This is a genomic window from Streptomyces sp. NPDC021225 (genome assembly GCF_044332865.1).
Taxonomy (GTDB): Bacteria; Actinomycetota; Actinomycetes; order Streptomycetales; family Streptomycetaceae; genus Streptomyces.
Genome location: NZ_JBIRPV010000008.1, coordinates 399,431 through 456,200, shown reverse-complemented (window position 1 = coordinate 456,200; position 56,770 = coordinate 399,431). Strand labels below are relative to the sequence as shown.

Below are 56,770 nucleotides of genomic sequence, written 5' to 3'. Positions count from 1 at the left end.
TACGGCTCGCGATCGCCTACCAGACCGCACTCCACCTCGCGAGCATCCTCATCTGGACCCGACGCTGACCAAAGAGACAGAACCTAGCCCGTGCACGGCGTACTCCAGGACGACCACGGACTTATCGGCGTCGTGATGGACTGCCAGTTCGTCCGCGCTGGCCAGGACCGTCGCGTCCCCATAGCCGCGGTACAGGTCGGCGACCGCGCGCCGTCCCTGGACTCGCCGCGGGTAGCCGGGGACGGAGACCACGTACTCGACCACGACGTCCTCGGCCAGGAAGTCGAAGAAGTGCTCCCCGTCGACAAGGCCCGCGAGCCTTTCCTGGATGATCCGGAAGAACGGGTCCAGGGCCGCGAAACCCTCAAGGTTCTCCCTACGTTGTTGACCGGGACAGGGCGAACCCTTCGTATGGTTCTTCCACCCAGGGGCGTCGGGTGTGGCTTTCAAGGTTCTGCCGCTTGTGGCTTCCATCGATTGGCCGCCCGACGCCCCGCGACGACTCGGCTGCCAATGAGGAATTGCGAATGATCGCTCCGTAGGGAATCGACAGCGAGGTCGTCCGTCGGGAGGCACCAGCAACACCACCGCACGGAGGCACCACATGGCCGCGATCTGGGCCGGCATCGATGCAGGCAAGACCCACCACCATTGCGTCGCGATCGACGAGAGCGGCCGCCGGCTGCTGTCCCGACGCGTTACCAACGACGAGACCGAACTGCTCGAACTACTCGCCGATGTCCTGGCGCTGGGTGATGAGGTGACCTGGGGCATCGACCTGGCTGACGGCGGAGCCGCCCTGGCCATCGCGCTCCTCCTCAACCACGACCAGCCTGTGCACTACATCTCCGGCCGAGCCATCCACCGGGCTTCCGAGAGCTACCGAGGCGAGGGCAAGACCGACGCCAAGGACGCCGCGGTCATCGCCGACCAGGTCCGGGTCCGACGGGATCTGCAATTCATACGCTCCGGCGACGAGACCGTCACCGACCTCAAGATCCTCACTGGCCGCCGGATGGACCTGGTCGCCGACCGCACCCGCACCGTCAACCGGCCCCGCGCCCAGCTCACCAGCATCTTTCCCGGTCTGGAACACGCGCTGGACCTCACCGACACTGGCCCGCTCATCCTCCTGACTGGCTACCAGACGCCGGCCGCCATCCGTCGGCTCGGTGCCAAGCGGCTGGAGAGCTGGCTGCGCAACCGCAAGGTTCGCAGCGCCGACCAGCTCGCCGGGGCGGCCGTTGAGGCCGCCGACCGTCAACACACCAGCTTGCCTGGAGAGAAGTTGACCGCGCAGCTGGTGCACACGCTGGCCAGGGAGGTGATGGCCCTCAACCAGCAGATCGCCGAACTCGACAAGCTGATCGAGTCCCGGTTTCGCGACCACCACACCTTCGAAGTGATCACCAGCATGCCCGGCCTGGGAGTCATCCTCGGTGCCGAATTCCTCGCCGCCACAGGCGGTGACATGACGGCCTTCGGTACCCCCGACCGCCTTGCTGGCTTCGGCGGCGTCGCTCCGGTCCCGCGCGACTCCGGCAAGATCAGCGGGAACCTCCGACGCCCGCAGCGATACAACCGTCGCCTCCAGCGGGTCTTCTACACCTCAGCGCTGTTCAGCATCCGCAAGTGCGAGGAATCCCGCCGGTTCTACGATCGCAAACGAGCCGAGGGCAAGCGTCACACCCAGGCCGTTCTCGCGCTCGCTCGACGCCGCGTCAACGTCCTCTGGGCCCTCCTCCGCGACGGACGGTGCTATGAGCTCACGCCGCCCGTCGCCCTCACTGCTTGACAAACGGCATGAGGAATCGTTGGACATCGTCACACGGCCGCCGTTGCCGTCCGGGCGTGGGCGTTGCGCTGCGCGAACTCACGGAAGATGGTCGCCTTCTGGCCGGAGACCTTCTCGATGTCGTCGTTGGGCGTCGAGCCGTGGCCGGTGATGGTGGTGCCGGTCTGCCACCGGAGCATCACCGCGTAGTCGATGGGCACGATTCCGGCGGCGACGGCGCCGCCGATCCAGGCCTCGGGGTCGAGGTCCTGGTGCGTGACGGACTGTCCGGTCACGGTGGTGATGATCTCGGCGACTTCACCGACCGTGAGGGCCTGCGGGCCGGTGGGCGCGTACCGGGCCCCGTCGTGGACCGGGCGTGGTCGGCGCCGTAGGTGCTCAGGTAGGTGACGTGGCGTACGCCGGCGGCTTCGGCGAGGTCGAGGAAGATCGCGACCTGGTCGGCATACGCGACCCGCATGACGGGCGTGACGAGGTAGAGGCTGTCGACGCCGCACAGGGCGTCGGCGTGGGTGGCCGGGTTGTCCCAGTCGAACAGCACGTCCGCGCCGTGACGGGCCGCGGTGCGTGCGTTCCGCCCCCGCTCGGCGAGCCGCCTCGCCAGAAGCGAGCCGGTGCGGCCGGTGCCGCCGAGAACGAGGGTGGTCTGCAGTGATTCAGTCATGGATTCATCACGAGAGAGCCCTTAGGAGCGGATCAATGTGCGATTCGCTCGTTTTTTACGTTAGACGCTCTGATCGTTGCCGACGGCGATCGCTCTGCTGATGCTGGTTGGATGGACCTACTGCGTGATCACCTTGCGCGGGCACGCGCCGGCGGCGCGGTCTTCGCCTGGACGGTCGCCGAGCCCCCGTGGGGGCTGCGCCTGGCCGGAACGATCCAGCTGTCCGTGCAACACACCGTCGTCCGCGGCCGGGGATGGCTGTGGTTCGACGCCGACGACCCGGGGCACGCTGTGGAACTCGTACTCGGGGAGGTGACCCTCGTACGCGGCGGCACGGACCACTACGTCGGCCACGAGCCCGGCACCGACTGCCTCGAACCGGAGGAGTTCCGGGCCCGGCACGCCCACGACGGGGAGTCTGACACCCCCGGGCGGCGGTGTTCCTCTGCGGTGCCTACCGATTCTCCAACCAGAGTCGACGCGCGACAGGGGGGCGGCCGCCCGGCACCATGCAGGAGATAGAGGCGGGCTTGAACCCCCGTGACCGGGGTTCAAGCCCGTGTTCTTGACGATTGTGATCAGCCGGCGTTCGGGTCTTGCCCGACCAGCCGCGTGAGCAGCGCCACGATCTGCGCCTGGTTCCGGTCCATCTTCTGGCCGAGCTCCTCGAGGCGGTCTTCCAACCGGTCCACCTTCTGATCGAGGTTCCCAACCTGCAGACGCACCGCCGTCAAGTCGGACTTGATGATCCCGAACTCGCGATCGCTCTTCTCCGCGACCTGCTCGAAACGCCGGGTCAGAGCAGCGAGCTCACTGTGGGCTATGGGGTCCTCAGGCACTCGCAGCGCTCCCGACAGATCATGAAAAGCGGACATCAGGTCCCCACAATATCGCGCTCGCAGAGCCCAAGCCCGGTTCAGCTGGAGGGCTGTCGGGAGCGGGGCGCCGTTCTCTTCAAACATCAGCTGAGTACGGTGGTCCGCTGCCTCTAGGAGAGCGAGGCCGTAGGTCGTCAGCGCGCGACAGGTGCGCACCCCACCGGTTGCAGCACCTCGGTTCGAGTTATTTGCTAATAAGTACAAAACCGATTAAACGGGGCAGTCCTCGGGGTGCGAGTACCGAAGAATGCCGTCGGCGACGAGGGCATCGGAACGTGGGCGTGGATCACCAGCCCAGCAGAGGCTCACGGCCCTGTCTACAGGTCTCTGAACGAGTTACTTCAAGGAAGTCGACATCATGGGACAGCTCGATGACATGATCGCCCTGGTGACCGGCAGCTCGACCGGGATCGGTCTGGCCATCGCCCGTCGATTCGCCACCGAGGGCGCCACTGTGTACCTCACCGGTCGGCACAAGACCGGGCTGGATGCGGCCGCACAAGCCGTCGGTGAACGGGCCATCGGCGTCCAAAGCGATGTGTCGAATCTCGACGATCTCGACCGCCTCTTCGCGACCATCAAGGAGCGCAGCGGCCGGCTGGACGTCGTCGTCGCCAACGCCGGCGTCGCCGAGCTCGCGCGACTAGGCGAGATCACCGAGGAGCAGTACGACAACACCTTCGGCATCAACGTCAAGGGGACGATCTTCACAGTCCAGAAGGCACTCCCCTTGCTGCCGGACAGGGCTTCGGTGATCGTGCTCTCGTCCACCAATGCGTCGATGGGCGTCGAGGCGATGAGCGTCTACAGCGCCACCAAGGCCGCAGACCGCAACCTGGCCCGCACCTGGGCCGCCGAACTCGCGGGCCGCGGCATCCGGGTCAACGCTCTCAGCCCGGGCCCGATCGAGACCCCTGGCATCCGCGGCCTGGGGAGCCCCGCAAAGGGGGAACAGCAACTGGCGGACGGCCTCGCGGCGATGATCCCACTCGGCCGGATGGGCCGCGCCGACGAAGTCGCCGCCGCGGCCGTCTTCCTCGCCTCGGACCAGAGTTCCTTCACCACGGGAGCCGAACTCTTCGTCGACGGCGGCCTCGTCCAGATCTGAATTCCGAGCGCCAGCCGTCGGGATACGCGCCGGCTGTGCGCGGGTTCTGCCGGAGCCGATCCTTGTCGCCATCGATCTCGCTGAGATTTCTGTCGCCTGACCACGACGCGAGTACACCGCGCTGGCGTCCATCAGCGAGATCGGCCAGACGCCGTCCTTGCCGGATTTGCCGCCGCTCAGGGAGAGGGCCGACGGGTTGCCGTGCCGGTCGCAGACCCGCCTGCGGCGATCGCCGGCCACCACCCGGCACACCGATCTCATTGCGAAATGATCAGTTAAAGCCGCACCCCGACTACTTGGTGCACGGAGAACACGGCGCTTGCCCCCTCACCTACTGCGGCGGCGACGCGCTTGATCGATCCGTGGCGCACATCGCCTGCCGCGAAGACCCCGGGGATGCTGGTTTCGAACGGCAGTGGCCCACGCCCGAGGTTTTGCCAATGCTGGCCAAGATCTTCCGTCGGGATGTGCGCGTCGGTGCGGATGAATCCGTTCCCGTCCACGGAGCAGTCGCCGTACAGCCAGCCGGAAGCGGGATCCGCCCCGATGAAGCAGAACAGTCCTCTGCACGGCTTCACGGCTTCCTCTCCGGTCACCGAATTGGTCATCCGGACCGACTCCAGCGACGTATCGCCTTCAAGGGCAGTGATCTCGGTGGAGGCTCGGACTGAAATCATAGGGTCCGAAACAATCCGATTGACAAGATAGGAGGACATGCGAGCTCCGATATCCTCCCCGCGGACCACGAGATCGACGGTACAGCCCCTGCTGGACAGGAAGAGCGCGGCCTGTCCGGCGGAGTTCGCCCCGCCGACGACGGCTACTTCTCTACCCGCGCAGGAACGGACTTCCAGCTCCGTGCACGCGTAATATATTCCTGCGTTCTCGAACTCGCCCCATCTTGCAATCGGAAGGGACCGGATGGGCACCGGTCGCGATAATGACAGCTCGTGCGAGAATTTCTATTCCGCCGAACAGGGAGATTCTCAGCCGTTCGCCGCTTGTGTCGACGGTTGTCACCTTGCTCGGGAAGTACATGCGCGCACCGAATTTGAGAGCCTGGATCGAGGCGGCCTTGTTCTCGGTCATGGGTGATGGGTAGTTCTCTTTGCGGACGAAGAGTACATATTGCTGCGTGCGGGCGTTGTAGATGACCCTGGGCCGCCAGACTCCGGCGTTCCGCAGCTCGGGGCCGAGGTCAGGCTCAGCGCGCTATTGCGGAACTCCCAGGTATGGAGGTCGGTGGAGCGGTAAACCGGGATCGACGCGAAGGGGCCGTTGGGGTAAGTGTTTTCGCCGAACCAGTAATAGTATCCGCCCACTTTGATCATGCTGCCGCCATGCCCATGTACCGCGTCTCCGGCGGTGTTGATGAACTGGGTTCCATTGGTGAACGTCACCGGGACGGCCTGGGCTTTGTCGGAGCCCTGTAACGGTAGGAGGAATCCGATGCACACTGCGACGACTAATCGCAGAACGGCATGCAGTCCGCTACGCATAGCGATACGTCCTTTCTTGCGAGCTCCTTGATCCGGCAGCGCCTGCACGTGGCTGGTCCCTGCCGCAGGGCCCCGAGGGCTTTCAGCCGCAGTCGTTGCGATTGATACATAGAGAGCGGGTCCGGTCGTTGCGGTTGTAGCCGCGCAGGTCGTGGATGGAACCGCCACTCCTGGTGACGCACACCCACCGGCCGGCGAAGTTGCGCCTCTCGTAGACGCGTGCGGTGCCATCGGAGTTGTTACGCACCGAGCTGCCGCGATCGCGGATGGTGGAGGGCAGGTCCTTCACGCTGCCGTCGACGACTCGTTTCGCCCAAGGCTGTCCGCCGAAGTCGATCTCGGGTCGATGCACACGTAGCCGCCGGGGCAGTCGACCTCTACCGACCTGGTGGCCGCCGGCGCGGCGGCGGGAGCCGCGGGGCCTGGTCGGTGCAGCGGCCACCAGGCGGCGGGAGAGAACGTTCACGCCACAATGAAAAGCCCCGAGCGCCGCCCACGGGGGCGGCGGGACATAAAACCACACGATCGGGGGCGAGTATCCGCCGAACCTGATCGCATCACGGCCGAATCGATGCCTGACGCGATGTCAGTGGCTCGGGCCACGCTGGCTTCTGCTCCGACTGGCAGGGGCCAGCATGGCGTTCAGGGCCGTGCACGCGCAGTGGGGTGCCATCTTCGCGCACCTGCCTGACCTCGGGAGCGGACAGAGCGGGAAGCCGTGTGGAAGACCCGGCCCTCCGCGCCGCTACGTCAGCGACGAGTGCCGCCACCCGATGCACGCGAAGACCTCCCGCACCGGCTTGCGGTTCTTCGCCCACGCACCCGGCGCCCCCGCCTGCGCGCTCGGCCTTGAATCCGCCGCCCACCACCTCCTCACACTCGAACTGACGGCAGCCGCCCCCGACGCCGGCGCCCACGCCGAACTCGAAGTCCCCGGGCCTGGCAGCGCCTGGAGGGCCGACGTCCTGGCCACCGACCCCACCTGGGCCTGGAAGACAGCCCCCGGAGCCCAGCTCGCCTCCCCCATCACCAACACCGACATCACCGCCCGCACCGAGAAGACGCGGACCGACAGCCCCGCCCGCCCTGGCTCAGCACCGTCCCCTCCATACGGCTCACCACCGAGGTCTGGCGTCGGGCGTCGAGTACGCCACGTTCTCGGACTGGCCCTGGTGCTCCATCCCGCCGGGCCGGTACAGCGAGCGCCGCCTCACCATCGGCCTCGGCCGATGGTGACACGGTGGACCGGCCCATGCCGAACTCCGGGACATCGGGGGCCGGGGAGGAGTCCACATGGCCCAGAGCACCGAGCACAGTGTCGGCCGCGCCGCTCAGTTCGCGATCAGCTTCGGCGCCCTTGGCGCCCTTAGCACCCGGATCGCAGACGGTGGTCTTCAGGGACGGCCTGCATACTCGCGGGCGTCGTCATGGCGGTCGCCATGTTCACCATCCGGCTCGTCGGAATCCTGGCCGCTGCCCGGGGATGACATAAGGCAGCCGCGGAGCCCCAGGGCAGCTCCGGACGCGGCGCCCTGAGGAGAAGGCGCACCCGAGCAACGCGGACCCCATACCTACTGCAATCCGTCTTCCGCCCCGGGCGCCCTCGAAGTTGCTGATCCGCCACGCCGGTCATCAGCACACTCGCCCTCATGGGGCCACTCGCCGAGACCTGAGCACACATCCACGTCGCGCTCGGTGTCACTCGCACCATCAGGTGGCCGACTGCTCCGTTTTCCCCAGACTTTGAGGATGGGGGCAAGTGCGTTGGCCAGCGCGAAATCTGCCTGCCCCGGGGCGGGGCAGACCGTCTGTCCGTCGGAGTCGCGCGTGACTGTCGACATCTGTCCGGCCCTGCGGCCATCGCGCGTCGGGGCGTACATGGTAAGCGCCTCCATGCGGTCCAAGCGGTCGCGGGGAGGGAAGAAGATGGTGTCCAGCTCTTCTTCCCCAAATGCCCTCGCGATGTTGGTACGGCCCCTCCTCGGCGGCCACTGTTGCGGCCGTGTTCCCATGAGCTTCCGCACACAATTTGACGCATGCTGGGGCCCGCTCCATTGTGTTGCATCATTCGGCAGCCACAAGGAGGTTGGACATGCGTCGACCCTGGCGGGCGGTACTCATCCCCGTTGCGTTCGGAACACTCCTCAGCACCCAGGGATCCGCCCTCGCCAATCCGCTGGGAGGCGGCAGCCAGCGGGCGGCCGCAACCGTGGCGGTAAAGGAGTTCAAGGGCGACGTCGAGTACCCGACCGCCGGCCAGACCGGCACCTTCACCGCGAAGCTGGTCGCAGACAGGGCCATCACGGTCGACGAGCTCGTCTTCGCGGTACGGGACAGCTCGGACGCGCGCCTCGACTTCGGGCACCGTACGAACGTCCAGCTTGGCACGACGGCGCAGACGTTCACGGCCTCGCGGTCGTTCCCGGCGGGCACATTCAAGATCTGGATGGCCTACCGCCAGGGCACCACCTGGACGAACCTGGCGCCGAGTCCGGCGCAGACGTTCACTGCCACCAAGTCCTCGTCCGGTGGCGAGAACCCGCCGACCGGGGTGCAACCGCAGGGCGGCGGCACCGGCTGGAACGTCAAGTGGTGGGACGAGTTCAACGGCACCTCGGTCGACTGGGGCACCAAGTGGCGCGGCAACTCCAGCTCCCTCGTCGACAACGGCCGCGGCAACAAGGACAACCAGCAGCTGGAGTACAACCTCGATCGCAACTGCCAGGAGAGGGACGGCGCGGTCACCATCACCGCAAAGCGGGAGAGCTACACCTCTCCGTCGGGCACGGGCTACGGCTGGACGTCCTGCCTGCTCACCTCGACCGGCTCCAGCGGCTACACCTTCAAGCACGCCTTCATCGAGTCGCGCGCCAAGCTGACGTACAACGTCAAGGACGCGAACGGCAAGCCGGTCTCCGACAAGCGCGGCTTCTGGCCCGCCTTTTGGACCTGGCAGGCGGACGGCGTAAACTCCTGGCAGGAGACCGATGCCTACGAGCAGTACAGCGACAACCCGCGCAAGCTCTACCTGACCTCGCACGCGGGCTCCGGCGGCGGCTGCCAGCCGACGCTGGAGTTCGACCCGGGCGACGGCTTCCACACCTACGGTGCGGACATCTCACCCAGCGGCACGAGGTTCTACATCGACGGCCAGCTGGTGTGCACCGTGGCGGGCACCCCCTCGGAGAACACGAACATCATCGAGGACCTGTACGTGTACTCCAGCCCCGGTCATGAACCGAACCCGGCGACGGTCTCGGCGCAGAAGTCGGTCGACTACGTGCGCGTCTGGCAGAGGTAGACGGGCCACGTGATGCGGGGCAGGGCCGCTGCGGTTCTGCCCCGCATCATGCCCACTCAGCGCCGGACCACCTTGCTGGGGTGGGGAGCCGAGTACGACGCCGCGCTCGCGGAGCTGGGCCAGGGGCTCCAGCCCGTAGTTGGAGGCGCGGCGCCCTGTCGGACCCGGTTCCTCCGTCTCCTTTCAATCCGTGCGTGCGGCTTTCCCGCACACGGCTTACCGGTGGTCTTCTCGACATGGCTACGCCGCCTTCGGATAGCGAACCGTGCCACGCAGGCGGTACAGCCCATGCCCATTGTGGAACTCCTGGCCCGCACCGCAGAGCACGACGTTCTGAGCGCGGCCTTCACGCCCGAGGGGCACCTCGGTTACGACCTGACAGCGCGATCCGCCTTCACCTTCCGTTTCCTGGACTCCGGGGAGGAAGAAGCGTGGCTGACCGAGCGCGGCCACGCCCACGCCTCGGTCGCGGGACCCCGGTACCCCGAGCTCCTGTGCAAGGACTCCGTCCGGCCATCAACTAAACAAATCCTTGACTGCTCAAGCTCCTGATATGCTTGAGCAGTCAAGGAGGTGGCAATGAGTGATGCGCTGGATGCGTCGCTGCGTCTCGTGAGGGCCCAGACGGCCCTGGTGAAGCGGTTCGACGCGAGTCTGGGAGGGCTGCACGGGGTGAGCCTGGCCGACTTCACGATGCTGCTGCGTCTGGGGCAGGCGCCCGGCGGTCGGATGCGCCGGGTGGACCTGGCCGAGGCGCTGGGTCTGACTGCCTCCGGGGTGACCCGGGGACTGGCGCCGCTGGAGCGGATCGGGCTGGTGACGCGCGAGACGGACGCCCGTGACGGCCGGGTGGCCTACGCCGCGCTGACCGACACCGGCCGCGCACGTCTGACGGACATGCTCGCCACGGCGGAGCAGATCGCCGCCGAGATCTTCGCCGCGCCCCCGTGGAGCCAGGAGGACATCGGCCGGCTGTCTGCGCTGCTGACGCACCTGGGCGGCACCGGCCTGCCCGGTCACACCCTCGCCCGCTGACCCCCGCATGCCTCCCGACGGATGTCTCATCCGCACCCTGGAGAACACCCACATGAAACCAACCGCCGCCACCACGGCCCACGCCCCGACAGCCATCCGCATGGAAGGCCTGCGCAAGGTCTATCCTCACGCACAGGGTGGCCTTGTCGCCGTAGACGGCCTGGACCTGACGGTCCACCAGGGAGAGTTCTTCGGCCTGCTCGGCACCAACGGCGCCGGCAAGTCCACCACCATCGGCATGCTCACCACCCTGGTCGCGCCAAGCGCCGGAAAGGCGTGGGTCGCCGGGTACGAGGTGAGTGCCGGCCCGGTCGGCGTGAAGTCCCGCATCGGTGTGGTCTCTCAAGCCAACACCCTGGACCGCGCGCTCACCGTCGCGGACAACCTCGCCTTCCGCGGCCGCTACTTCGGCATGTCCGCCCCCGCCGCCCGCCGCCGCGCGCTCGAACTGCTGGAGCGCTTCGGCCTCGCCGACAAGGCCGGCGCCAAAGCCCACCAGCTCTCCGGCGGCCAGGCCCGCCGCGTCATGATCGGCCGGGCCCTGATGCACCTGCCGGAGGTGCTCTTCCTCGACGAACCCACCGCGGGCGTGGACCCGCAGGCACGCGACGACCTCTGGCAGATCATCGCAAGCCTGCACGAGACCGGCCAGACCGTGGTACTGACCACCCACTACCTCGACGAGGCCGAAGCCCTGTGCCAACGCCTGGCCGTCATCGACCACGGGCACCTGCTCGCCTGCAACACCCCCGGCGCGATCAAGGCGTCCAGGGGAGCGCAGACGGTCATCACCGTCCACTACGACGCCGATGCCACCCCGGCCACCGAAGCCCTCCACAGCATCCCCGGCGGCCCCCACGACGTGGCCGTCGACGGCCCGACCGTACGGGTCAGCACCACACATCCCGACGGCCTCCTGGGCCACCTGCTGCGAGCCGGCAGCGCGGCCGGCCTCACCGTCCGCGACGCCACCACCACGCCCCCAGCCTGCAGACCGCCTTCCTCACCCTGACCGGACGTGACTACACGCCATGACCACCGCGAACCCCCTCGCCACCACCCCCCGCCCGCTGTCGTCCCCCCGGGCCGCCTGGCACGCCTACCGCGCGCTGACCACGCGCGACCTCCACGTCCTGGGCCGCAATCTGCCCGCGCTGCTCGTCCAGGTCGGCCTCCAGCCACTGCTGTTCACCTTCGCCTTCGCCTACGTCATGCCCAGCATCGGCAGCGGACTCGGCGGCGCGACCTCGTTCTCCACGATCCTGCTGCCCGGCCTGATCGCCAGCACCCTCACCTTGCAGAGCATCATGTCCGTCACCGGGCCGCTGGCCGCCGAACTCGGCCCCGGTCGCGAGATCACCGACCGCGCCCTGGCGCCCCTGCCCGTCTGGGCCCTGGGCCTCCAGAAGATCACCTCATCCGCGATCTTCGGCCTCGTCTCGACCCTCGTCGTCGTCCCGATCGTCTGGCTCGTCCACGCCCCCGGCAACGCGCCCCGAGCCCACATCGACAACTGGCCCCTGCTGCTGACCACACTGGTACTCAGCGCGCTGCTCGCCTCCACACTCGGACTGCTGCTCGGAACCGCGGTCGACGCCTCCGCCTTCGGGCCGCTGCTCGGCCTGCTCCTGGCCGCCGCCACCATGCTGGGCTGCGTCTACTACCCATGGACCGCTCTGCAACCGATCCGCTGGGTCCAGGTCCTGACCCTGGCCAACCCGCTCGTCTATATGAGCGAGGGCCTCCGCGCCAACGTCACGCCCTCCACCGGCCACATGCCCACCTGGGCCTACCTCACCGCCCTCACCCTCGGCACCGCCGCTCTGGGCTACCTCGCCCTGCGCCGCTTCGCCCGGCGAGTGCAGACCTGACTCCGGTCCTGCCGCAGCAAATACCGGATTTACTGCGGCAGGACCGGAAGGGCAGGGCACCCGCCCGCCGGGGCGCGAGGCCGCCCGTCCTCCCCGTCGCCGCGATCGACGACTCGGCGCTGTTGGAAGCCCTGCGTGCCCGGAGACCGGCCGGGCCCGGCTCCCCTACCGCCGCGCCGAGGAGATCTTCGAGGAGAACACCCGGTCGCTCGCGAACCCGCTCGCCTCGCCCGAGGGCATCCAGGACCTGGACGGCTGGCCCCTTCACTGGCCACGTCACAGCGCCCTGACACACGATGCCGAGGCCGGCACCTCCACCCCGATGCTGCTGGCCCGCTCCCGCCACGCCTCCGTCCGATCTCTGGACCCGTACGCCCGCCCCTGCGTCGACGCAGTCGCCCGACATGTTGCTGAGCGCGACCCCGCCGCACGGCGCCGGACCTGACACCGCCCTCGTTTGCGGCTGGTGACAGCGTTCCTACCGGCACGTCGGCCGTGGGTTCAGCGTGACTGAAGTGCTTTCACTGGGAACCCACGGCGTTTCCGGCAGGCAGGCGTGAAAGTGCGGCGGGTCCGTTGCCGCTGAATCGGCAGGTCCTTCACCACTGGGCTCACTCGGCCCGCTGTCCGACACGGAGGACGCTCAGGTAACGGCGTGATGCTCGATCGCCCATCCGCGTGCGGATGCGCTCGGCTACGGCGTCGAGCAGGGGCTCTCGGACGTCGCGGTCGAGCCTCCGGTACAGCGACAACGAGCGAAGGTGATCGGCAAAGCCGTCCCCGTTGAACCACTGAACGGTCGGATACCAGCGCACGATCGTTGGGCCGAACAGTCCTCCGGGGTCTTCGACCAGGCCCCAGCCCTCGTCGGTGGTGCGCACGTCGTCCTCCAGGGGAGGATGACCCCAGTCGGGGTTCCCGGGGCAGAACTGCTCGAGGAGATCGGCGGTCTCGGCGTACACCTCCGGCTCTCCCGGCCGGCGGACAACGACGTGGCCGAGCAGCGCCATCCAGCCTCCGGGATGGAGCACGTCGTGCGCCCGCTGCCAGCCGATCGACGGGTCGACCCAGTGCCACGACTGCGCGGCCACGAGAGCATCGAAGCGTCGGCCACGGTCGTCCCACTCCTCGAACGTCGACGTCTCGACTTCGACGTTGCGGAAGGAGGCGATCCGTTGGCGAGCGAGTGCGGCCATGTCTGCGCCCGGCTCGATGGCGGTCACTGAGCATCCGAGTGCTGCCAGCGAGCGCGTCGCCTGACCGGTTCCGCAGCCCACCTCCAGCACCGACGACCTGTCGTCCGTGCCGGTGACGGCGACAAGGTCTGCGAACAGCTCGTCGGGGTATCCCGGCCGGACCCGGTCGTAGAGCTCCGGCACCTCGTTGAACACCCGGCCGAGGTCGTGTGGATTCGGGCGCATCTTCGGAGCGTCAGTCACGAGTGCACAAGCTATGAGGTTCGTCGGCGGGGACGCCACTGGTTTAACGGCAGCTCCTCGACAGCAGCCGTGTCGTCGAGCAGGTTCTGGGCGATGGCCGCGTAGCTGCTCGCGGTGGTGTGGGACAGGTTGAAGACCAGGGCGAGGTGCAGCGGGTCGGCGCCGGCGGTCAGTGCTTCGTGCAGGACCCGGTCGCCGCGGATGCGTTCGAGGTAGACGCCCTGGTGCAGTAGGTGCCGCTTGAGGTATTCGGGGCTGACGGGCCTGGTTCCCAGGGCGGTCTTCGCGTTGATCAGGACGTGCCGGTTGGGGGTCTTCGGCCAGGTGGCCCGGCGCTGGTCGAGCCAGGCCAGCAGGGTCTGGTGGGGCAGTTCGCCGAGCCGTTGGCCGTGTCCGGCGATGGTGATCCTACGGTTGGGCAGGTCGAGGTCGTCCAGTGTGAGGCGGCGGATGGCGGTGGCGCGGGCGGCGTGGACGGCGGCCAGGGCGACGATCAGCCGTTGCGCCGGGGTGACGGCGATCCGTTGGACGGCGAGCACTTCGGCGTCGGTCATCGGCAGCAGGCTGCGTGGGATGTCTTCCATCCTGAGGCGAGTGGTGGGGTTGGCGAAGATCAGGCCGCGCTTCTTGGCGAAGCGGAACAGTGAGCGCAGTGCGGCGATGGCGTTGCGCCGCTGCCATCCGCGCAGGGGTGACAGCGCGGCCGTGACGTCGGTGACGGTGATCTCGCGCAGGTGTCCACGGGTCGTCGCCCAGTTCTCCAGCAGGGGGTGGACGCCGAAGTAGACGTAGACGCAAGCGTGGGACCGGGGCTTGGCACGGCTGTCGCCGTCGAGCAGGACCAGCAGCCAGGCGCGGACGTCGCTGGCGAACCCGGCGGGCAGCTCGGCGGTGCGGTTCTCGATCCAGGTGCGGACCGCCAATACGCTGTCGTTTTCCAACAGCTCCAGGTCGGTGAGGACCTCGGCGACCCGAAGGCTGGAAGCGTGTCGCGGTATTCGCGCACGGACTTCGGTGAGTTTCACGGGCTTGCCGGGCGGGCGGTCGGCCAGCACCGCAGTCAGGCCGTCCATCGCGCACCGCACGAGTGACGGCGACCATCCGTTGGCCTCGCTGAGCTGCTTGGCATGTGCTGCGGCCGACCGCAGCACTGGGTTGTCCGAGGTGAGGGCGGGGTGCTGCCAGTGTGGTGGGGGTGGGACACCCGCCTTGCGCCGGTAGTAGGAGCCCAGGCCCCGGCACTTGTTGTCGCAGTACGCCCGGTCCCGCCGCGATTCTTCGGGCAGCGGCTTGCCGCAGTGCACGCAGGTCATCGTGGCGGCAGGGACCGGCCGGTGCGAGGACGCGGGGCGACGGCGCGTGGCTGGCCCACCGCAGTGGCCTGTGAGTCAGTTGCTGGTGTCGGCTCCGGCACTCGCGCCGGCTCGGGCAGCAGCAGTTCGTCGACGCCGCAGGCGAGCACCGCGCAGATGACGTCCAGCTCGTCGAGTTTGACGGTGTTCGGCTGACCGGACCACAGGCCCGACATCTTCCCCGCGCTGATCACCACGCCGCGTTCGGCGAGCATCCGCTGGAGTTCGCTGGCCTTCCAGATGCCGCGGTTGGCGGCCGCCAGGCGAAGGTTCCACTTCACTGGGCCAGTCCTTTCCATCGGTCGGTGGCGCGCTGCTGTCCGGCGACCCAGGCGTCTTCGACATGGGTGCCGTGGACGTGGATATACCGGGCCGTGGTACCGGTCCAGGTATGTCCGAGGAGCTCCTGGATCGCGAACAAGGTCATGCCGGCGAGATAGAGCTGGGAGGCGCAGAAGTGCCGCAGCACGTGCGGGGTGAGCTTCCCGGCCCAGGTGGGCAGGTGCTGGGCGGCGGCGTCGGCCAGCGACCGGCGGAAGACGTCGGCGGTCGCCCGCGAGCACGAGCCGTCCTGGTTCTTGCGCTCGGAGGGGAACAGTGGGGCGCCCGGCCGGGTGTGGTCGGCGTCGAAGTGGCCCCACACGTCCTCGATGAATCACCGCAGGTTGCGGTCGGCGCCGTTGATCAGCGGCACCAGCCGTGGCTTCGGCCCGCGTCTGCGGGAGCCCTTGCCGTGCCGGATGTTGAGCTTGCCGAAGCGGCCCAGCTCCCACCGGACGTCGTCCAGGTCGAGCATCCGTGCCTCGTTGATCCGCAGCCCCACGTCCGCCGCCAGCCGGGCCACCGCGTAATTGCGGGCGGCCGGGCCGAACTTGCGGCAGGTCACCAGCTCCTCGCGCCACCCCGCGAACAGCTCCTCGATCTCTGCTTCGCTGGGCGGGATCCGCAGCTGCGGTTCCAACGAGGCCCGCGGCCGGTTCATCTCGTCCAGCGGGCACTCGACCACACGGCCGGTGAGGTTGTGCAACTCGACCTTGTGCCGCAGCTCAAGGAATTGGAAGAACACCGCCAGCGCACTCGCCCGGCCGGTCCGGGTCGACGGTTTGGCGCCGCGCAGCACCTTGCCGAAATAGACGTCGGCGTCGGCCGGCTCCATCTCCCACAGCGGACGGCCGAACCAGTCCCGGATCAGCTCCAGATGGTTGGTGTCGTTGCGGATCGTGCTGTCGACCAGACCGGCCGAGGCCCGCGCGAGTACGAACCCCGCCAGCACGTCGGTCTCGAACTCGGCGAGCTCCTCCTCGCTCACCGGCGCCCGGTACTCACGCAGATCGCGCACTACGGCCAGAGCCAACCCACGCCTCCACGACTTCACCCAGACTGAAGGAATCCCGACAGGGATGAGAGTTGCGCACTACGGATGAGGTTGGGTCAGAACGGCCGGCAGTCACCCGGACGAGGTAACAGGCCCAGGTCCAGGCACTCTCAGTCGTGCCAGGGAACTGCGGACGAACACGGAACCCGGGGACTATTGCTCACCCATGTCCTGTGACGGCTGCCACGGCGCCCAGCTCGAGCGCTTCGACGAGAGCTTGCACGTCGCCTGGACCGTCTACCGGCTCGCCCCCGCACCGCCAGCCGGCCCGCTGCTCGCCGCCTACGTCGCGACGCGGAGACCCCCGCAGGGGTCGGAACAGGAAGACACCGGGAATGGCGGAACGCTCGGCTCACGCAGGCGGATTGGGGTGGGCAGCCGAGTACGCCGCGCTCGCGGAGCTGGGCCAAGTGCTCCAGTCCGCCGGGCCGGCACAGCGGCGCCGCCTCGACATCGGCCTCGGCCGCACTGCGGAACCACGGGACCTGGGGGTGCGGGCCGCAGCCCAGCGGCCGACGCGCGGTGCTCATGATCGGCCAGTTCCGCGGACCGCCGCCTGGCGCGGGTGAATGGCGCCCGCAGTCCCGGGGTGGTTCGCCTCGACTTGCAGGCGAAGGCGGGCGAGTCCGGGAGCAGATCGGGCTGCCTGGTCTCCAGGTGGAACGCGACGGCGTCGACGTGGCTGGGCAGCTGCGGAGCGACGACGGCCGCAGTGTCGGGCCATTGACCCAGCACCCTGCCCCCCAGCGGCCAGCGCGGCGGTCTTCACGCCGCGGGTGCAGCAGGCGCTGTCGGCGGGTGCGTCACGGTTCGGGCAGTCATGACTTTCCAGTGCCAAATGCAACCTGATCGGATGTCAAGTCCACCGTCGTCGGCCGTGGAGCGCTGTCATGACAGCGGGGCCTGATCGTGTGTGGTGGTGAAGCGCTTGCGGTACTCGGTGGGCGTGATGCCCAGATGGCGGGCGAAGACGCGGCGCAGGGTCTCGTCGCTGCCGAGGCCGCTGTGGTGGGCGGCGGAGGTGATGCTGTGTCCGTCGAGGAGGAGTTGCTGGGCACGGTCGAGACGCACACGCTCGACCCAGCGGGCGGGGGTGGTGTGCAGGTCGGTCTGGAACAGCCGGGTCAGGTGCCGGGTGCTGACGGCGGCGGATGCGGCCATGGCGGGCAGGCTGTGGTCGGCGGTGGGGTCGGCGAGCACGGAGGCGGTCAGCGTGCGCAGCAGGTCGCTGCGTGCGGGTGGGGTGGCCAGTGCGGTGGAGAACTGGGACTGGCCCCCGGGACGCTGCATGAACACGACCAGCTCGCGAGCGATGTCGCGGGCGGTGTCGGGGCCGTGGTCGTGTTCTACCAGCGCCAGCATCAGGTCGATGCCAGCGCTGATGCCTGCCGAGGTGATGTAGCGGCCGTCGTGGATATGCAGGGCGTCCGGTTCGACGTGCACGCGAGGGTGGCGGCGGGCGAGGGTGCGGGCGTGGCGCCAGTGGGTGGTGGCCCGGCGGTCGTCGAGTAGGCCGAGTGCGGCCAGGACGAAGGCGCCGCTGCAGACCGAGGCGACCCGTGCCGTCTGAGCGGCGAGGGCGTCGGCCGCGGCCAGCAGTTCCTCCTGGGGACCCTGGTCGGCGAGGTGGTCGGCCCCGGCGACCACGAGGGTGTCGACGGGCCCGGCATCGGCCGCGGCGGTGGTGCCCGCCAGCACCGGCCCGCTGGACGTAGTGACGTCACCGCCGCGGGGCGAGACCAGGGCACAGGTGTAGGGGTGCCCGAGCCGGCCGGCCTGGTGCAGCACCTCCAGGGGGCCGCTGACGTCGAGCAGGGTCACGCCGTCGAACACGAGGAAGGCGATCCGATGCGTCATGTCTGAATCTGTGGTTCATATGGCTGGACAGACATGGTGCCAGCCTACGGCACGGGCGAGGGTGGAGGAGTCCACCGACCAGGTGCCAAGGAGAGGAAACCCTGATGAGCGAGACGATCGCAGGTGTGCGGATCCCGGACAGCGCCCTGGCGCGTGAGGCGACCGAGCTGGTGCGCGAGGTCAGTCCGCCGCTGCTGTTTGACCACTCACGCCGGGTGTTCTTGTTCGGGTCGCTGCGCGGCGCCGAGCAGGGGCTGCACTTCGACCCTGAGCTGCTGTACGTGGGGGCGATGTTCCACGACCTGGGGCTGACGGAACGCTTCCGCCGTACCGACCAGCGCTTCGAGATCGACGGCGCCGACGAGGCCCGCCGCTTCCTGCAGACCCACGGCATCACCGGTGAGCCGGCCGAGCGGGTGTGGACGGCCATCGCCTTGCACACCACCCCGGAGATCCCGCTGCACATGGCTCCCGAGATTGCTCTGGTCACCCGCGGCGTGGAACTGGACGTCCTGGGCATCGGCTACCACGCGGTCCCCGACGAGCAGCGCGCTGCGGTGATCGCTGCCCATCCCCGCCCCGACTTCAAGAACCGGATCCTCGCCATGTTCACCGAGGGCATCAAGGACCGCCCGGACACCACGTTCGGCAACGTCAAAGCCGACGTCCTCGCCCACTTCGTCCCCGGCTTCCGCCGCGGCGACTTCGTCGACGTCATCAAGAGCTCCGACTGGGCCGAATGAGCCCCTCTGCTACGGACAGCGCAGCTCGGCGCGTAAGAACCACAGAGGTGCGGGCGGGCTGCCCGCGGATACGGCGACAGCGGACGCGGGGTGCCCGCTGCGCGCCCGCGCCGTGGGCGGCGTGGGAGAAGGAGGCCGTCCGAGGCGCTTGAGCTGTGGCTTCTCGCGGCCTTCGCGTCAGGTCCTCAGCATCGTCGTCCAGTTCGACCACGTCCGGGTCGCGCAGCAGCCTCAGGCCCTCGTGCGATACAGACTCGATGAGGCAGAGATGTAGGTACGAGCCGCAGGCTGTCCGAGGCGCGGTGGATCCGGGCTGGTCGCGTAGGCGTCCTGGCCGCGTCCGGGCCGAACTACCCCGCCGGCACCGGGGCGCACGACGACATCACGACCATCCGTGGCCTCTCCTCAGCAGCACTCGCCGAAGTCCGACGGATCGAACGTCGGAAGAAGTACCCGTGCGCCGGGCTCGACCGGCTCGGCGCTGGCGCCGGCGGAGCTTCGTCCACCAGCCGAATCGACGGCTGTGGGGGTACGAGACGGGCGGCTGCACGGAGTGGGCCTGCTGTGGCGACCCATGGCAGGCCCGCGAGTTCCTCGAAGGGGTGATGCTGGCGGTGTCCCGCCGCAGAGCGCGCGAACTCCGGGGCCTTGCAGAGGCTTTGGACCGGCAGTACTGATTTGAGGCGCACCGCCGTCACTGCTCGGGATCAAGGCTCCCGGTTCTCCGGCGGCGAGGTCTCCTTCGACGTGGATGTTCACGAGAAATAGCAGCAGTCCATGGGGGACAGCCCGCCGCTCGGAGGGCGGCGGGCTGCCGAGTAGGAACCCGCGGTCGTCAGTCGGCCTTGGCAGGCCTGCACTGGTCCGGTTCCGTGCAGCAGAACGGCAGGTCCGGTTGCTGGTTCGCTGCCTCAGCGCCCCACGTCTACCCGAAAAGCGGGTTGTGGAAGCGTTCGCGGAACGGTCGCTCTGACCGTTCCGCTTCTCCCGGAGGCCGACCAAGCCGGGCCGTGCGCGGCGGACAAGCTCAGGCGGGCAGCTTCGTGTCGACGACGAAGCTGATCTCGATGACCTGGCCGGGGAAGGTCAGCTCGGTGACGCCCAGGACCGTGCTGGCCGGGCGGTGGTCGCCGAAGTACGCCAGGTTGCCCTCGGCCGTCGCCGTGGCATTCTGCCGCAGGTTCACCACGTACAGGGTCTGGGAGACGACCTGGTTCCGGGTGACGCGGTAGTGGTTCAGGACCTTGTCCAGGTTGACGTAGGTCTGCTTCAGCTGGGCGGCGAAATCGTCCGCGTAGAGGAACTCGCCCACCTTGTCGAGCGAGAGCTGTCCGGAGACGTGGATCAGATCGCCGGACTTGATCGCCTGCGAGTAGCCGAAGTCGCTCTCGGCCGGCACGTTGTGGTTGAAGACATCGATGGTGGTCAACGGGGTTCGCCCTCCTGGCTTACTCTCTCACGGTTACTCAGAAACTGTAGGAGAGTGAAAGTCGACCTGGAAGAACGCACTTTTCGGTGACTGAGGAACCTGATGGTGACCAAGCAGCTGCTCAAGGGCCTGCCCGAGGACGCTGACCTGAGGCGCGCGGACTCCCTGGCGCGGGAGATCTTCTCGGACGTCGCCGACAAGTGGGCATTCCTGATCATTGAGGCGCTCGGCGAGTGCACCCTGCGCTTCAGCGAGCTGCGGCACGAGGTCGAGGGGGCGTCAGCCACAAGATGTTCACCCAGAACCTGCGCATGCTGGAGCGCACCGCCTGGTCGAGCGGACGGTGCACCCCACCGTGCCGCCGCTCTGCTGAACCTAGGTCTGGCTGGTCCACCTTCACCGGCCCCGGCACGCCACTGCGGTGGTAACGCCCGGATGCATGGACCACAACTGCGTGCTTGGTGACTTGGTGTGCTCGCGGCGGGCTCGCCTGCGTCCCGAGGATGCGGGGGTGGCCTTCGGTCTGGCCCTGCCCGCCGACCCCGGCCTGAGCATCTGCCTCTACACCACCGAGGCGGGCTCCGCCTCTAGGCCAGGCCCTCAGCCGAGCCGCGTCAGCAGTGGCCCCGGCCGGCCCAGCGCACGACATGACACCCCTCCGGGCCAAGAAAGACCCGCGCGCACATCCGCAGCACGAATAACGCATTTGTCCCAGTAAGGAACAAACGTCTTGGCCAAGGGCTCGGGCACATCGAGGCGTTGGCCAGTGGCTACCGCCACGTCCCAGGCGTGGATGGCGAATTCCGTGATGAGGATTCCACCAAGTGCTTCGGCGGGCATGGGGCGGCCCACCGAGGCCCGCCTCTCCCTGCCACGCCGCCGGCTCGGACCAGGCTCTGGCCGCCGGCTCCGCCTGGCTGTTCACGAGCCGGGCCCACTCCGTCTCCGGCCGCCCGGCAAAAAGGGGCACCGGGTTCGCAGCCAGCAGGGCGGAATCCCAATCCGTGCGGGTGCCCACATCCCGTGTCAGCACGAGCATCATCGCGATGTGATTGACGAGGTCTTTCACCCTCCATTCCGAATCCGGAGTCGGATTCTCGTACTGGTCCACCGGCGTACCGCCGACAGCGTCGGCGACCAGGCCGATGCTCTGCGCCAACTGTTCCGCTCTGGCCACTGGCACCATGAGAGGTCCTTCCTTCGTGGCGCCGCGAGGCCGCACGCCTCGCGCGCGGATGGACATACCGCGGCTCGCCCCTCGCCACGTAGGCCTTCGGCCTAGTCGATGAAGACGCTCCAGGCGACCGCGTTGAGGTTGTCACGCAGGAAGATGTCGGTTCCTGCCAGGCGCTCGTCCCAGGAAGGCATCAGCTCCGCCGCGTGCGTGACGACCGCGTCCATCCAGACCTTCAGTTCGGCCTGTCGGTTGTTGTGCGGCACCTTGGCGGCGGCTGCGGCTTCCTTCAGGTCGACCGTCCGCAGCGCCTCGGCGGCTGCGGTGCGCAGGTCGCGGATGAACTCGCGGTTCGTCGCGACATCCTCGGGGGTGCCGGGCAGCGCCATGTGGCCGGTCACGATGGTGTCGAAGTCGTACTCGAGCAACTCGTCCATGGCGTCGTAGTACGCGGGCACGTGCGCGGAGAAGTACAGCCGGAAGAACGGTGCGCTCTTCGGCGCGAAGCTGTCCATCGCTCCCAGGAGTCTCTGCTCCGGGAGGTGGATGAACAGGTTGCCGGCCACGTGCCAGTCCCCCGTGTAGTCGAGGACGAACCTGACCCCGTCGATGTCCATCTCCTGGTGCCGACCGCTGAAGGTCTCGGTGGGCAGCGGGCGCCGGTCGTCCTTGGCCTCCTTGATGAGGTCGCCGGTGATCTCGTGCGCGATGATCTTCAGGCCGTCCCGGTTCAGCAGGTGAGCGGCCCCGATGTGGTCGGCGTGCGCGTGGCTGTAGATGAGGTGGGTGAGGGGCTTGGGGGTGACCGACTCCATGGCCCCCAGCAGTTTGTCCCCGAGGAACGGCGAGGCGTCCACGAGGACGACGCCGTTCTTGGTCACCAGGAACATCGTGTTGATCATCCCTTGCGTGACGAGGTAGACATCGCCGCCCAGGTCAGTGACGGCATACCCGGTGGACTCCGGAATGTCCGGCCCGAGGGCGAAGTCAGGCACGGGCTTGAACTCGGTCACGGTGATCTCCTTTGTGCGGTCCGTCCAGCGGACGGCGTGGCGATGCGGCTGTGAACGGAGCATGTTCGGGGCCCGCTCGACCCCGGGAGTTCGAGACCCGGGACGGCGAACTCGTCGGTGGCGGCGATGGGCGTTCCGGCCGAGTCGGAGCCGGTCAGGCGGGCGGCGATCTTGTGACCCATGCTCCGTCGGCCGGCTGGACGGTGCGGGCACGGTCCCATTGCGGAGCCCCGCCGTACAGCGTCGAAGAGGCCGGCGGTGTGACCGTATCCGGAGTTGAAGGCGATGCGCGGCTGTACAGAAGTTGCCGGAGGCGTCGAAAGCCTCGACTCTCTAATGGTTTCCAATGTAGACCACGTCTCCTTTGAGGGGCCCAGTGCCCGATGGAGTCCCACAGCGGCGGCTTCTTCAGGGGTCGTCATTTGGTCACCGCCAGGGCGCGCGCGGCCCGAGCTCGCAGCGGTCGCCAGATTGCACAACGGAACTCGCATCGCCCTCGGCGGGCGGGTGACTCGTTGGCCTGTCCTTGTCCGTCGCCGACGAGCGGGCCGAGCGGTTGCCGGTGACGGACACCGCCATGGTTTCGCGGAGCGGCCGACAACGACATCACCTGAATATGTGATCGGCCATCCAGGCGCAGCGTGGCCCCTCCGGCGGCTTTCCCTGCCGGGTCTTGTGCGGGCGGATATGAGGCTGAGCGGGCCGCGGAACGCCGTCGAGTGGAGGACGGGACGGCGTCGGGGCCGCTGTCTCCGGCAGCACTCCTGAAAGCCCCGTTCACTCCCCGACTCGTGCTGCCCTCACTCAACGGATCAGCCATCTCCGCTGCGGCAGACGGTTCGACGGTCATTGCCAGCTGCCTGCGTCACGCAACAGCTGTCGGCCGATGGCTGGCATCGACGCGGGGCGATCGGTTTATTCCACATCCGAGGACGTGCCGCCCGGGTCCACCACAGGGTTCGGAACCTCCGAGCGCATCCACCCTTCGGATCGAAGGACAGGTGGCCCGTCACCCGCCGCGACGTGGGGAAATCCGTCAAAAACCCCGAGACTCTGGTCGAGCGAGACCACGCCGTCCTCCGGCCGTTCATCGGTCCGCTTCCGAGCCCGGCCGATCTCGGCCTCGTCAGGGGTGAAGGGAGGTGGGGCCGTTGTTCACCGGTGATTCGATCACCGACTGCCAACGGCTGGAGAGCGAAGACGGTCTCGGGTTCGGCTACCCGCTGCGCGTCGCGGGCGAGTGGGGACTCCGGCACCCGAACCGGCCCGTGACCTGGCTGAACACCGCGAACGCGGGCGACAAGGTGATGGACCTCGAAGCCCGCTGGCAGACAGACGTACTCGATGCCCGCCCGGACGTGGTATCAATCCTCGTCGGGGTCGACGACATGGGCTGGCACACCCTGGACCGAAGGGGTACGTGATCCCCGTGGAGGAGTTCGAAGCGAGTTATGACCGCCTGCTCGCGCCCCTCGCCGAGGCGGGCACAAAGCTGATTCTCATCGAGCCGTTCCTCACACTCGCCCGCAAGTACGGCGCGCAACTGCTTGCCGCCGACCGCATGTTCGCCAAGCTCGCCGCGACGACCGGGCCGGAGTACTGGGCCGCCGACGGCGTACATCCGACGCCGGCCGGTCACGCCGCACTCGCAGCGGCCTGGCTGCGCCTGGTCGCGTGACCAGGCCTCGCGATCACCCGCAACACCGGTGATCCATGGACACGCGGATGTGGGACGCGCTGGTCAGCACGTGAAGAACGTGTACACCACCGGCCGACCATCAGGCCGCTGGCGCGCGGCAAGCAGGTCGGCGCCGACGGGGTGATGCTCGCCCGGGAGAGGCACGACATCGCCACCGCCACCAGGCCGAGGCCGTCGCTCGTCCACGTCTCTCCTGTCAGTGAGTCAGGAGAAGTTCTCGGTACAACGGTGAGGGTCCCTGCGGACCAAGCCGCCGGAGACTGGTGCGGTGCCGAGGTCGCTGTCGCCGTCCTCGTGGCGCAGCACCCAGTCGTCGAGGTCGAGGGCCGTCTCCAGCGGTTGCCTGGCCATGTGGGCCCGCAGGCTGGTCACCTCGGCGGCGGCTTCGCCCGAGCGAGTCTCCTCGGGGGAGAGCAGTTCTTCCCGGAAGGCCGTCTCGGGCATCGCGAACCGCATCCGAGCGGTGTGGGGAGTCACGTACAGGACCTCGCCGATGAGCTGCCAGTCGGTGCCGCCCATCCGCTCGAACACGGCGGCGGCTTCGAAGAACCGCTGCGCGGCGGCGAGCACTCGGGCGGCATCGGCCAGCACAGTGCCTGGCGCACGGGTGGTGCCGTCGGGGTTCAGCTCATGCTCGCCGATGGGGACGGCGGCACGCGCGAGGTCGGCCAGTTCGCATGCTTCGTAGGCCATCACCAGCCTCGCTCGCGCCGCGTCCGTGTAGGGCGCGGTGGCTCCCGCGCCGCTTTCGGTCATGTCGTCAGCCTCCGTTTCGGACGAGGGGCGGTGATTACTGCGGCTCCCCGTGTGGTCAGCCGCGCAGGAAATACAGGACGGTCGTGATCACGGCGGTCGCCGGGACGACGCCCCGAGGCAGCCAGGCGGGAAGACGACGGGCGAGATGGGCGTCGGCGAAGCCCCCGGCCACGGCGCCGACCAACATGGCGGTGAGGAACAGCACCTCGCGCTGAGATAGATGGCCGCGAGCTGGGCGATCCGCATCGGTTTGCCGACCGCGGCGTCAAGGCCGAGGCCGATGCTCCACAGGGCCAGCATCAGGATGCCTACGGCTCCGCCGAAGTATCCGCCGTACACGGCGAGGACGAACTGTCCGATCAGGACGGCTCGTGAGTTCAACACGCTGTCAGCGCCTTCGTAGACGTAGGCCCGAAAGCGGCGACGTCGCGTCGGTACACCCACGCGCCGGCCACGGCGCCGGGTACGCGGAAGGCCCGTGACACTGCGTTCGCCGTCACCGGTGGCAGGCCGAAGGCGACGAGAGCGGGCAGCGCCACGAACGTGTCCCCACCCCCTATGGCGTTCAGGACTCCGGCTGCGACACCGGCCAGCAGGACGAGGGAAAACTCGGTCACACACCGAGCATCGCTCCGTGACGCGTGGGTTCACAATGCGTGATCGGCGTACCCAGCCTAAGCCTGTGCCTTAGCCTGAGTCGGTGCGCTATGACCTGGACGACCTGCGGCTCTTTCTCCACATCGTCTCGGAGGGGTCGATCACGGGGGGCGCTCATCGCATGCACCTGAGCCTGCCCTCGGCCAGTGCCAGAGTGCGCTCGCTGGAACACCACGCCGGCGTGGCACTGCTGATCCGTGGCCGCCGGGGCGTGCGGCCCACGCCGGCGGGGACGGCCCTGGCCCGGCACGCACGCGACGTACTCGCCCAGACCGTACGGCTCGAAAGCGCCGTCGCGAGCTACACCCGGTCCCCGTCCGCTCCCCTGACCCTGCTCGGTGGCGGCTCCGCGATGCACCGGCTCGTGCCGCAGGCCCTCATCTCGTTCCTCCGCGCCCACCCGGACATCGACGTCACAATGTCCGAGAGTCGCACCCCCCAAACCGTGCGGATGCTCGCCGACGGCGAAGCGGACCTGGGGGTCGTCCTCGACGACGAGGCCCGCGACTGCGGCCTGCACATTGAGCCCCTCGGCGACGACTCCCTGGTCGTGATCGGCCAGGCCGGAGGAATCCTCGCCGGACGGACCGCGCTGACCTACAGCGAGGTCGCCGAACACCCTCTCGTCGGCCTCGACGCCGAATCCTCGCTGCGCCGCTGGATCGAGGAACACCTCGGACCGCACGCGCCGGTGGTACGCCACCGCACCACGGTCGCCAGCTTGAGCGTCCTCGTCTCCCTCGCAGCCGCCGGCGTCGGGCTCGCCGTCGTACCACGCCGCGCCATCGACCCCCACCAGCCCCTCGACGTCTGCGAACTGGGGGACCCCTGGGCCCGCCGCCACCATCTACTGGCCTGGGGCGTCAAGGATCGCACCGCGTCGACGGCCACCACGGCACTCGCCGAACACCTGCGCCACGCCGCCCTGTCCGAGCCTTCATTCCGCAACGCACACGCACACGCACGCGCAGACGCAGACGCGGACGCGGACGCCGTCGGTCAGCAACCCTTCCACGACGGCTGACCGAACATCACACGTTGGCGTTACATGTCTGCTCGACGAAGCTATGCGAGAGCAGGGCCATCACGCCGCATCCGTGTCGCGTGACCACTCTCAAAATCCCGTGGCAGGTCACGATGGGCAGGTGGCACACTGACCGTGTCAGAGGGGCGTAGCTCAGCCCGGCCAGAGCAGCGGACTCCAAACCCGCGCGCCGCAGGTTCACATCCTGCCGCCCCTGCCAGTCGCACCTCCTGGAGCGCCGAGAACGGGTCATGATGTGCTCGTGTGGGCGGCCAGCTGTCCTTGTGGCCCCCGGCCGGCGAGGTGTTCAATCTGTCTCGGAGAGCAGCGGTGTCCCGGTAGTTCGGCGCCAGTAGGGCGGTGCGGCCGAGAGATCGCGCAATGCGTTGGTCACACAGTGAATCTCTCCTCCCACGGTGCCGACGGCATGGGCGTAGTCCCAGTCCTCCACCCAGGCGACCCGGGTGCCGATGGCCGACAGCGCTGTCTCGGTGGCGCGTTCGAAGACGTCCCGGCCGTCGGGGCCGGCGTGGGAGTGGGGGGCCGGAGCAAGGTAGGTGCGGGTACCCGTGGCGACCCCGTTGGCGATGGCGGGCAGGCGGTTGGCGACGATGTCCTGGCGGGGATAGCCAGGGACCTCGAGACGGGTGAAGATCGCCGGTGCAGGCACGATGTCCTGGTTGCTCAGGCCGAGTTGGCCGGCCAGCAGGTCCAGTGCCCGGTCTATGCCGGCCGTGGCCAGATGGTTGCCCTCGAGCACGGACTTTTCGCGGAGCAGGCCGCTCGCCCCGGCCTTGCGCAGGAGGTCCGTGCCCAGGGCCGGGTCGGCGACGACGGCGGCCCAGCCGCGTTCGGTGTCGGCGGGGACGAACGAGAGGAACTCGTCGATGTGCCCGACGGCCAGCCAGCTGGTGTCGACCGCCAGCGGTGACTGTTCTCGCTGAGCCTGAAGCAGCTGGGTGAAGGTCGGATCCGGGGCGGCCTGTCCCCCGTCGGATCCGTACAGCACCCGTCCCGGGGGGAAGCGTTTGTCGGGCGGCGCGACCAGGAAGTTTCCGGTGGAGCTGAACGAGCCCCACAATTTGCTGCGTTCGCTGTCGCCGACCCGGCCGGTGTCGTACTGCTGCACGGCGGCGGTGCCCGGGCCGCGCAGTACGGTGAACGCGGAGCGTCCGGCGTCGCGCAGCGGGAAGGCGCGGGTGCTGCCCTCGGGCATCACATCGCTCGAGCGCAGCAGCACCCGCATGCGGCGCGGTGTGCCGGCGGGGCCGGGGACCTCGAAGTAACCGGTGATGAACTGGTCGCGCATCCAGCGGTCGCCGCCGGTCGGATACTCCAGCAGGCGGTCGTTCAGCCCGGCCTCGGCCAGGGCCGCGCGGAGCCGGCCGCGGAAGGTCTTCTCGCCCTTCTCGACCGGGCGGGCGGGGACATCGGGGTCGTGGCCGTGGCGCTCGGCACTCTCGGGGGTCGTGCTGTTGTCGCTGATCACCATGCGGTCGACGGGCAGCAGGTCGTGGGTGAGGATCAGTGGCGCGACCCGGAGCCGCGCCGTGTCGCGGGTGACGCGGTCACCGTCGACGACCTCGAGGGTGACGTCGATCAGGCCGTCGAAGACCTTCGGGTCGCGCACCAGGTCGCGGGCTTCCAGCGCCAGATCGACACCGGAGCGCAGTTCGTCGGCGGTGAGCCGGGCGTCCGTTCCGAGCGGCGTGGGTAGTCCGCCCTCGTGCCGTCGGAACAGGCGTGTGTAAGGGGCGGCCGTGTGATTCACGCTGATCCTGCCGTACGCTCCAGGGCCCAGTTTCGGCAGGGCGGCCAGCCGCAGCGGAGCCAGGTCGAGGGCGTCGCGGGCGCCGTTGACCTGCTCGTCGGCCGCGTCGTTGCACGCGGCCAGGGCGTCGTCGCCGAGCCGGGATCCGTTGTCCCCGAGGGTTGGGCAACGGTCGGCGCTGTCGTCCAGGTTGGGCATGACCAGCGCGCCCCGGCCGTCGCTCCAACTGCCGCGGCCCGGGAGGTCGGCGTCGGAGAGCCGGCCGTCACGGTTGGTGTCGGCGATCAGGGTGACGGCGTGGGGTGCGGCGTTGACGCTGGGCAGGTGGACGGCGGTACCGGCGAGGGTGACCACGGCGATGGCGGTGGCGCGGAGCGGCCGGGATGCACTGCGAGTCGAGGCGATGTTCGGCATGGCCCCAGCATTCGACGCGAACATCGGGTGGCGCATCGGCGCGTTGGCAGATGTTGCGGCCTCGGTCTCCGGTGAGATCTCTGCCATTCGGCAGAGGCGGCCCGACCTGCGGCGTCGATAAGCTGGCCGGATGCGTGGCGCGGAAGTGGCCTGTGGTGTCGCGGCGGCCGCCGTGGCCGTCGCGGCGGTCGTCGCACTCCCTGAGGCCGGACCCCTGATCACTCTGCCCGCCGTGGCGGCCGCCGGCTCGGCGCTGTTGCGACGACCGCGCTGGGGGGCGTGGGCCGCCGTCGTGTCGGTGGCTGCCACGGTGGCCTACCGGGGGCCTGCCGGGGGCCTGCCGGGAACGAGACCGGGCCATGGTGGCTCGTCGAGACGGCCGGGCTGCTCACCCTGCTGGTACCGGCCGCACACGCCGCCGAAGGCCGCCGCGGGTGGGCGTTGTGTGTGCTACCGGCGACGACGGTCACCGTCCTGCCGCTGCGCATCACGCCAAACCTGGAGCCACCCGCGCAACCGGCCGAGACAGCGGTCATCTGCGGACTGGCCACGATCGCCGCCCTCGCCACTCTGCTCGCCGGCCGGTATCTGCGCGCGCTCGACCGGAGGCGGGCCGGTGCGGTGGCGGAGGCCAGGCGGGCCCAACGCCTCGCGCTGGCCCGGGACCTGCACGACTTCGTGGCCCACGAGGTCAGCGGAATGCTCACCCAGGCGCAGATGGGCCAGGTAGTGGCGGCAACGGATACACACCAGGCGGTGGCCACGCTGCGGCGCATCGAGGAAGCGGGACTGCGGGCGATGGAGACCCTGGACCGGACCGTGCGGATGCTCGACGAAGAGACGCATGGAGGTGAGTGCGAGCAGCCCGCCCTGGCGGAGCTGGCCGCAGTGGTGGCACGGTTTCGTGAGGGAAGCGCCGCGCAGGTGGAACTGGACCTCGACCCGCGCATACGCGAGGTGCCGACACTGGCCTACCGGATGGTGACGGAGGCCCTGACCAACGTGCGGCGCCATGCCCCCGGTGCGACACGGATCCGGGTGGCGGTGCGCCGTACAGGCAGAGCCCTGTCGGTGAGCATCGTCAATGACGTCCGCGACATCAGCGCGTCCGGAGGTGACGCGCCGACCGGACTGCCGGGTGGCGGCAGGGGGCTGGCCGCCCTGCGCGCGCGGCTCGCGGCTGAGGCGGCCACACTCACCGCCGGACCGACGGGGACGGGCGGTTGGCAGACGGCGGCCAAGTGGCCCGACAGCCGCATCGAAAGGCGGACAGCGCAGTGATCCGGGTACTGATCGCGGACGACCAGGAGTTGGTGCGCCACGGGTTCCGGATGGTGCTCGACGCTCAGCCCGACATGATGGTCGTCGGGGACGTGGCGGACGGAGTGACCGCGGTCGAGGTGGCGCGTCGACAGCGTCCGGACGTCGTTTTGGCCGACATCCGCATGCCCGGCCTCGACGGCCTCGAAGTGGTCCGTCGGCTCGTGCCGGAAGGCCATCGAGTCGTCGTGGTCACCACATTCGACGACGACACCTACCTCGGTCCCGCCCTGCGCGACGGAGCCTCCGGTTACCTGCTGAAACGCTCCGGCCCCACGATGATGGTGGAAGCCGTACGGGCGGCGATGGCGGGCGACACCCTGATCAGCCCGTCGCTGACGGTCCGCCTGCTGCGTGGCCTGGCGTCGCCGGTCAAAGCGTCCGTGCCTGACCGCTCGTTGCTCACCGCACGGGAGACGGAGGTGGTACGGCTGGTCGCCCGGGGACTCACCAACGCGGAGATCGGGGCCGTGTTGCATGTCTCGCCAGGCACGGTCAAAAACCCACATCGCCGCCGTGCAGCGCAAACTGAACGCCCGCAACCGGGTAGCCGTCGCCGCCTGGGCATGGGCCTCGGGGCTGGCCGACCCCTGTCAACCGCAGGCCGGTCCCGGACGGGCGTGAACCCGTCCCGGCGGCGGACGGCCGATCAGGAAGGGGACGGGGAACGAGTGTGGTCCCGCCCGTCCAGCGAGCAGGTGTTCAGGAGGGTCGCGGCGTCCGCCCCGGCGGGCAGGCCGACGGTCCGGGAAGAGGGCGGTCGATGGCCTGCGGTGAGCCAGCTCTCGAGCGCCGTGAACGCCGTTCGGTGGCACGGGGTGAGGGGACGGAGCCGGTCCGGGAACATGTCGACCAAGGAGTCGGTGTGGGTGCCGCCCTCGATGCGGTAGTAGCGGTACAGGTGGCCGCGGCCGGCCTCGCGCACCATGCGGGCGTAGACATCGGAGTCCTGGCTGATCGGCAGCAGAACGTCCAGCGTGCCCTGCACGGTGATCAGCGGCCTGCCGATCCTCCCGGTGAGTGCGATTTTCTCCACGGCCTGCCTGACCTCGTCCGGACGCGCCGCGTAGTCGTAGTCGGTGTCGCAGGCCGGAGTCCCCGTCGGGCAGTACGGGGTACCCGCCTCGGCCGCCCCGTCGAAGCCGGGGTCGATTTCCTCGCGGTAGATGCGCTGGGTCAGATCCCAGTAGAACTGGTAGTAGTAGGGCCAGAGGAACTCCGACCCGGCCGGGAACCCTGCGGCGTGCAGGGCTTCTCGCGCCTGCCGGGCGCCCTCGCCCCCGGCGGCGTACACGGGGTAGTGGCGCAGCGCCTTGGGCAGGAAGCCCAGCAGGTTGGGTCCGTCGGAGCGCCACAAGGTGCCCTCCCAGTCGACTCCCCCGTCGTAGAGTTCGGGGTGGTTCTCCAGCTGCCAGCGCACCAGGTACCCGCCGTTGGACATGCCCGTCACCAGGGTGCGGGAGGGCGGGCGGTGGTAGCGCTGGGTGACCGTGGCACGGGCGACCCGGGTGAGCTGGGTGAGGCGGTCGTTCCATTCGGCTATGGCGTCGCCCGGTGCCTTCCCGTCCCGGTAGAAGGCGGGGCCCGTGTTCCCCTTGTCGGTGGCGGCGTAGGCGTAGCCGCGGGAGAGCACCCAGTCGGCGATGGCCCGGTCGTTGGCGTACTGCTCACGGTTGCCGGGGGTGCCGGTGACCACCAGACCGCCGTTCCAGACGTCGGGCAGGCGGATGACAAACTGGGCGTCGTGCCTCCAGCCGTGGTTGGTGTTGGTCGTGGAGGTGTCGGGGAAGTAGCCGTCGATCTGAACGCCGGGGACGCCGCTGGGGACGGCCAGACGCTCCGGTGTCAGCCCGGCCCAGTCGGCCGGGTCGGTGTGTCCCGAGGCAACCGTGCCCGCAGTCGTCAGCTCATCCAGGCAAGCCGACTGCTGACGCTCGGCACCCGGTACGCGTATCTTCGCCAGGTGCGCGCAGTGAGCGCCCGGGTTTCCTGGTGCGGCCGTGGCCGCCGTGGGGGCGAGCAGGAGAGCGGCCAGGGCGAGGGCTGTCGGAACACTCCGTCGCCGGATACATGGTGTGGAGCTTGGAGAGAGACGCATCGGTGTGCCTCCGAGAGTGTGCAACGATGCGCGCGAGGCTATGAGGCCCGACGTGCCCCGGTACATAGGTCTGCCGACCACCATCCATCTCCTCACAGTGGTTCGGAACTCCACCTCCTGGGCTCGCGCCGCGAGGGACGTGACCGGCCTCCAGGTCCGCGTCCGGGGCGTCCATGGTGACCGCGGCGGGCGCGTGTCCGGCAGGTACCTCGACCTGCGTCTCGCCACCGGCGACCCGGATGGCCGGCGCTCCAGCGGCCGGTCGAGGTTCCTGCGGGTGCCCGAGCGGTACGACTCCGATGCAGCGGCCGTGGTGGTCGAGCAGACGCCCCATGTGCTTGACCGCCCGCAGTACCACCGAGCGGTCCGACACGGTGAGGCGCGGCAGCTTGCGCGACAGGTGGGCCTCAAAGGCGTGCACGTCGCGCAGGTCCCGCAACCAGACGTCGATCACCAGATTGTGCGGGCCGGCCGTGATCGCGCATGAGCAGACCTCCCGCACCTCGGACAGTACCCGGCTCATCCCCTCCACGTGCTGGCCCGGGACCGATGCGAAGTAGACGGCGGACAGCGGCCATCCCGACAGCGGCCGGGCCAGATCGCAGCGCAGGCTCAGCCGGGACGTCAGCAGAGATTGCAGCCTGCGGCGCACCGTGGTCAGACTCGTGTCGGTCGCCGCCGACAGGTCGCGGCACGCCCCACAGGACCGACACCACCGTGGCGGCCAGGGCCAGCTCCAAGGTGTTCGGGAGTCGTTCCTTGATGAGCTCGAGGACCGGCATACCGTTGTAGACCGAGAGACCGAAGTCACCGTGGAGCAGCCTGCCGAGCCACAGCAGGTACTGCTCGGTGACCGGTTGGTTGAGTCCGAGATCCTCCGCCAGCCGTGCCCGGGTCGCCGCGTCGGAGTACGGTCCGGCCAAAACGTCCGCCGGATTACCCGGAAGCAGCCGGACGAGCCCGAACGCGACGACCGACAGGACGAACAGGACGGCCAGTCCACGAAGGACCCGTCGGGCGACGAACGGTGGGTACTGCGTGCGGTCCCATGCGGGATACGTACTGAGTACGGCGGATGGTGAGCGGTACCTTGCCCATTCGGATACGGAGGGCGAAGCCACTCGTCCCGCTCAGCGGACCCCCTGTGCGTCGGGAGAGCGCGGCACTACGGCTCTGTGCCAAACAGCGGGCCAGCCGCCGGGGGCAAACCACGCGCCGGCGGGTGTGGTGGGACTGCGTCGACCAGGAACGGCGGATCGCGCGTTGCCCCGACAGGTGTCGGCATCCCGAGGGGAGGGTGTCGGGCGCCTGATCGTGTGTCAGCCCCGGGCCGCGATCGCCAAGGCGGTGGAGGTATGCGGCCGCGCCGAACGAGTCATCGTCAAGGCCTATGGACGGGAGCCGCACCGACCCAGCGGTGATAGGCATCCACGTCGACGTTGCTGCCGCACACGATGGTGACCACGTGTCGGCCGGCGAAGCGGTCGCGGTCTTCGAGGATCGCCGCGATGCCGAGCGCGGCCGACGGCTCGACGACCAGGCCGGCGTGGTCGAGGAGCATCCGCATACCGGCGATGATCGACGCCTCCTGGACCAGGACGGCGTCGTCGGCGACCAGCAGGAGGTCGTCCAGGACGGCCGGGATGGGACACCGGCCGGCGACGCCGTCGGCGATGGTGTCGGTCGAGTCGGTGGTGACGACGCGCCGCCAGCGCCACGAGTGTGTCATCGCCGGTGCGCCCAGCGGCTGGACGCAGATCACCTCGGCTTCGGGCGCCATGGCCTTCACCACATGACCCACGCCGGTGGCCAGTGCCCCGCCGCCGAGAGCGATCAGCACGGCGTCGAACGACGGCGCGGCGTCCACCAGCTCCAGGCCGATGGTCGCCGCGCCCTCGCAGGTCTCGAGGTCCAGGCTGTCCTCGACCAGCCGGATGCCGTCGCGGCGCGCGATGGCCGCGGCCCGCTCGCGCGCCATCTCGTGGTCGCCGTCCACCAGTTCCAGCCTGGCGCCCAGTGCGCGGATGCGGTCAAGCTTGGCCACCGTCGCGAAGCGGGATGCCACGACGGTGACGTCGAGCCCCCGGCCGCGACCGGACCAGGCGAGGGCCTGGCCGAGGTTGCCCGCGCTGGCGCACACCACGGCTCGCGAGCCATGGTCGGCGAGCAGGCTCGCGACCACCTCGGTGCCGCGGGCCTTGAAGCTGCGGACCGGGTTCGCCGTTTCGAGCTTGATGCTCACCGTGCACCCGAGGGCTGGCTCCAACGCCTCGCAGCGGTACAGCGGGGTGTCGAGAAAAATCGGGTCGATCACCCGGCGAGCCGCCCGGATCCGAGCAGTGTCGAGGCGTGTCTCCTGCATGGCACAGCAGCGTAGCGCCGCCGGCCATGTTCGATGCGTTGATCAAGCGCCCGGGTCGGGGCGGGCCTGGTCACGATGGCCGCGGATGATCTCCGCGTAGCGGTGGCCGGTCCCCTTGATGGTGCGGGCCTGGGTGCGGTAGTCGACGTGGACGAGCCCGAAGCGCTTGTCGTATCCGTAGGCCCACTCGAAGTTGTCGAGCAGCGACCAGGCGAAGTAGCCGGCGAGCGGGGCGCCCTTGCGGGCTGCCGAGGCGCAGGCCACGAGGTGTTGGATGAGGTAGTCCTGGCGCTCGGGGTCGTCGACGGTGCCGTCCGGGCGTATGACGTCGGGGTAGGAGGAGCCGTTCTCGGTGACGTACAGCTTGCGGGCGCCGTATTCGTCGGTCAGACGCAGCAGGAGGGTTTCGATGCCGGTGGGGTCGATCTCCCAGTCCATGCCGGTGCGGGGCACGTCCGGGCGGCGGATGCCGTGGGCGTGGGGGGCCGGGGCGGTGGGGGCGTCGGTGACAGTGACCGGGAAGTAGTAGTTCAGGCCCAGCCAGTCCAGGGGCGCGGCGATGGTCTCCAGGTCGCCGGGTTGTTCCGGCAGTTCCACCCCGTACACCTCGCGCATGTCCGCGGGGAAACCGCGGCCGTGGACGGGGTCCAGCCACCAGCGGTTGGTGTGGCCGTCCAGGCGCCGCGCGGCCGCCAAGTCCTCGGGCCGGTCGGTGGCGGCGTGAACGGTGGAGAGGTTGTTGACGATTCCGACCTCGGCGCCCGGTGCGGCGGCCCGGATCGCCTGGGTGGCGAGGCCGTGGCCGAGCAGCAGATGGTACGAGGCGCGGACGGCTGCGGTCAGATCCGTAAGGCCGGGCGCCATCACGCCGTCGAGGTGGCCGATCCAGGCCGAGCACAGCGGTTCGTTGAGCGTGGTCCAGTGGTGGACCCGGTCGCCGAGGCGGCCGGCCGTCGCCGAGGCGTACGCGGCGAAGTGCTCCGCGGTGTCGCGCACGGGCCAACCGCCCCGGTCCTGGAGCACCTGCGGAAGGTCCCAGTGGTACAGGGTGACGGAGGGGGTGATGCCCGCTTCCAGCAGACCGTCGATCAGCTCGTCGTAGAAGGCCAGTCCCTTGGCGTTGACCGGCCCGTCGCCGCCCGGCATCACCCGTGGCCAGGCGATGGACAGCCGGTAGGCGTTGGTGCCCAGCTGCTTCATCAGGCCGATGTCCTCGCGCCAGCGGTGGTAGTGGTCGCAGGCCACGTCGCCGTGGTCGTCGCCCGCGATCCTGCCGGGGGTGTGCGAGAAGGTGTCCCAGATCGAGGGCGACCGCCCGTCCTCGGCGACGGCTCCCTCGATCTGGTAGGCCGAGGTGGCCGTGCCCCAGAGGAAGTCGTGCGGGAGGGCGGTGAGGTCCAGGAGTTCGGACACGTACGTCCTTTCGGAGAGGGGATGGCCGGTCACTTCACGGCTCCGGCGGTGAGTCCGGCGACGAGATAGCGCTGTAGCAGGAGGAATCCGGCGACCACGGGGACGCTCACCACGAGGGAGGCGGCCATGATCTGGTTCCAGTAGACGTCGTTCTGGCTGGCGTAGCCCTGGAGGCCGATGGCGAGGGTGCGGGTGGTGTCGTTCGTCATCACGGATGCGAAGAGCACCTCGCCCCAGGCGGTCATGAAGGCGTAGACGGCCACGGCGACGATGCCGGGGGTCGCGGCCGGGACGACGACCCGCAGCAGCGCGCCGAGGGGGCCGCAGCCGTCCACCAGCGCGGCCTCGTCCAGGTCGCGCGGGACCGAGTCGAAGTACCCGATGAGCATCCAGATCGAGAACGGCAGCGAGAAGGTGAGATAGGTGAGGATGAGGCCGCCGCGGGAGCCGAAGAGGGCGATGCCGGTGGTGTTGCCGATGCTGACGTAGATGAGGAACAGGGGCAGCAGGAAGAGGATGCCGGGGAGCATCTGTGTGGAGAGCACGGTGACGGTGAACACGCGCCTGCCCCGGAAGCGGTAGCGGCTGACCGCGTAGGCGGCGAAGACCGCGATCACCACCGAGCAGACCGTGGCCGCGCTCGCCACGATGGCCGAGTTCACGAAGTAGTCGGCGAGCGGGACGGTCGACCAGATGTCGATGTAGGGGCGGATGGTCAGCCCGCTGGGGAGCCAGCGGAATGTCCCCGACACGTCCTGGAGCGGCTTCAGGGAGCTGGAGATCATCACGTACACCGGCACCAGGACGAAGCCGGTGAGCAGGGTGAGGAAGATCCGGCGGGCCCAGAGGAAGGACCTCGGGGCGGCCATCGGTGAGCGGGGCTTGGATGTGGCGCTAGACATCGGCCGTCTTCCTTCGTCGGGAGGTCAGCAGCAGGTAGACGCCCGTCACCACGAGAAGGAAGAGCAGCAGGAGGACGGACATGGCGGAGCCGGTGCCGAAGTTCCAGGTGACGAACGACGACTGGTAGATGTGGATCGAGATGAGGTCCGCGGCCTCCGGCGCCGCCTTGCCGAACAGCGCGAACGGCGTGTTGAAGTCGTTGAACGTCCACAGGAACAGGACCAGCACCAACACCTGGTTGACCGGACGCAGCGAGGGCAGGGTGATGTGGCGGATCTGCTGCCACATACCCGAACCGTCGAGAGCTGCCGCCTCGTAGAGCTCCCGGGGGATGTTCTGGAGGCCGGCCATGACGATGAGAAACGCGAACGGCCAGCCCTTCCACACCGACACGGTCAGCAGCGCGATGAAGCTGTTGTCGCCGATGAGCCAGAAGGAGGGCTTGTCGGCGAGGCCGAGCTGGTCGTGCAGGACGTGGTTCACCAGGCCGTTGTCGTGCTGGAACATGAACGCCCAGGTGATGACGGCGGTGTATACGGGGAGCGCGTACGGGATGAGGAACAGGGTGCGCAGGAGGCCGCGGCCGCGGAAGGTGTCCTGGAGGAAGATGGCGGTGGCGGTGCCGAGCAGCCAGCACAGTCCGACCGACAGCAGGGTGAATCCGCAGGTGACCAGGAACGAGTGGAGCAGCGCCTCGCCGACCGGCGCGTCGAAGTCCACCGAGAGCTGGTAGTTGTCGAAGCCGGACCAGGGGGCGGTGGTCCAGTCGCGGATGAAGAACTGGGTGAGCTCCTTGAAGCTCATCAGGATGCCGATCGCCATCGGCACCAGATGGACCAGGAGTTCCAGCAGCAGGGCCGGCAGGAGCAGCAGATACGGCAGTGCGATGCGGCGGATCCGCCCGGTGCGGCGCGGGCCTCGCGCCGCACCGGGGGATGTCCCCGGCGCCGCCTGCTGGTCGACCTGTGCGGTGGCGGTCGTGGTGGTCATGGGGATGTCCGCGGTCACTTCGCCGGCATCTGCTGCTGGGCCTTGTGGAGCCGTGCCTTCACCGACTCTGTGGTCACGGCGCGCCCGGCGGCGGCGTCGGCGAACAGCTCCTTGACGGCTGTGCCCACCGCCGTCTCGAACTGGGACTCCTGGGGGACCTGCGGCAGCGCCTCGGCGCTCTTGGCGAGGGTGTCGCGCAGGACGGTCGTGGCCTGGGTGTTGAACGCGGGGTCGGACTGGGCGGCCTTGACCGGCGGGATGGAGCCGTACGCCGTGTTGAGGATCTTCTGCTCGGCGTCGCTGGTCATGAACTTCACGAACTTCAGTGCGCCGTCGTGGTTGTCGGTGTTCTTGAAGACGGCCATGTTGATGCCGGCGACCATCGAGTTGACGGAGGTGCCGGTGCCGGGGGTGCCGGAGGGGGTGGGCGCCGGGGCCACGCCCCACTCGTCGTCCTTCATGCCCAGCGATTTGAAGGTGGCGGAGGCCGTCTGCCACAGCACCATCGCGGTCTTGCCCTTGGCGAAGTCGCTCAGGGACTGGTTCTGGGCGTATTCGGCGTTGCCCGGCGGGATGGCCTTGTCCTTGGCCATCAGGTCGACGTACTGCTTGACCGCGGCGACCGCGCCGTCCGAGGTGAAGTCCGGCTTGCCGTCGGCGGTGAAGAAGTCAGCGCCGTGCTGCTTGGCGAAGACGAAGGCGTGGTGGATGTTCTCCGACAGGTTCGCCCCCTCGGCGCCCAGCGCCGCCGCGCCGTGCTGCTTGATCTTCTTGGCGTCCGCGACCAGCTCGTCCCAGGTGGCAGGCGGCTTGGCGATGCCCGCGTCGGCGAAGATCTTCTTGTTGTAGTAGAGCGCGTACGCCATCGAGTACAGCGGTACGGCGGCCGGGTCCTTGCCCTGCGCTCCCGTCGAGCCGAGGGCCGAGTCCACGAAGCGGTCCTTGCCACCGATCGTGCGGAAGTTCTCGGCGTCCCATGGCAGCAGGGCCCCGGATGCCTGGAGTGAGGCGCTCCAGGTGTTGCCGATGTTCAGCACGTCGGGGCCCTGGCCGGAGGTGGTCGCGGTGAGGATCCGGTTCAGCAGCTCCGACCAGGGCACCACCTCCAGCTTGACGGTGATCCCGGTCTGCTCTTTGAACTTGTCGAGTTCGGGCTGGAGGACCTTCTTGTCCACGTTGATGCTCGCGCCCTGGTTGGAGGCCCAGTACGTGAGCGTCTTCGGCGAGTCGTTGGACCCGTTTCCGGCCGTGGACGAACCGCCTCCGCAGGCCGTGGCGGCAATGGCGAGTGACAAGGTGACGGCGCCGATGGCCGCGGCTCGGATGCTGCGCATGGCTCCAGGTGTCCCTTTCCGGGAGTCGAGTACGCCGAAGAGGGCCCGGGCACGTCGATGTGCGTTCAACTCCCGAAGCCTCTCATGGCTTAATTTACGACGTGAGTTAAACCTCAAGAGATAGGCGCGTCAAGAGATCCGGCAGTAGGTATCTTGTTACGCGGAGCCGGGACTTGAGGAGGTCAGGTGGCTGCACACAACAGCCGCACGGTGCGTGACCTGCGGCGGGAGAACCGCACCGCCGTGCTGCGCCGGTTGTTCTTCGACGGGCCGATGAGCCGCCTCTCGCTTGCCCCCGCGACCGGGCTGAGTTCGGGCTCCATCAGCAATGTGGTCACCGAACTGCTCACCGAGGGGCTGGTGGAGGAGGCCGGAAGCGTCGACTCCGACGGCGGCCGCCCCCGCACGCTGCTGCGCATCGCCCCGCGCAGCGGCCATTTGATCGGGGTGGACGTCGGCGAGACCCGGGTCCGCGTCGAGCTGTTCGATCTGTCGCTGGCCGAACAGGGCCGCGCGGAGCGGCCATTGCCCACGCGCGGGACCGCCCGCCCTGACCGCTACGACAGCGAACTGATCGCGGGCCACATCCGAGACGGCATCACCGAGGTCCTGAACACTGCCAGGCTCACCCCCGGGCAGATCCTCGGTGTCGGCATCGGCACCCCCGGAATCATCGAACACTCCGAGGAGGACGGCGCGGTGGTGCACTGCACCCCGATCGGCTGGGAAGCGGTCCCGCTGGAACGGATGCTGCGCCGCCCTGGCCATCTCCCCCAACAGGTACCCTACTTCATCGAGAACGGCGCCAAGACGCTGGGCCAGGCCGAGATGTGGTTCGGCGCCGGGCGCGGTGCGCGCAGCGCGGTGGTCGTCCTCTTCGGATCGGGCGTCGGCGCCTGCGTCGTCACCGATGACGTCGAGCACGGCCGGGCGGTGGAGTGGGGCCACCTCACCGTGCGGGTGCGGGGCCGGCGGTGCCGCTGCGGGGCGCTGGGCTGTCTGGAAGCCTACGCGGGCGCGGAAGCACTGCTCGAACGCTGGCAGGAGGCGGGCGGGCAGCCGCCGCCCGACACCGACGAGGAGACCGCCCTGACGGCGATGCTGGCCGGCGCCTACCCCCCGGACGGCGCCGGTCCCACGGACGGCGCCAATCCCACGGCCGGAGCTGACGGTGGCGCCCCGGACCCGGTGGCGGCCGCCGTCCTCGACGAGACCGCGGAGTACCTGGGCGCGGGGCTGTCCGACCTGATCAATCTCTTCCAGCCCGAGCGCATCCTCGTCGGCGGCTGGGCCGGTCTCCAGCTCGGCTCGCGTTTCCTGGAGTCGGTGCGCCGCCACGCGCTGTCCTACGCGCTGCCGTACCCCTCCGGACGTGTCGGCATCGACTTGGGCGCGCTGGGGCCTGACGCGGTGACCGTCGGCGCCGCGACCCTGCCGCTCGCCGACTTCTTCGCACGCGGCGGGCGCCGCCTGCCCGCGCCCCCCGTGCCGGAGCCGGCCCCCGGGTGGCGCACCAGCCTTGGCACGCGACTGGTGTGAGGGCTACGCCGACTCCCGTATCACCAGGTCCGGTTCGAAGAGGACCGAGGTCGGCTCGGTGCGCATGCCCCGCACGTGTTCGTCGAGCAGCCGGGCCATGGTCGCCGCCATGTCCTCCACCGGCTGGCGCACCGAGGTCAGCGGCGGCCGGCAGGTGGTGGCCACGCTGGAGTCGTCGAAACCGATGACCGCGACATCGTCCGGCACCCGTCGGCCGCGTTCCCTCAGCACCTGGCAGACCCCCTGCGCCATCAGGTCGTTGGCGGCGAACACCCCGTCCACATCGGGATGTTCGGCGAGCAGTGCCGTCATCGCCGTCACCCCGCTGTCCAGTGTGAAGCCCCCCTCGGCCACCGGAACGTACGGATGGCCCCCGCGGGCCATGGTGTCGCGAAACCCCGCGAGCCGCTCCTGACTGGCGGACACGGTCGACGGCCCCGACACGGTGGCCACCCTCCGGCACCCCCGGGCCAGCAGACGCTCGGCCGCGAGGCGGCCGCCATCCCAGTGCGCAAGGTCCACATGGCTGAGCGCGACCGGCCGCACGGGCCGGGCGAACAGCACGGCGGGCAGTCCGGCCTCGGCCAGCAGCGTGGGCAGCGGATCGCCGGAATGGGTGGACACCACGAGGGCGCCGTCCGCGTTCCCCTGCCGCAGATACCTCAGCACCTCCTGCCTGGCCTCGGAGGACTCGGCGAACATCAGCACCGGGTGCATCGAGCGAGGCCGCAGAAATCCGACCACCCCACCGACCACCCGGCCGAAGAACGGGTCGGTGAACACCCGCGCGGCGAAAGCGTTCCGCTCGTCCTCCGAGGACTCGCCGACCCCGGAGACGACGAGCGCAACGGTCCCGGTACGCCGGGTCACCAGCGATCTGGCCGCCCGGTTGGGCGTGTATCCGGTCCTCTCGATCGCGAGGCGCACCAGGTCCTGGATGGCCGGATCCACATTGCGGACACCATTGACGACCCGGGAGACGGTCGCCCGGGAGACACCGGCCTCCCGGGCGACATCCTCCAAGGTCGGGGCCTGTCGGTTCATGCCCGCACCCTAATGGCAGCGCGCTCTGCCGTCATAGAGCGCTCTCCCGCCCCGCCACGGGTCAGCGGTAGACGCCGAACTCGTAGAGCGAGTAGCCGTAGCCGGTGCCACGGGCCGTGCCGTGGACACGGACGTAGCGGCCGGTGCCCGAGACGTCGAAGTCGTCGACGCCGCCGTTGCCGTCGGTCACCTCACGGACGGTCCGCCAGCTCTGGCCGTCATCGGAGGTCTGGATGGTGTACGCCTTGGCGTACGCGGCCTCCCAGGCCAGCTGCACGTGAGTGAAGGCGGTGGACGCCCCGAGGTCCACCTGGAGCCACTGCGGATCGCTCCAGTCGCCGGCCCATCGGGTGTCCATCTTGCCGTCCACGGCGTTGGCGGCGGTGCAGGGGCAGTCGCCACCGCCCGTCTGGTGGGAGGAGGCGGTGGCCGACTTGCCGAGGGCCACATTGGTGCCGTTCACGGTGGGTGGGACGATCCGTACGGAACGGGTCTCGATGCCGACGTTGCCCTTGCCGTCGGTGGCCTTGACATAGACCTTCCACACGCCGAGCCGGTCCGGCGCGGTGACCCTCAGCCGGCCGCCGCCGAGGTCGGTGGCGGGCAGCGGGGTGAGCTTCTTGTCCTTGTCGATGTACATGGTGCTGCCCAGCACCTGGTAGGAGATGGCGTCGCCGTCGGGGTCGGTGGCCTTGACCGTAAGGGTCAGGGGGCGGCCTGCCTCCACCTTGGTGGCATCGCCGTCCACGGCCAGTCCGGAGAGGACCGGTGGTGTGTTGTCGCGCGAGGTGTCCGCGCCGTACGCGTTCTTCACCGCGTAGTACGACAGCCGCTTCTGGCCGGCGGGCAGCAGATTGAACCAGACGCCGCCGAAGTCGTCCTCGGTGCCGTAGTGGAACATCGTGGCGCCGAGCGCGACACCCTTGTGACCGGTGACGCAGTTCCACGCCTTGGTGTAGCCCTCGGCCTTGGCCCGGTCGGTGGGCTCCTGTGGCACACCGTTGGGGTCGTCGGGGACCTCCCACTCCCCCGCGGGGCCGGTCTCGGTCACGATGTACGGCTTGGTGTAGCCGCCCTGTTCCCAGGTGGCCTTGATGTCGCAGACGGCGTTGTAGGAGTTGACGGCATACAGGTCGAGGTCGGGGGCGTTCTTCCGGTAGTACGGCCAGGCGCCGGTCCACGCGTCGGTGGAGGTGACCGGGTGGTCGGGGTCGATGCCATGGATCTTCTTGGCGATGTCGTTGACGAACGTGGTGTAGGCGTCACGCTGTCGTTCCAGCTCATCGCCGGTGTAGCAGTTCTGAAGGCCGAGTACCGACTCGTTCCCGACGTTCCACATCAGCACGCCCGGGTGGTCCTTGTAGGCGGAGACCCATGTGGGGAACCCGGCGAGCATCTGGTCCTTGTAGGCGGTGTCCGTCCGGTAGTTCACACAGCCGCCGCTGCCCGGCCCGCCGCCGGGTTGTAGCCAGAAACCGGCGATCACCTTGATGCCGTGGGCGGCCGCGGAGTCGAAAAGGGGTTTGCTGGTGGCATCGGTGCCCCAGGTGCGGATGGTGTTGACGCCCATCGTCCGCAGGTCGGGCAGGTAACGGTCGGCGTCCGCGATGGCGGGGCCCCAGGTCAGGCCCTTGATCTGATACGGCTGGCCGTCCACGGTCAGCCGCCAGTCACCGGGGGCGCCGGCGACCTTGACGACGCTTCCGGCGGCGTGTGCCTGCTGGCCGGGCAGCGCGAGGGCGCCGGCGGTCAGCAGGCCGGCGGTGAGGGGCGCCGCGATGCGGCGTGGAACGGTACGGGTCCGGGTCATGGTCGGGTGTCTTTCGGAGTGTGGGGAAGTGGGGGGAAGCGGAAGTGGCCCGGCCGCGCCGGTGTCCACCCGGGCGGCCGGACCACGGTTCAGGGCAGTTCGTAGTGGTCGTTGAGGGCCGCCCCGGCCTCGGGGTGGGTCTGGTCGTAGCCGCGGGCGTCGCACTGGAGCGCCCCGACGACGCAGTGGTCGACGAGCGCCTTGAGCGTGCGCGCGTCCCAGGCGTTGAAGAAGTCGTAGTGGAACGACCAGCTCGGGCCGCTGGCCAGCCTCACCTGGGAGAGGTCACCGTTGACCGGGAAGGCCATCTTGAACTCGACCATCGGCAGCGCGACCGGGTGGTCGGCGGGGCACACATTGTTGTTCGTCCCGGGGTTGACCACGGGGTACGCCATATGGCTGCGGTGGTCGGGCGTGTCCAGATACTTGCCGTCCCAGCAACTGGGCGCCTGGAAACGAATGTTGAGCTGGACGTCCGGCCGGCTCGGGCAGTCCTTGGGGAACTCGACGTTGAAGAAGCTGTCGCCGCACTCCCAGCCCTCGACGAAGCCGGGGTGGCGGCGGAACTCCTCGGCGCTCTGCATCGGGTTGCCCACCACGAACCGCAGCCCCTTGGGGAACGGCCGCACGCTGGTGTAGTCGGTCACGCCGGCCTTGTAGTAGATGGTCTGCGGGCCGACCGACAGCACCGGCCGATCGCCCTGGAAGAGCGTGGGCATCCAATAGCCCGACTTGTCCCCCGGCGCCTTGCAGGTGGTGCGGCCGGCGTCGAGGGAGGCTGTGGTGCTGGCCGCGTCGGTGGTGGTGTTGCCCATGAAGGTGTGGTCATGGGACGCGCCCGGCTGCCGCGGATACACGATGGGGTCGTCCGCCTTGGTGTGGCTCACCGAGCAGTTGGCCTGGAACTCGTGGAAGTAGCGGTGGGGCGGCTCCTTCGTGGACGGGGTGACGCCGGTGACCGGCGGGTCCGCGGGAATGTAACCGTCGCCGTCCGGGTCCTCGGGCGAGGAGGCGGACGGCGCCGCCATGGCATGCCCCGCGTGGGCGGCCGTGACGCCGCCCACGGGCTGCGCCGGGGGCGCTTCGGCGCTCATCGCGATGCCACCGAGCCCGAGCGAGGTCAGCAGCAGCGCGCCTGCGATCAGGGTTCCTGAGACGATCTTCGATCTCCGTGCCATGGAGACTCCTGCCACATGGAGAGAAGGCGAAAGTGGTCAGGCGGCCGGGCACTGCGAGGATCCGCTGCGCCGTGGGGTGCGGGCCCGGCCGCCCGTATGACGGGCCGTCACAGGCCCGCGACAACGAGTGGGAGAGCGCTCTCCGAGATGGGAGTGTCACGGCGGTGACGTGACAGTGTCAAGGCGTCGAGCGAAGAGGATCAGCGCCAACTTCTATTACTTCTTGAAGAGAATGACCGCAGACACCGGCGTCCGCATCCCACCCAAGAGAGCCTAAAGCACCCCAGCGACCACGGGAGTTGGCGATCGAAGAGCAACAACGGACAAGGAGTACGGTCACAACTCTTGACGTGTCGTTCACATGGATGAAGCATGCGACGGCAAGAGAGCGCTCCCTCACCCCCCATCTCGTTCATTTACTGAACCAGGAGAGTCGCCCCCATGACGCCTTCCCCCAGGCATTCCTCCCCCGACCGCTCCCCCGACCGCCCCGCCGTCGGCCGTCGAGCGGTCCTCGGCGTTGCGGCCGCCGCCGCATCGGCCCCCGCCCTCGTCGGCCTGTCCGCTCCCGCCTCCGCCGCCCCCACGGGCCGGGGCAGGAGCCCGCGCGCCCTGCCGGGCGGCGGCGACCTCGGTCCGAACGTCATCGTCTTCGACCCGTCCACGCCCGGCATCCAGGCCAAGCTGGACGAGGTGTTCAAGAAGCAGGAGTCGGCACAGTTCGGCACCGGGCGCTACGCCCTGCTGTTCAAACCCGGCACCTACCAGGGCCTCAACGCCCAGCTCGGCTTCTACACCTCGATCGCGGGGCTGGGGCTGTCCCCCGACGACACGACGATCAACGGTGATGTCACCGTCGACGCCGGGTGGTTCAACGGCAATGCCACGCAGAACTTCTGGCGTTCCGCGGAGAACCTTGCGCTCGTACCGGTCAACGGCACCAACCGCTGGGCCGTGGCGCAGGCCGCGCCCTTCCGGCGGATGCATGTCCGCGGCGGCCTCAATCTCTCCCCCGACGGCTACGGCTGGGCGAGCGGCGGTTACATCGCGGACAGCCGCATCGACGGCCAGGTGGGACCGTACTCCCAGCAGCAGTGGTACACCCGCGACAGCGCCGTCGGCGGCTGGCTCAACGCCGTGTGGAACATGGTGTTCTCCGGTGTCGAGGGCGCGCCCGCGCAGAGCTTCCCGAACCCGCCGTACACCACGATCGACACCACCCCCATCTCCCGGGAGAAGCCCTTCCTGTACCTCAACGGCACCGAATACCGGGTCTTCCTGCCCGAGAAGCGGACCAACGCCCGCGGGGTCACCTGGGGCAACGGCACCCCCAGAGGCACCTCGCTGCCTCTGTCGCAGTTCTATGTGGCCAAGCCCGGCGTCACCGCGGCCACCCTCAACGAAGCACTCACCCAGGGGCTCCAGCTGCTGCTCACCCCGGGGATCTACCACCTCGACCAGCCGATCCAGGTGAACCGGGCGAACACTGTCGTCCTCGGGCTCGGCTATGCCACCCTCATCCCCGACAACGGTGTCACCGCACTGAAGGTCGCCGACGTCGACGGGGTCCGGCTGGCCGGTTTCCTCATCGACGCCGGACCGGTCAACTCCGCCACCCTGCTGGAAGTCGGCCCGCAAGGGGCCTCGGCCGACCACTCGGCCAACCCCACCACCGTGCAGGACGTGTTCATACGCATCGGTGGCGCGGGGCCCGGCAAGGCCACCACCAGCATGGTGATCAACAGCCGTCACACCGTCGTCGACCACACCTGGGTCTGGCGCGCCGACCACGGAGACGGCGTCGGCTGGGAGACCAACCGCGCCGACTACGGAGTCCGGGTCAACGGTGACGACGTCCTCGCCACGGGTCTGTTCGTGGAGCACTTCAACAAGTACGACGTGCAGTGGTTCGGTCAGCGGGGCCGCACCATCTTCTTCCAGAACGAGAAGGCATACGACGCCCCGAACCAGGCCGCCATCCAGAACGGCTCCCTGAAGGGCTACGCGGCCTACAAGGTGGCCGACTCGGTGACCACGCACGAAGGATGGGGGCTCGGCAGCTACTGCTACTACAACGTCGACCCGAGCATCGTGCAGCACCACGGCTTCGCCGCCCCGAACGCGCCGGGGGTGAAGTTCCACAATCTGCTGGTCGTCTCGCTCGGCGGCAACGGCCAGTACGAACGCGTCATCAATGACACCGGTTCCCCCACCTCGGGCACCTCCACTGTGCCCTCCACCGTGGTGTCATATCCCTGATCCGCGATTCCTCGCGAGCCGGGGCCCCGATGAGCCAGGGGGTCCGGGTGGACCGTCCAGCCGAACGAGGCGCGGCACCCGCCCGGCCCCCGGCGACGACGGTGCGGAGTCAGCCCAGCAGCAGGGACCTTGGCTGTGCGGACAGTGCCCGGTCGAGGACGAGGGACGCCGCCCCCACCGCGGCCACGTTCTCACCCAGGGTGGTGGAGAGGACCGTCGTCGGATGGGTCGCCCTGACGAACGGGGACTGGGCGACCATCGTTTCGATGGTCGTGAGCAGACGGTCCGCGAGCAACTGCCAGGTGGGTCCGCCGAAGACGATGGTGCCGACGTCAAGGAGTGTCGCCGCCGCACACACGCCTCGGCCGATGCGGATGCCCAGGCGCTCGATGATGCCGTCCGCCTGCGCCTCCCCCTCGCCGGCGAGCTCCGCGAGCCGCTTCAGGCCGCGCTGGGCATCGGCCGGGTCGCGGACCGTGAACTCGGCTCCGAGCGCGCCCAGGGAGATGGCCTCGTCGACGAGCGTCCGGGTCGAAAAGGCCGCGCCCAGTCCGCCGACCTCGCCGGCGTTCCCCGACACACCGCGCAGCACGGTGTCATCCACCACGAGCCCCATTCCGGAACCGGTGCCGAGGTAGAAGAAGAGCAGGTTGCGGCTGTCGGTTGCCGCCCCGGCCCAACGCTCCGCGACGACGGCGGCCGTGACGTCCTTGTCGAGCAGGGCCGGAAATCCGGTTGCCTCACTGAGCCGGTCGCGCAGCGGATAGCGGCCCCAGCCACGCAGTTCCGGCGGGTCGACGACCCATCCGGCGGCCGCATCGATCGGCCCCGGCGCTGCGATGCCCAGACCCAGGACCGCTGCCGTGTCAACCAACGCTTCCGCCACGAGCGCACCTACCGAGGCAGCCATGTCGGCGACGATCCCGTCGGTGTCGCCGCCGCTCGGGGTCCGCCGGCTGCGCTGGGCCACGACCGTGCCGAGCAGGTCCACCAGGACGCAGCTGATGACGGCCGGGTCGAGGTGGACTCCCACAGCATAGCGGGAGGTGGGGACGGCTTCGAGAAGTGTGCGAGGCTTTCCGCTGCCTGTGTTGTGCTTGCCCGATTCGCGGGCCACACCTTGGTCGAGCAGCCGCCGGGTGATGTTCGAGACGGTCTGCGCGGACAGGCCGGTGGCCTGTGCGAGTTCCACGCGGCTCAGGCCGGTGGGGTGGCGGCGGATGGCGTCGAGAATCACGGATTCGTTGAAGTCGCCCATGCGCGGCAGGTTGGTGCCGCGCCGAATGGCGGCCTTCTCGGTTCTCGCCGTCTTGGCCGTCAATGTGCCTCCTCGGCCACGTCGGGGCGCAGGCGCAGAGTACGGATCTGGAAGGGCCGGAACCGGAGATCGACGGCCCGTTCGTCGTCGGGGCGGGCCGTCAGTTGCTGAGCCGGCACTTCCAGCAGGTCGCAGTCGAACGCCGCGGCGAGCGGGAAACCCACGCGCAGGCGCGCGGCGACCGCTCCACCGCATGCCTCGTACAGGCGGACCACAACGTCCCCGCTCCGGTCGTCCGCGAGCTTCACCGACTCCACCACGATGTCCGTGGTGTCGAGTCCGGCCAGGGAGCGGGCCGAGGCCGGGGCCGGACGCAGCGGCAGGTTCAGCGCGTAGCCCCCGGCGATCGCCCCCTCGATCCCGGTGCCCGCGAGGAGGGCGTAGCTGAAGCTGTGCCGCCCGCGATCGGCCTGCGGGTCGGGGCTGTGCGGGGAACGCAGCAGCGAGAGCCGGACCGTGGTGGTGGTTCCGCCGTCCTCCCGGGTGTCGCGGCCCACATCGTGGCCGTATGTCGAGTCGCTCAGCAGGGCCGCACCCCAGTGCCGTTCGCCGACGTGCACCCAGCGGTGCGCGCACAGTTCGAAGCGGGCCGCGTCCCAGCTGGTGTTCTCGTGTGTGGGGCGCTGCACATGGCCGAACTGGATCTCGGCGCTCTCCCGGTCCGCGTGCACATCCAGCGGCCAGGCCGCCTTGAGGACGGTGTCCCGCTCCTGCCAGTCGATGTCGTTGCGGACGATCACCTGGCGGGACTCGGCGGGGACCTCGACGTGCTGGACGAACCGGGACGCTCCGTAGGCGCGCTCGACCCGGACCGACGCGAGCAGCGGTCCCTCGTCCACGAGGGTCACCGACTCGGCCTCGTCCAGGTCGCGCACGGTGTCGCGGTAGTACGGGTCGATGTTCCACGCCGACCACAGGTTGGGGTCGTCGGGGTGGAGCTGGAGGAGGTTGCCCGCGGTGCCGGGGGCGATGGCCTCGCGCTGTGCCGTGTGGTCGTACACCGACGTGATCAGGCCGCGGCGGTCCACGACGACCGTCAGCACCCCGTTGTCGAGGATGAAGCCCGCGTCCTGTGCCGTGGCGGTCACGGAGCCCCGGTGCGTGTCCACCGGGCCGCCCGTGGCGAGCGGCGGGACGTCGGCGAGGACGGCGCTGCGTCCGTCGAAAAGACGCTGCGCTCCCGCGAACTCCCCGCCGGTGACGACGGCGACCTCGCGACGGGCGTAGGGACCGGCGTTGAGCAGCGCGGGCGCGCCGGGCAGGTGACCGACCGCGTCGGCGATCAGCATCTCGAGCTCGGCGTGGATCTCGGCGTACTCACGCTCGGCCTGCTGGTGCACCCAGGCGATGGACGAGCCCGGCAGGATGTCGTGGAACTGGTTGAGCAGGACCCGCCGCCACAGCGATTCCAGGCGCTCGTACGGATACGGCGCCCCGGCCCGGACAGCGGCGGTCGCGGCCCAGAGTTCGGCCTCGCGCAGCAGGGCCTCGCTGCGCCGGTTGCCGCGTTTGGTGCGCGCCTGGCTGGTGTAGGTGCCGCGATGGTTCTCCAGGTACAGCTCGCCACGCCAGACGGGGAGTCGGTCGCGTTCGGAGCGTGCCGCCGCGAAGAAGTCGTCCGGCGCCTCGATGACGACCTTGGGCGAACCTTCGAGGTCGCGCAGGCGGCGGGCCCTCTCCAGCATCGAGCGGCTGGGACCGCCACCTCCGTCGCCGTAACCGAACGGGACGAGCGAGCGCGTCGCCACGCCCTTGTCCTGGAAGTTGCTCTCGGCGTGGGCGAGTTCGGCTGCGGTGAGGGAGGCGACGTAGCTGTCGACGGGCGGGAAGTGGGTGAAGATACGCGAGCCGTCGATGCCCTCCCACGCGAAGGTGTGGTGCGGCAGCTTGTTGGTCTCGTTCCAGGACAGCTTCTGGGTGAGGAACCACTCGGCTCCCGCGAGCTTCGCGAGCTGCGGGTAGGCGGCGGTGTACCCGAACGAATCGGGCAGCCATACGCCCTTCTGCTCGACGCCGAACTCCTCCGCGAAGAAGCGTCGCCCGTAGATGAGTTGGCGTGCGAGCGCTTCGCCGCCGGGGAGGTTCCCGTCGGCCTCGACCCACATACCGCCAACAGGCACCCAGGTGCCGTCGGCGACCGCTCGCTTCATCCGGGCGAAGATATCCGGGTGGTGTTCCTTCATCCACGCGTACTGCTGTGCCGAGGAGCAGGCGAAGATCAGCTCCGGATACTCCTGGGCGAGGGTGGTCATGTTGGTGAAGGTGCGCGCGCATTTGCGCACGGTCTCCCGGACCGGCCACAGCCAGGCCGAGTCGATATGGGCGTGGCCGACCGCGGCGATGGTGTGCGCGGAGGCGTGTGCGGGCCGGGCCAGCACATCGGCCAGCCGGCCGCGGGCCTGCACCGCGGTGCCCGCCACGTCGCCCGGGTCGACGGTGTCGGCGGCGCGGCGCAGCGCGTAGCGGATCTCGTGACGCCGCGATGAGCCGAGCGGCAGCTCATGCATCAGCTCGTCGAGCACCTCGATGTCGTGGATGAGGTGCCATACGTCGTCCTCGCGTACTGCGATCTCGGCCTGCTTGAGGCGGTAGATGTGCTCGGCGCCGGCGGTCTCGCGCGAACCGTGGTGGATGTGCAGACCCGCGCTGGCCACGATGGGCGGGTTGGCGGCGAGCTCGATCAGCAGGTCCACGCGGGCGCCACCGTTGGCGGAGTCGGTGAGCAGCACGCTTCGGTGGTAAGGGTGCAGGCCCTGGATCGGTGTGCCGTGGGCATCGTGCACCAGGCCCTCGGCCTGACCGCCGGGCCCCCGGGTGAGGTCGAAGTCGAGGTCGAAGACGGCCTCGACGCGACGCCCCGTCCACTGCTCGGGTATCTCCGCAGTCGCCCGCATCCACGTTGTCGCCCACGGGCCGCCCCAGGTGGAGCCGAGGGTGAAGGGCTCGTAGTCGGCGCGCAGGGCGTCGGCCGCGGGGACCGGTTCGCCTTCGACGAGCCAGGCGCTCAGGGTGAGCGGGCATACGGAGCTGTAGAGGGCGGGGCGGATCACACGGTCCAGCAGTTTGCGGATCCGTGTCTCGATGATCCGGCGGTCGTCATGCACGGAGCTGGTCCTTCCATGCCTCTTTTTCAGCGGCGGGCAGTCGAATGGCGTCCCGTGCGCCGTCGGCCCAGGTCACGTCCGCGACCAGGGTGGTCCCCTCGGCACGGGTGGTGACCCGCGGCAGGGAGTCGGGATCCGAACCGCCGAGGTGAACGAGGGCGACGTGGAGGGTGCCGTGGGCGACCGGGCCGTCGGTCCGCACGACGGGGGTGGCGGATGCGGCGCCCAGCGCGTTGCTGTCGGCTCCCGGCACTACGGACGCGGCGGACAACCCGTGTGCTCCGATGAGAGAGGAGACCAGCCCGTCGACGCCTGCTACGCGGGCGGTGGCGCCTTGCGCAGCGCACGGCGCGCCCTGCGGATCGACAGCGAGGGACCATCCGCCGATCCGCAGCACATGACCGGTCGGCTCATCCCCGGCGGCGGGGTCGACGCGCACGGCCCGTACCTCGATCGACCCGCGCAACGCGGAACCGACGGTGACCCAGGGACCGAGCACGTAAGGGGTATCGGGCCCGCCGAACGGGTCCCACGTCGCGTCCTGTGGCCAGTGCGCGCGCGAGCGCGAGACGGCTGTGGCACCGGCCATGGAGATCCTGGTCGCCGGGCGGCGGTGCGAGGCACGGCCCGCCGCGTCGAGGAGCACGACCGCGTTGTCGAGCGGGCCGGTGTCCGCGCAGGCGCCCGGACCGGCCGTGGGGTCGCCGGGGGTCTCGGGTGCCGTGTGTGTCGAGTAGGCGAACCGGGCGTAGCAGGGGTCGTCGGCATGGGGCCGAGCCGGGTCGGCGTGGTCGCCGCCGTGGTTGACGACTCGTACGACACCGTCGGCGGCCGTACCGGAGACCAGCCAGCCGGGCGCGGGCAGGGCGCGTGTGACGTTGCCCTGATCTATGGCGAGTTGTGCCTCATCCTCGGTCCACACCGGGTGGTCCGGCGGCAGAGCGAGACCGATGAAGCCCTTGCTCGCCCAGTACGGGGACGCGGGTCCCGAGTACGCCTGGAGGATGCCGCGGTAGGGCCGGTGCCAGCCGAGCGTGAGCAGTCCCCGCTCGTCCATGGCGCCGTGGTCGGTGAAGTGGTGGAGCATACGGTTCGCCAGTGCCCGGGTCTCCCCCGGTGCCAGTGGCGTCGCGTCGAACAGGGCGCCGGTCCACAGCGAGGCGAGCGCGGCGTGGCGGTACGTAAGGGAGCGGCCCTGGATGAGCGGTGAGCCGTTGGCGCCGATCAGGAGGCGCTGGTCCGCCAGGAAGCGGTGCAGCCGGGCCCGGTAGCGGTCGAGGAGTCCGCCGGGTGCCGCATCGCCGAGGATGCGGCAGAACCACAACGGGTACAGGTGCATGGCCCAGCCGTTGTAGTGGTCGAAGTTGCGGTGGGCGCCGCCGGTGAGGCCGTCGGAGTACCAGCCGTCGCCCGCGTACCAGCCGTCCGTCAGGGCGATGATCCGGTCCAGGTCCTGTTGCCGCCACTGACCGCCGACCGTGCGGGCGAATGCCTCGGTGATGCCCTGGAACCAGATCCAGTTGTTGCCGGGCATCGGGTCGCCGACCATCGGGGCGAGCCAGTCGAGGACCCGCTGCCGCACCTGGTCGTCGAGCCGGTCCCAGATCAACGGCCGCGTCTCGTGCAGCGCGAGCGCGATGGACGCGGCCTCGACCTTGGCCTGGTTGCACTCGGTGAACGTGGGCCAGCGCTCCGGGTTCTCCGGGTCGGTGCCGGCGGCCAGGCCCCGCGCGTACCACCCGGCGATGTCGTGCGGATCGTTCCCGCCCCCTCCCGCGAGCCGGAAGCCGGCCAGCAGGAAGGTGCGGGCGAAGCCTTCGAGTCCGTCGCTGTGCGCACCGTTCGCGCTCGGCACGCCGGGCAGGTCGATCAGGGCGTGCTCGTGGGTGGCGTAGGGCCGGACGGCGAGCAGCAGCTGGTCTGCGGTCCGCTCCCAGTGGGCACGGTCCTCGGCTGGGGTGCGATTCATGACCGCGGCAGGCGCAGGGTCACCATCTGGAACGGTCGCAGTGCGAGCACGACGCCGCCGTCGGCGTGTGTCGGTGGCCCGGCGTCCGGGAGCGGCCGCTCCAGCAGATCCGTCGGAGCAGCGCGTTCGATGGCGAAGCCGTCGATGCGGACGATGGCACGGGCGCGGCCGCCGTGCGCCTCGTAGAGGCGGACGACGAGGTCGCCGCTGCGGTCGTCGGCCAGCTTCACCGCGCTGACCACCACGGCGTCGTTGTCCACGGCGACCAGAGGCGCGACCGCTTCGGCGGTTCCGGTGATCCGGCGCTCGGGCAGGTTGGCCCGGTGGCCCTCGCGGACGGCGTCACCGATCGTCGCACCCGGCGCGAGCGCGTGATGGAATCGGTGCACACCCTGATCGGTCTCCGGGTCCGGGTAGCGAGGCGCGCGCAGCAGCGAGGCCCGCACCGTGGTCGTCGTACCCGCGTCGGCACCCGTACGGACGGCGCGGGTCACGTCGTGGCCGTACGTCGCGTCGTTGACGAGCGCCACGCCCCAGCCCGGCTCCTCGACATGGACGAAGCGGTGGTTGCAGGCCTCGAATCTGGCCCACTCCCAGCTCGTGTTCTGGTGGGTGGGACGGTACACATGGCCGAACTGCGTCTCGGAGGCGTACCGGTCGGCCTTCACATCCAGCGGGAACGCCAGCTTCAGGAACTTCTCCGTCTCGTGCCAGTCGACCTCGGTGTCGATGTCGAGCCGCTTCGCGTCGGCAGGAACGGACAGCAGCTGAACCGCCTTGGAGCGCCCGAAGACCCGCTCAATCCGCACCGCGCCGCCGTCGACACGTACGTCGGCTGCCTCGGTGAGGTCGCTTCCGACGTTGCGGTAGAAGGCGTCCACGTCCCAGGCGTCCCACTGGTTGGGAAAGTCGGGGTGCAGCTGAAGCAGGTTGGCCGCCTGCCCCGGAGCGATCACCTCCCGGTCGCCGATGCGGTCGTAGACGGAGACCACCAGGCCCCGCCCGTCGATCTCGACCCGGAGCAAGCCGTTGTCCAGGACGTAGCCGCCCCCGTCACGCGGGACAGGAGTAACACCGTCCCCGTCCGTGGCCTGTGCGGAGGCTCCCCGGGCGGGGACCGAACGGCGGTTGTGGGGAGCTGAGTTGAAGACGATCTCGGTGCCTCCCGATGGATCACCGGCCAGCGCGCGCTGCGCATCCGCGATGATGCCCTCGAGTTCCGCGGCGAGGCGCGCATAGGTCTCGCGTGCCTCTCGGTGCACCCATGCGATGGACGAACCCGGCAGGATGTCGTGGAACTGGTGCAGCAGCACCGTCTTCCAGATCCGGTCCAGCTCTTCGTACGGATACGGGAAACTGCGGCGCACCGTCGCCGTCGCGGCCCACAGCTCCGCCTCGTACAGGAGGGACTCGCTGCGCCGGTTGCCGCGCTTCGTCTGCGCCTGGCTGGTGAGGGTGGCGCGGTGCAGCTCGAGGTAGAGCTCGCCGACCCAGACGGGCGGGTTCGGGTATTCGGCCTCGGCCTTGCTGAAGAAGGTGGCGGGGGTCTCCCACACGACGGCCGCGGCGCCCTCCAGGCTTCGCATCCGGGCCGCCTTGGCGACCATCTCGCGCGTGGTGCCGCCTCCGCCGTCGCCATAGCCGGTCGGCGCGAGGGAGTGCGTGGCGACACCCTTCTCCTTGAAATTCTTCGCGGCATGGGCCAGCTGGCGGCCCGTCATCTCGCAGTTGTACGAGTCGACGGGCGGGAAGTGCGTGAAGATGCGGGTGCCGTCGATGCCCTCCCAGAAGAAGGTGTGGTGCGGGAACGTGTTGGTGCGGCTCCACGAGATCTTCTGGGTGAGCAGGCGTGTCGAGCCCGCGGCTTTGATGATCTGCGGCAGGCCGGCCGCGAAGCCGAACGTGTCGGGCAGCCACGCCTCGTCGCTCTCGATACCGAACTCTTCGAGGAAGAAGCGCTTGCCGTGGACGAACTGGCGGGCCATCGCCTCCGACCCGGGCATGTTGGTGTCGGACTCGACCCACATCCCGCCGACGGGTACGAACCGCCCGTCGGCGACGGCCTTCTTGACCCGGGCGTACACCTCGGGCCGGTGCTCCTTGATCCAGGCGAACTGCTGCGCCTGGGACATGGCGAAGATGAACTCGGGCTCGTCCTCGATGAGTTGCGTCATGTTCGACGCCGTGCGGGCGACCTTGCGAACCGTCTCGCGCAGCGGCCACAGCCACGCGGAGTCGATGTGGGCGTGGCCGACGGCACTGACGCGGTGGGCCGCGGGGACGGCGGGCGCGGCGAGCACACCGGCCAGTTCGTCCCGTGCGGCCTGCGCCGTACCGTTGACGTCCTGGAGGTCGACGGCGTCCAGGGCGCGGCCGACCGCGCGCAGGATCTCCCAGCGGCGGGCCCCGTCGACGGGAAGTTCCGCCATCAGTTCCCCGAGCACCTCCAGGTCCATGGCCAGGTTCCAGACCGTCTCGTCGAAGACGGCCAGCCGCATCTCGCCGAGCACGTACTGGGGTGCGTCACCGGCGGTGGCCTTGTCGCCCATCGGTGTCGGCTGGAACGGGACGCCGCTCGCGTCGAGGTCCGGGTTGGAGGCCGCCTCGATGCGCCAGTGGATCCGCTCGCCGCCGGACACGGGCGAGCCGACGCCGACGTGGTTGTTGCGCGGGTGGAGTCCCTTGACCGGGGTGCCGTCGGGGGCGTGGACGAGGCCCTCACACTGGAAACCCGGGGTGCGCGGGGTGAATCCGAGGTCGAGGACGGCCTCGACGGTGCGGCCCGCCCACTCGGCGGGGACCGTCCCGGTGACCTTGAACCAGCTCGTCCCCCACGGCGTTCCCCACGGGGTGCCGGGGGCGATGGGGCGGGTGGGTGCCGCAAGGCCCTCGGCCACCGGCACGGGTTCTCCGGGGGTGGACCAGATCTCCACGGCGAGGGGTGTCGTGAGGGGGTGGACGGCCGGCCGGATGCGCTCTCTGAGGACGCGTTCCAGGCGTGCTTCGACCAGCTTCCGGTCGTCGTGCATGAAAGGGGTCTCCCTGTTGCTGCGAGCGGGCGAGAGGTGGTGCGGGTGTCGTTCAGCGACCGTCCACCGGAGCGGGGCGCTCGCAGGAGCTGGTCACCTGGAGCGCTCGGCCCTGGGCCGCCGCGTCCATGAGGGTGAGCATGATGTCCAGGACGTGTGCGGCGAGTTCGGCCGACGCCCGGTGCGGTCGTCCGGCCGACAGCGCATCGGCCAGGTCGGCGAGGCCCACGCCGCGTCCCGCGTCCG

The 56,770-nt window shown here is 69.4% G+C and carries 50 protein-coding genes, 1 tRNA gene and 2 pseudogenes (1 of these 53 only partly in view); 19 read left to right on the top strand and 34 right to left on the bottom strand.

Annotation, left to right across the window (positions count from 1 at the left end; genetic code table 11):
• Window positions 1-48: 48 nt before the first annotated feature.
• A complete protein-coding gene (locus ACH4S9_RS32815; protein ID WP_398375174.1) occupies window positions 49-474 on the bottom strand; it encodes a hypothetical protein in 426 nt (141 codons plus the stop codon).
• Between the two features lie 130 nt (window positions 475-604).
• Here ACH4S9_RS32815 and ACH4S9_RS32810 point away from each other — a divergent pair, with 130 nt between their 5' ends.
• Window positions 605-1,795, top strand: coding sequence for an IS110 family transposase (locus ACH4S9_RS32810; RefSeq protein WP_398375172.1), 1,191 nt, complete (start codon window positions 605-607; stop codon window positions 1,793-1,795).
• A gap of 29 nt (window positions 1,796-1,824) precedes the next feature.
• Here the strand turns inward: ACH4S9_RS32810 and ACH4S9_RS32805 are convergent, their stop codons facing one another.
• Together ACH4S9_RS32805 and ACH4S9_RS32800 are read right to left on the bottom strand one after the other, a co-directional pair.
• Window positions 1,825-2,070: a hypothetical protein gene (locus ACH4S9_RS32805; protein WP_311724160.1), complete on the bottom strand. Its 246-nt coding sequence runs from the start codon at window positions 2,068-2,070 to the stop codon at window positions 1,825-1,827.
• Entirely contained in the window at window positions 2,067-2,459 is a 393-nt protein-coding gene (locus tag ACH4S9_RS32800) for an SDR family oxidoreductase (RefSeq protein WP_385338019.1), read from the bottom strand. The genes ACH4S9_RS32805 and ACH4S9_RS32800 overlap by 4 nt, the downstream gene beginning before the upstream one ends.
• A 111-nt stretch (window positions 2,460-2,570) precedes the next feature.
• Between ACH4S9_RS32800 and ACH4S9_RS32795 the strand changes: the two genes are divergently transcribed.
• The gene (locus tag ACH4S9_RS32795; protein ID WP_398375170.1) at window positions 2,571-2,981 is read left to right on the top strand and encodes a cupin domain-containing protein; all 411 of its coding nucleotides are present in this window, start codon (window positions 2,571-2,573) and stop codon (window positions 2,979-2,981) included.
• Window positions 2,982-3,037: 56 nt separating this feature from the next.
• Here ACH4S9_RS32795 and ACH4S9_RS32790 read toward each other — a convergent pair whose 3' ends face one another.
• The gene (locus ACH4S9_RS32790) at window positions 3,038-3,298 is read right to left on the bottom strand and encodes a hypothetical protein (protein ID WP_311724157.1); all 261 of its coding nucleotides are present in this window, start codon (window positions 3,296-3,298) and stop codon (window positions 3,038-3,040) included.
• Window positions 3,299-3,695: 397 nt separating this feature from the next.
• Between ACH4S9_RS32790 and ACH4S9_RS32785 the strand changes: the two genes are divergently transcribed.
• A complete protein-coding gene (locus tag ACH4S9_RS32785; protein WP_311724156.1) occupies window positions 3,696-4,445 on the top strand; it encodes an SDR family oxidoreductase in 750 nt (249 codons plus the stop codon).
• Between the two features lie 275 nt (window positions 4,446-4,720).
• On the opposite strand, the gene ACH4S9_RS32780 is transcribed toward ACH4S9_RS32785, so the two are convergent.
• The 3 genes from ACH4S9_RS32780 to ACH4S9_RS32770 form a co-directional block, all read right to left on the bottom strand.
• Window positions 4,721-5,374, bottom strand: coding sequence for an NAD(P)/FAD-dependent oxidoreductase (locus ACH4S9_RS32780; protein ID WP_398375168.1), 654 nt, complete (start codon window positions 5,372-5,374; stop codon window positions 4,721-4,723).
• The gene (locus ACH4S9_RS32775) at window positions 5,274-5,534 is read right to left on the bottom strand and encodes a hypothetical protein (protein WP_398375230.1); all 261 of its coding nucleotides are present in this window, start codon (window positions 5,532-5,534) and stop codon (window positions 5,274-5,276) included. Before ACH4S9_RS32775 ends, ACH4S9_RS32780 begins: the two co-directional genes overlap by 101 nt.
• Before the next feature lie 492 nt (window positions 5,535-6,026).
• Window positions 6,027-6,410, bottom strand: coding sequence for a peptidase inhibitor family I36 protein (locus ACH4S9_RS32770; protein WP_311724154.1), 384 nt, complete (start codon window positions 6,408-6,410; stop codon window positions 6,027-6,029).
• Between the two features lie 1,626 nt (window positions 6,411-8,036).
• Here ACH4S9_RS32770 and ACH4S9_RS32765 point away from each other — a divergent pair.
• The 5 genes from ACH4S9_RS32765 (at window position 8,037) to ACH4S9_RS32745 (ending at window position 12,151) form a co-directional block, all read left to right on the top strand.
• Window positions 8,037-9,245, top strand: coding sequence for a family 16 glycosylhydrolase (locus ACH4S9_RS32765; protein WP_398375166.1), 1,209 nt, complete (start codon window positions 8,037-8,039; stop codon window positions 9,243-9,245).
• Window positions 9,246-9,533: 288 nt separating this feature from the next.
• Window positions 9,534-9,797: a DUF6204 family protein gene (locus tag ACH4S9_RS32760; protein ID WP_398375164.1), complete on the top strand. Its 264-nt coding sequence runs from the start codon at window positions 9,534-9,536 to the stop codon at window positions 9,795-9,797.
• Between the two features lie 27 nt (window positions 9,798-9,824).
• Complete coding sequence (locus ACH4S9_RS32755) at window positions 9,825-10,280, top strand: MarR family transcriptional regulator (protein ID WP_358842817.1); 456 nt, start codon at window positions 9,825-9,827, stop codon at window positions 10,278-10,280.
• A 52-nt stretch (window positions 10,281-10,332) separates the two neighbouring features.
• On the top strand, window positions 10,333-11,292 hold the full coding sequence (locus tag ACH4S9_RS32750; RefSeq protein ID WP_398375161.1) for an ABC transporter ATP-binding protein: 960 nt from the start codon (window positions 10,333-10,335) through the stop codon (window positions 11,290-11,292).
• A 19-nt stretch (window positions 11,293-11,311) separates the two neighbouring features.
• A complete protein-coding gene (locus tag ACH4S9_RS32745) occupies window positions 11,312-12,151 on the top strand; it encodes an ABC transporter permease (protein WP_311724150.1) in 840 nt (279 codons plus the stop codon).
• 611 nt (window positions 12,152-12,762) lie between these two features.
• On the opposite strand, the gene ACH4S9_RS32740 is transcribed toward ACH4S9_RS32745, so the two are convergent.
• The 6 genes from ACH4S9_RS32740 to ACH4S9_RS32715 all read right to left on the bottom strand — a co-directional run bounded on the left by ACH4S9_RS32740 (window position 12,763) and on the right by ACH4S9_RS32715 (window position 18,174).
• Window positions 12,763-13,590: a methyltransferase domain-containing protein gene (locus ACH4S9_RS32740; RefSeq protein WP_358647821.1), complete on the bottom strand. Its 828-nt coding sequence runs from the start codon at window positions 13,588-13,590 to the stop codon at window positions 12,763-12,765.
• Window positions 13,591-13,601: 11 nt separating this feature from the next.
• On the bottom strand, window positions 13,602-14,894 hold the full coding sequence (locus tag ACH4S9_RS32735; protein ID WP_398375158.1) for a hypothetical protein: 1,293 nt from the start codon (window positions 14,892-14,894) through the stop codon (window positions 13,602-13,604).
• Between the two features lie 5 nt (window positions 14,895-14,899).
• Window positions 14,900-15,223, bottom strand: a complete 324-nt coding sequence (locus ACH4S9_RS32730; RefSeq protein ID WP_358647817.1) for a helix-turn-helix transcriptional regulator — start codon at window positions 15,221-15,223, stop codon at window positions 14,900-14,902.
• Window positions 15,220-15,585: a tyrosine-type recombinase/integrase gene (locus ACH4S9_RS32725; RefSeq protein ID WP_398375156.1), complete on the bottom strand. Its 366-nt coding sequence runs from the start codon at window positions 15,583-15,585 to the stop codon at window positions 15,220-15,222. The genes ACH4S9_RS32730 and ACH4S9_RS32725 overlap by 4 nt, the downstream gene beginning before the upstream one ends.
• A 12-nt stretch (window positions 15,586-15,597) precedes the next feature.
• Window positions 15,598-16,296, bottom strand: coding sequence for a hypothetical protein (locus ACH4S9_RS32720; RefSeq protein WP_385338052.1), 699 nt, complete (start codon window positions 16,294-16,296; stop codon window positions 15,598-15,600).
• A gap of 909 nt (window positions 16,297-17,205) precedes the next feature.
• On the bottom strand, window positions 17,206-18,174 hold the full coding sequence (locus ACH4S9_RS32715; RefSeq protein WP_398375155.1) for a GlxA family transcriptional regulator: 969 nt from the start codon (window positions 18,172-18,174) through the stop codon (window positions 17,206-17,208).
• Between the two features lie 104 nt (window positions 18,175-18,278).
• Here ACH4S9_RS32715 and ACH4S9_RS32710 point away from each other — a divergent pair, with 104 nt between their 5' ends.
• On the top strand, window positions 18,279-18,917 hold the full coding sequence (locus tag ACH4S9_RS32710; RefSeq protein WP_398375153.1) for an HD domain-containing protein: 639 nt from the start codon (window positions 18,279-18,281) through the stop codon (window positions 18,915-18,917).
• A gap of 1,027 nt (window positions 18,918-19,944) precedes the next feature.
• On the opposite strand, the gene ACH4S9_RS32705 is transcribed toward ACH4S9_RS32710, so the two are convergent.
• Entirely contained in the window at window positions 19,945-20,346 is a 402-nt protein-coding gene (locus ACH4S9_RS32705; RefSeq protein WP_311724145.1) for a RidA family protein, read from the bottom strand.
• A gap of 102 nt (window positions 20,347-20,448) precedes the next feature.
• Between ACH4S9_RS32705 and ACH4S9_RS32700 the strand changes: the two are divergent.
• Window positions 20,449-20,710 (top strand): annotated as a pseudogene (locus ACH4S9_RS32700) (winged helix-turn-helix transcriptional regulator); the annotation flags it as partial.
• A 914-nt stretch (window positions 20,711-21,624) separates the two neighbouring features.
• Here ACH4S9_RS32700 and ACH4S9_RS32695 read toward each other — a convergent pair.
• A complete protein-coding gene (locus tag ACH4S9_RS32695) occupies window positions 21,625-22,533 on the bottom strand; it encodes an MBL fold metallo-hydrolase (protein ID WP_398375152.1) in 909 nt (302 codons plus the stop codon).
• A gap of 1,151 nt (window positions 22,534-23,684) precedes the next feature.
• On the opposite strand from ACH4S9_RS32695, the gene ACH4S9_RS32690 reads away from it, so the two are divergent.
• Window positions 23,685-23,957, top strand: a complete 273-nt coding sequence (locus ACH4S9_RS32690) for a GDSL-type esterase/lipase family protein (protein WP_398375150.1) — start codon at window positions 23,685-23,687, stop codon at window positions 23,955-23,957.
• Entirely contained in the window at window positions 23,954-24,211 is a 258-nt protein-coding gene (locus tag ACH4S9_RS32685; RefSeq protein ID WP_398375149.1) for a hypothetical protein, read from the top strand. Before ACH4S9_RS32690 ends, ACH4S9_RS32685 begins: the two co-directional genes overlap by 4 nt.
• A 225-nt stretch (window positions 24,212-24,436) precedes the next feature.
• Here the strand turns inward: ACH4S9_RS32685 and ACH4S9_RS32680 are convergent, their stop codons facing one another.
• The 3 genes from ACH4S9_RS32680 to ACH4S9_RS32670 form a co-directional block, all read right to left on the bottom strand.
• A complete protein-coding gene (locus tag ACH4S9_RS32680) occupies window positions 24,437-24,988 on the bottom strand; it encodes a hypothetical protein (RefSeq protein ID WP_398375148.1) in 552 nt (183 codons plus the stop codon).
• A gap of 55 nt (window positions 24,989-25,043) precedes the next feature.
• Entirely contained in the window at window positions 25,044-25,175 is a 132-nt protein-coding gene (locus tag ACH4S9_RS32675; RefSeq protein WP_398375146.1) for a hypothetical protein, read from the bottom strand.
• Window positions 25,176-25,365: 190 nt separating this feature from the next.
• Window positions 25,366-25,605: a TSUP family transporter gene (locus ACH4S9_RS32670; RefSeq protein WP_398375144.1), complete on the bottom strand. Its 240-nt coding sequence runs from the start codon at window positions 25,603-25,605 to the stop codon at window positions 25,366-25,368.
• An 83-nt stretch (window positions 25,606-25,688) separates the two neighbouring features.
• On the opposite strand from ACH4S9_RS32670, the gene ACH4S9_RS32665 reads away from it, so the two are divergent.
• Entirely contained in the window at window positions 25,689-26,669 is a 981-nt protein-coding gene (locus tag ACH4S9_RS32665) for a LysR family transcriptional regulator (RefSeq protein ID WP_398375143.1), read from the top strand.
• A gap of 142 nt (window positions 26,670-26,811) precedes the next feature.
• Window positions 26,812-26,889 (top strand) — tRNA-Trp (locus tag ACH4S9_RS32660).
• 87 nt (window positions 26,890-26,976) lie between these two features.
• Here ACH4S9_RS32660 and ACH4S9_RS32655 read toward each other — a convergent pair.
• Window positions 26,977-28,854, bottom strand: a complete 1,878-nt coding sequence (locus tag ACH4S9_RS32655) for a protein-arginine deiminase family protein (protein ID WP_398375141.1) — start codon at window positions 28,852-28,854, stop codon at window positions 26,977-26,979.
• 447 nt (window positions 28,855-29,301) lie between these two features.
• Here ACH4S9_RS32655 and ACH4S9_RS32650 point away from each other — a divergent pair, with 447 nt between their 5' ends.
• Together ACH4S9_RS32650 and ACH4S9_RS32645 are read left to right on the top strand one after the other, a co-directional pair.
• The gene (locus ACH4S9_RS32650; RefSeq protein ID WP_398375140.1) at window positions 29,302-30,135 is read left to right on the top strand and encodes a sensor histidine kinase; all 834 of its coding nucleotides are present in this window, start codon (window positions 29,302-29,304) and stop codon (window positions 30,133-30,135) included.
• A gap of 50 nt (window positions 30,136-30,185) precedes the next feature.
• Window positions 30,186-30,798 (top strand): annotated as a pseudogene (locus ACH4S9_RS32645) (LuxR C-terminal-related transcriptional regulator).
• Between the two features lie 25 nt (window positions 30,799-30,823).
• On the opposite strand, the gene ACH4S9_RS32640 reads toward ACH4S9_RS32645, so the two are convergent.
• Entirely contained in the window at window positions 30,824-32,272 is a 1,449-nt protein-coding gene (locus ACH4S9_RS32640) for a tannase/feruloyl esterase family alpha/beta hydrolase (protein ID WP_398375138.1), read from the bottom strand.
• Between the two features lie 193 nt (window positions 32,273-32,465).
• Here ACH4S9_RS32640 and ACH4S9_RS32635 point away from each other — a divergent pair, with 193 nt between their 5' ends.
• Window positions 32,466-32,759: a hypothetical protein gene (locus ACH4S9_RS32635; RefSeq protein WP_398375229.1), complete on the top strand. Its 294-nt coding sequence runs from the start codon at window positions 32,466-32,468 to the stop codon at window positions 32,757-32,759.
• Here ACH4S9_RS32635 and ACH4S9_RS32630 read toward each other — a convergent pair.
• The 6 genes from ACH4S9_RS32630 to ACH4S9_RS32605 all read right to left on the bottom strand — a co-directional run bounded on the left by ACH4S9_RS32630 (window position 32,680) and on the right by ACH4S9_RS32605 (window position 39,274).
• The gene (locus ACH4S9_RS32630) at window positions 32,680-33,393 is read right to left on the bottom strand and encodes an ABC transporter permease (protein WP_385338087.1); all 714 of its coding nucleotides are present in this window, start codon (window positions 33,391-33,393) and stop codon (window positions 32,680-32,682) included. The two genes, ACH4S9_RS32635 and ACH4S9_RS32630, sit on opposite strands and share 80 nt — an antisense overlap.
• 260 nt (window positions 33,394-33,653) lie before the next feature.
• Complete coding sequence (locus ACH4S9_RS32625) at window positions 33,654-34,634, bottom strand: threonine/serine dehydratase (protein ID WP_398375136.1); 981 nt, start codon at window positions 34,632-34,634, stop codon at window positions 33,654-33,656.
• A 42-nt stretch (window positions 34,635-34,676) separates the two neighbouring features.
• Complete coding sequence (locus ACH4S9_RS32620) at window positions 34,677-36,047, bottom strand: GH1 family beta-glucosidase (RefSeq protein WP_398375134.1); 1,371 nt, start codon at window positions 36,045-36,047, stop codon at window positions 34,677-34,679.
• 29 nt (window positions 36,048-36,076) lie between these two features.
• Window positions 36,077-36,949, bottom strand: a complete 873-nt coding sequence (locus tag ACH4S9_RS32615; RefSeq protein WP_311724130.1) for a carbohydrate ABC transporter permease — start codon at window positions 36,947-36,949, stop codon at window positions 36,077-36,079.
• Window positions 36,942-37,940 carry a carbohydrate ABC transporter permease gene (locus tag ACH4S9_RS32610; RefSeq protein WP_398375132.1) on the bottom strand — a complete coding sequence of 333 codons (999 nt, stop codon included), beginning with the start codon at window positions 37,938-37,940 and terminating at the stop codon, window positions 36,942-36,944. Before ACH4S9_RS32610 ends, ACH4S9_RS32615 begins: the two co-directional genes overlap by 8 nt.
• A gap of 14 nt (window positions 37,941-37,954) precedes the next feature.
• The gene (locus ACH4S9_RS32605) at window positions 37,955-39,274 is read right to left on the bottom strand and encodes an ABC transporter substrate-binding protein (protein ID WP_385338098.1); all 1,320 of its coding nucleotides are present in this window, start codon (window positions 39,272-39,274) and stop codon (window positions 37,955-37,957) included.
• Between the two features lie 186 nt (window positions 39,275-39,460).
• Between ACH4S9_RS32605 and ACH4S9_RS32600 the strand changes: the two genes are divergently transcribed.
• Entirely contained in the window at window positions 39,461-40,813 is a 1,353-nt protein-coding gene (locus tag ACH4S9_RS32600; RefSeq protein ID WP_398375129.1) for an ROK family protein, read from the top strand.
• Between the two features lie 3 nt (window positions 40,814-40,816).
• On the opposite strand, the gene ACH4S9_RS32595 is transcribed toward ACH4S9_RS32600, so the two are convergent.
• The 3 genes from ACH4S9_RS32595 to ACH4S9_RS32585 form a co-directional block, all read right to left on the bottom strand.
• Window positions 40,817-41,857 (bottom strand): LacI family DNA-binding transcriptional regulator, encoded by a 1,041-nt coding sequence (locus ACH4S9_RS32595; protein ID WP_385338104.1) that lies wholly within the window; start codon window positions 41,855-41,857, stop codon window positions 40,817-40,819.
• Between the two features lie 61 nt (window positions 41,858-41,918).
• Window positions 41,919-43,667 (bottom strand): discoidin domain-containing protein, encoded by a 1,749-nt coding sequence (locus ACH4S9_RS32590; protein ID WP_398375127.1) that lies wholly within the window; start codon window positions 43,665-43,667, stop codon window positions 41,919-41,921.
• An 89-nt stretch (window positions 43,668-43,756) separates the two neighbouring features.
• The gene (locus ACH4S9_RS32585; RefSeq protein ID WP_398375125.1) at window positions 43,757-44,845 is read right to left on the bottom strand and encodes a DUF1996 domain-containing protein; all 1,089 of its coding nucleotides are present in this window, start codon (window positions 44,843-44,845) and stop codon (window positions 43,757-43,759) included.
• A 441-nt stretch (window positions 44,846-45,286) separates the two neighbouring features.
• On the opposite strand from ACH4S9_RS32585, the gene ACH4S9_RS32580 reads away from it, so the two are divergent.
• Window positions 45,287-47,104 (top strand): coagulation factor 5/8 type domain-containing protein, encoded by a 1,818-nt coding sequence (locus ACH4S9_RS32580; RefSeq protein WP_398375123.1) that lies wholly within the window; start codon window positions 45,287-45,289, stop codon window positions 47,102-47,104.
• Window positions 47,105-47,213: 109 nt separating this feature from the next.
• On the opposite strand, the gene ACH4S9_RS32575 is transcribed toward ACH4S9_RS32580, so the two are convergent.
• The 5 genes in view from ACH4S9_RS32575 to ACH4S9_RS32555 are tightly spaced (at most 59 nt apart) and all read right to left on the bottom strand, a layout consistent with a single transcriptional unit that may run on beyond the window.
• Window positions 47,214-48,362 (bottom strand): ROK family transcriptional regulator, encoded by a 1,149-nt coding sequence (locus ACH4S9_RS32575; protein ID WP_398375224.1) that lies wholly within the window; start codon window positions 48,360-48,362, stop codon window positions 47,214-47,216.
• A 59-nt stretch (window positions 48,363-48,421) separates the two neighbouring features.
• Window positions 48,422-51,526 (bottom strand): alpha-mannosidase, encoded by a 3,105-nt coding sequence (locus tag ACH4S9_RS32570; protein ID WP_398375122.1) that lies wholly within the window; start codon window positions 51,524-51,526, stop codon window positions 48,422-48,424.
• Entirely contained in the window at window positions 51,519-53,495 is a 1,977-nt protein-coding gene (locus ACH4S9_RS32565; protein WP_385338117.1) for a DUF2264 domain-containing protein, read from the bottom strand. Before ACH4S9_RS32565 ends, ACH4S9_RS32570 begins: the two co-directional genes overlap by 8 nt.
• Entirely contained in the window at window positions 53,492-56,524 is a 3,033-nt protein-coding gene (locus ACH4S9_RS32560; protein WP_398375120.1) for an alpha-mannosidase, read from the bottom strand. Before ACH4S9_RS32560 ends, ACH4S9_RS32565 begins: the two co-directional genes overlap by 4 nt.
• A 52-nt stretch (window positions 56,525-56,576) precedes the next feature.
• On the bottom strand, window positions 56,577-56,770 hold the final stretch of the coding sequence (locus ACH4S9_RS32555) for a Gfo/Idh/MocA family protein (protein WP_398375118.1). Its footprint extends 904 nt past the window's final position; only the last 194 of its 1,098 coding nucleotides appear in the window; its start codon lies off the right edge, out of view; it ends in the stop codon at window positions 56,577-56,579.

Excerpts from the sequence above, each read along its gene's own strand:
- ACH4S9_RS32800 (WP_385338019.1), bottom strand. The coding sequence starts at position 2,459 with ATGACTGAATCACTGCAGACCACCCTCGTTCTCGGCGGCACCGGCCGC.
- ACH4S9_RS32575 (WP_398375224.1), bottom strand. The coding sequence starts at position 48,362 with ATGGGCGACTTCAACGAATCCGTGATTCTCGACGCCATCCGCCGCCAC.
- ACH4S9_RS32585 (WP_398375125.1), bottom strand. The coding sequence starts at position 44,845 with ATGGCACGGAGATCGAAGATCGTCTCAGGAACCCTGATCGCAGGCGCG.
- ACH4S9_RS32755 (WP_358842817.1), top strand. The coding sequence starts at position 9,825 with ATGAGTGATGCGCTGGATGCGTCGCTGCGTCTCGTGAGGGCCCAGACG.
- ACH4S9_RS32810 (WP_398375172.1), top strand. The coding sequence starts at position 605 with ATGGCCGCGATCTGGGCCGGCATCGATGCAGGCAAGACCCACCACCAT.
- ACH4S9_RS32785 (WP_311724156.1), top strand. The coding sequence starts at position 3,696 with ATGGGACAGCTCGATGACATGATCGCCCTGGTGACCGGCAGCTCGACC.
- ACH4S9_RS32625 (WP_398375136.1), bottom strand. The coding sequence starts at position 34,634 with ATGCAGGAGACACGCCTCGACACTGCTCGGATCCGGGCGGCTCGCCGG.
- ACH4S9_RS32765 (WP_398375166.1), top strand. The coding sequence starts at position 8,037 with ATGCGTCGACCCTGGCGGGCGGTACTCATCCCCGTTGCGTTCGGAACA.
- ACH4S9_RS32675 (WP_398375146.1), bottom strand. The coding sequence starts at position 25,175 with ATGTTGGTCGGCGCCGTGGCCGGGGGCTTCGCCGACGCCCATCTCGCC.
- ACH4S9_RS32795 (WP_398375170.1), top strand. The coding sequence starts at position 2,571 with ATGGACCTACTGCGTGATCACCTTGCGCGGGCACGCGCCGGCGGCGCG.
- ACH4S9_RS32775 (WP_398375230.1), bottom strand. The coding sequence starts at position 5,534 with ATGACCGAGAACAAGGCCGCCTCGATCCAGGCTCTCAAATTCGGTGCG.
- ACH4S9_RS32710 (WP_398375153.1), top strand. The coding sequence starts at position 18,279 with ATGAGCGAGACGATCGCAGGTGTGCGGATCCCGGACAGCGCCCTGGCG.
- ACH4S9_RS32760 (WP_398375164.1), top strand. The coding sequence starts at position 9,534 with ATGCCCATTGTGGAACTCCTGGCCCGCACCGCAGAGCACGACGTTCTG.
- ACH4S9_RS32745 (WP_311724150.1), top strand. The coding sequence starts at position 11,312 with ATGACCACCGCGAACCCCCTCGCCACCACCCCCCGCCCGCTGTCGTCC.
- ACH4S9_RS32595 (WP_385338104.1), bottom strand. The coding sequence starts at position 41,857 with ATGAACCGACAGGCCCCGACCTTGGAGGATGTCGCCCGGGAGGCCGGT.
- ACH4S9_RS32615 (WP_311724130.1), bottom strand. The coding sequence starts at position 36,949 with ATGTCTAGCGCCACATCCAAGCCCCGCTCACCGATGGCCGCCCCGAGG.
- ACH4S9_RS32560 (WP_398375120.1), bottom strand. The coding sequence starts at position 56,524 with ATGCACGACGACCGGAAGCTGGTCGAAGCACGCCTGGAACGCGTCCTC.
- ACH4S9_RS32610 (WP_398375132.1), bottom strand. The coding sequence starts at position 37,940 with ATGACCACCACGACCGCCACCGCACAGGTCGACCAGCAGGCGGCGCCG.
- ACH4S9_RS32815 (WP_398375174.1), bottom strand. The coding sequence starts at position 474 with ATGGAAGCCACAAGCGGCAGAACCTTGAAAGCCACACCCGACGCCCCT.
- ACH4S9_RS32655 (WP_398375141.1), bottom strand. The coding sequence starts at position 28,854 with ATGCCGAACATCGCCTCGACTCGCAGTGCATCCCGGCCGCTCCGCGCC.
- ACH4S9_RS32590 (WP_398375127.1), bottom strand. The coding sequence starts at position 43,667 with ATGACCCGGACCCGTACCGTTCCACGCCGCATCGCGGCGCCCCTCACC.
- ACH4S9_RS32750 (WP_398375161.1), top strand. The coding sequence starts at position 10,333 with ATGAAACCAACCGCCGCCACCACGGCCCACGCCCCGACAGCCATCCGC.
- ACH4S9_RS32605 (WP_385338098.1), bottom strand. The coding sequence starts at position 39,274 with ATGCGCAGCATCCGAGCCGCGGCCATCGGCGCCGTCACCTTGTCACTC.
- ACH4S9_RS32715 (WP_398375155.1), bottom strand. The coding sequence starts at position 18,174 with ATGACGCATCGGATCGCCTTCCTCGTGTTCGACGGCGTGACCCTGCTC.
- ACH4S9_RS32640 (WP_398375138.1), bottom strand. The coding sequence starts at position 32,272 with ATGCGTCTCTCTCCAAGCTCCACACCATGTATCCGGCGACGGAGTGTT.
- ACH4S9_RS32580 (WP_398375123.1), top strand. The coding sequence starts at position 45,287 with ATGACGCCTTCCCCCAGGCATTCCTCCCCCGACCGCTCCCCCGACCGC.
- ACH4S9_RS32680 (WP_398375148.1), bottom strand. The coding sequence starts at position 24,988 with ATGACCGAAAGCGGCGCGGGAGCCACCGCGCCCTACACGGACGCGGCG.
- ACH4S9_RS32565 (WP_385338117.1), bottom strand. The coding sequence starts at position 53,495 with ATGAATCGCACCCCAGCCGAGGACCGTGCCCACTGGGAGCGGACCGCA.